This is a genomic window from Enterococcus sp. LJL99, assembly GCF_054871725.1.
This window is the reverse complement of sequence record NZ_JBTXLT010000010.1, coordinates 57,672-115,342: the sequence shown is the minus strand read 5'-3', so window position 1 is coordinate 115,342 and position 57,671 is coordinate 57,672. Positions and strand designations below refer to the sequence as shown.

The following is a 57,671-nucleotide window of genomic DNA, read 5'->3' as shown; positions in this document are numbered from 1 at the left end:
GGATTCTCTGAAATAAAAAAATTGTATGCAGAACGGCAAATCAAGGGAGAACAAATGGCCGTCGTTACTCATGTGAATCAAGGAAATCATCAGTTTAAAATCGATGATTTTATTGACTTTACTGGAAACAACAATACCTCAAAAGATAGTCTAATCGGTATGTTAATTGGTATTTTAGGCGGACCGCTAGGAATATTACTTGGCTGGTTTGCTGGTAGCCTATATGGTGCGAGTAAAGATGCAAAAGAAATCAAAGGGGCGCAAACTGTTTTTGAACATGTAACTGAACGAATCGGTTCTGGTGAAACAGGTCTGATATTGATTGCTGACGAAGAGGATAATCGCCCATTAAATCATTTGATTATGAATCAATTAGGTGGCGAAATCACTCGTTTAGACTTTGAAGACGTTGAGCAAGAGTTGAAAGACGCTGCTGAGGTTGAAAAAGAAACAAAAGATTCAGCTCATAAATCTTGGGATGATAAAAAGAAAGATACTGAAACAAATTAAAATCAGTTTTTTTCTCTTATAAATTATTTGTACTTAATTACCTGAATTTGATTTATCAATAAAAAAAATAGCGTGAAAGTGAGGAGGTCTTGATCCCTCACTTTCTTTTTCTAAAAAAAGGATGTGGGTAAAATGTTGAAAATACTTGTAGTTGAAGATGATGAAATTTTATCAGATAGTATTTGTGAAATTCTAGCCGAAGTTGGCGAAATCGAGCAAGTTTATAATGGAGATGATGCTCTTTATGAAGGGGAACGAGGAATTTATGATCTTATCGTTTTAGATTTAATGTTACCTATGCTTTCTGGTGAAGAAGTTTTAAGTGCCCTTCGAAAAAAAGAAATCTATACACCGGTATTAATTCTAACTGCTAAAGATGGCTTGCAAGATAAAGTAAATGGGTTTAAAAACGGCGGAGACGATTATTTAACAAAACCATTTCATCGAGAAGAATTATTACTACGAACGCAAGCTTTGGTTCGTCGATCATTAGGTATGAATGGTAAAAATGAATTGGAAATTGCTGGCTTAAAAGTAGATTTGGATAGTCGGCAAGTACACTATAATGAACAAGAAATCATTCTACAGGGAAAAGAATTTGAATTGTTGCATTACTTCATGCAAAATAAAGGACGAATTATTACGAAAGATCAATTATTTGATCGTATTTGGGGATTTCAATCGGATACAACGTTAACTGTTGTTGAAGTTTATATGAGTAATTTGAGAAAGCATTTAAAACCATTTGGCATTGATAATTGGATTAAAACTTTAAGAAATGTCGGTTATTTGTTTGAACCACAAAAAGGATGAGTGATATGAATAAAAAATTGGATGGACGACAACGAATTCGTTACTTCTTAATGAATTTACTTTCTTTTGCAAGTATTTTCATCATTTTAGGGATTATTGTTTTCCAATTATTGCAAACATCGATTTATAGTTCGGTTGATCAAGACTTACAGCGCTGGTCACAAGATAAAAATTTTATTGAACGCCAATTACTCAAATCCTTGAATTCTGATGGTGAACCGCCTATGGGTGGCGGTGCCTTTAAAAATATGCCTCCCAATAATTTTCAACAACAAGTAATCCTTTGGTCAAAAAACGGCGAAATCATCAATGAATCTGAGTTAGGATCAAGAGTGTACGATTTTCAGAATTTAACGCTTTCTACGAAAGAGACGAATAAAATTGTTTCTATTCAAACGAAAGATAGTAATGATCGTAGTTTAGATTTTCGTTCAATTACTATTCCTATAGAAGATAATGAGACTGTTGCATATATTCAAATTTTAGTTAATACAGATCCTATAAAAGGAACAATTGAACAAGTCAAGAAAATTTTGATTATCTGTATGCTTATTTTTGGCTTACTATCAATTGGTCTTAGTTACTTACTATCGAAATGGTCTATGCGTCCGATTCTGATTTCATGGAAGAAACAACAAGAGTTTGTTGAAAATGCTTCTCATGAATTACGAACACCACTTACAATCATCCAAGCCAAGCTAGAAAAACTTTTTACTCGACCAAATCACACAATTATGGAAGAATCAGAAACAATTGCGCTATCCCTTAATGAGGTGCAACGCTTAAGTCAATTAACAAACGATCTTTTATTGCTTGCACGCTCAGATTCTAATACTTTAACAATCGATAAAGAACCTGTTCAAATCAATCAATTTTTAACAACCGCTTTGCAGCCTTATGATGAATTAGCAACCGCCGAAGGAAAAACATTTTTCTTTGAATTGGGTGAGGAGCATACAGTGAAAATCGATCGTAAAAGAATTCATCAATTGTTGATTATTTTACTGGATAATGCATTGAAATATACAACAACTGGCGAAAAAATCACTGTATATTCAGCAGTAAAAAATGGCGAATGGATATGCAAAATTATGGATACAGGTTTAGGAATCGATGATGAGAAGAAAAAAGCCGTTTTTGAGCGTTTTTATCGTGGCGAGCAATCTCGTAATCGAAAAACAGGAGGCTACGGTATTGGTTTATCCATTGCTAAATGGATTATTGATGTGCATAAAGGAAAGATTGAATTAACGGATACTCTTCCAAAAGGGACAACAGTGGTCGTTCGATTACCAATAAAATAAATATTATTTGCTAAACTTGCTTCTTTCTTCTAAAATAAAGAAAACAGAGAAAGATAGGGAATTCATGGATATACAATTTTTAGGAACAGGTGCTGGTGTACCAGCGAAACATAGAAATGTAACAAGTATCGCATTAAGACTTCTAGATGAAAGAAATGCAGTATGGCTATTTGATTGTGGCGAAGGTACGCAATTGCAAATTTTAAAAAGTACGATTCGTCCTAGAAAGATAGAAAAAATTTTTATTACACATTTACACGGGGATCATATCTTTGGTTTGCCTGGTTTATTGAGTAGTCGCTCTTTTCAAGGTGGAGAGGAACCTTTAGATATTTATGGTCCCGTAGGTATTGAATCATTTATACGAACGGCTCTTAAAATTTCAAAAACTAAACTAGCTTATAAACTGAATATTATTGAAATCAACGAAGGTGGAGAAGTATTTAAGGATAAGCAATTTAGCGTTTCTTGCTTACCGTTAGATCACGGGATTACAAGTTTTGGTTACCGAATTGAAGAAGCGGATCATGAAGGGGAATTACAAGTAGATAAATTAGCTGCTTTGGGTGTTCCTTCTGGTCCTATTTACGGAAAAATCAAAAGCGGTGCATCAGTTGAATTACCTGATGGCCGTGTGATTAACGGAAAAGACTTTGTTGGTCAAAAGAAAAAAGGTCGCATCGTAACAATTTTAGGTGATACACGCAAAACAGCTAACAGTGTTCTTTTAGCTAAAGGGGCAGATCTTTTAGTTCATGAAAGTACATTTAATAAAAATGAAACAAAAATGGCAAAAGCTTATTTTCATTCTACGACTCATCAAGCGGCAGAAGTCGCGCAGGAAGCAAAGGCAAAACAATTGATTCTAACACATATTAGTGCACGGTATTTAACGGGTGATATTATTGAATTGGAAAATGAAGCGAAAGAACTTTTCGTGAATACAAAAGCTGTAAAAGATATGGATGTTATTGAAATACCCTTTGTTACAAATTAAGGAGGAAAAAAGATGTTTAAGCAAACCGATTTGAATGATAAAATCGTCGTAGTAACTGGTGGCTCAGCTGGTTTAGGAGAGCAAATTTGTTACGAAGCGGCCAAAAAAGGCGCAATTGTTGTTGTCTGCGCACGCAGAATCAACTTAATCGGAAAAGTTAAAGAAAAATGTGAAGAATTAAGCGGAAAAGAAGCTTTTTCATTCCAATTAGATATTGCCAATCCCGAAAATGTTGAAGCTGTTTTTGAAAAAATTATTACTGAAGTTGGTCAAGTCGATATTTTGGTAAATAATGCAGGCTTTGGAATCTTTGAAAACTTTTTGGAAATGGATTTATCAAAGGCAAAAGAAATGTTTGAAGTAAATGTTTTAGGGATGATGGTGTTTACACAAAAAGTAGCTCTACAAATGGCTGAAAGAAAGTCAGGACACATTATTAATATTGCTTCTATGGCTGGAAAAATGGCTACCGTTAAATCGACAGCATACTCTGCTACGAAATTTGCTGTATTAGGTTTTTCAAATGCTTTACGTCTAGAGTTAAGACCTTTAGGAGTCTCAGTAACCACAGTTAATCCAGGACCGGTTGCGACAGATTTCTTTGAGCATGCGGATCCATCAGGAACGTATTTAGAATCAGTAGGAATGATTGTTTTAGAACCTAATAAGCTAGCGCAAGAAATTGTTGCTAGTATGGGAACATGCAAACGAGAAATCAATCGTCCGAGAATTTTGGAAGGTGCTTATCGGTTCTATACATTATTCCCGCATATCGGTGATTTTTTAGCTGGCGGAATAATGAATAAAAAGTAAATTAGGAGAATGAGTAATGAAAAATCAATGGCGTGTTTTTATTGGACTTTTTTTAGTGTTAATCGTTGTTATATTTGCTGTAATGAATAATCAACAAGTTCCTGTTAATTTTGGATTTGCTAAAATAACGGGACCATTGATTATGATTATTTTAGGATCAGCAATAATTGGTGCGATTGTGGGATTGATTGCTTCAACTTCTACGATGTGGCAACAAAAAAAGGAAATAAAAAAACTTGAAAAAGAAACAGAGATGTATAAGAATGAATCTTCAAAACTAGCTAGTGAAGAAGCGGATAAAGTAAAACGTGAATATGAAAATCAATTGGCTGAGTTACAAGCTAAATATGATGCGGTAAGTCAAAATATTCCTACAGAATCTGAAGAACCTGAAATTTCAGAAAGTAGAGTGGATCGTTTTACGAAGCCAAGAAATAACGAATAAAATAGTTGATTTAAAAAGCTGAAATTCATAAATTGAACGAATAATGAGTAAGTTGGACCAAGACAGCTAACTTTATATTCAGAATCATTTTATGGTATTGGCTTTTTTTATAGTTTACTGGAACAAAAACAATACTTCCCCATTTCTCAGTGATAACCGCTTTTGTCCTAGCATCCATGATTAACAGAACGTGAAATGAATCACCAATCATTTTAAGTACGAACCTTTTGTTTTTTACCACTATTTGTTATAATTGTTTGGTTGGGAGTGATCTCGTGAAAAAATCAAAATATACATGGCGTTTACAAGAAAAAATAGCCTTACCAAATGAGTTTATAGAATTGCTAGCAAGTGAAAATATTAGTTCTTTGCTCGGGCAAATTCTTTGGCATAGAGGCATCCAAACGCAAGAGTCATTGGAAAAATTTCTGCATCCTACAGTTGATAATCTCTATGATCCATTTCTAATTTACGAGATGGATAAAGCGATTGAACGAATTCAATTAGCAGTTGAACAAGGAGAACAGATTCTCGTTTATGGTGATTATGATGCGGATGGCATTACAAGTACAACTGTTATGAAGGAAGCAATCGAATTAATCGGTGGCGAAGTGGACTACTTTTTACCAAATCGTTTCATTCATGGTTATGGACCAAATAAAGCTGTTTTTGAAGAAAAGATTCAAGCTGGGACTCAATTAATCATTACTGTGGATAACGGGGTTGCTGGACACGAAGCACTTCAGTATGCTTTTGATCAAGGAGTCGATGTTATTGTAACAGACCATCATGAACTACCTGAAGAACTTCCAAATGCTTACGCTATCATTCATCCTAAACATCCTAAAGGTTCTTATCCGTTTGGTGATTTAGCAGGTGTTGGAGTAGCATTTAAAGTAGCGACCGCTTTACTCGGAGAACTACCAGCGGAATTTTTGGATTTAGTAGCTATTGGTACAATTGCTGATTTAGTTTCTTTAACTGATGAAAATAGAATTTTAGTTAAAATGGGCTTAGATATCATTCGAACAGGAGAAAGAATCGGTTTGGATTATCTAATTCAACTAGCTGAATTAAGAAAAAATACAATCAGTGAAGAAAACATTGGCTTTACAATTGGGCCAAGATTAAATGCCTTAGGAAGATTAGGAGATGCAAGTCCAGGCGTTGAGTTATTAACGACTTTCGATGAAGAAGAAGCGCAAAAAATTGCTGAACAAATCAATCAACAAAATGAACAACGCAAAGAAATTGTTGCACAAATTACGAAAGAAGCGTTTCAAATGCTTCAGCCAGATGAAAGTGTCCACATCTTAGCTAAAGAAGGATGGCATGAAGGAGTCTTAGGAATCGTGGCTGGACGTATTATGCAAGAGACTGGCAAACCTACGATTGTTTTGACTATTGATTCAAAGAACCAAACCGCTAAGGGCTCTGGACGAAGTGTTTCTGCCCTAAATTTATATGATTGTTTAGCTGAGATTCGTGAGCTTTTTATTCATTTCGGTGGACATCATATGGCTGCTGGGATGACCTTGCTCGTTGAAAATATAGCCAAAGTAAAAGAACATCTAAACAATTATATAAAACTAAATGAAATTGACTTATCTCAAGGACAAGAATTGATAATTGATGAAACGTTAAAAGTAGAAGAGGCGACATTATCATTTATTCAACAACTAAAAGTGCTTGCTCCTTTTGGAACTGATAATGCGATTCCCACTTTTCTTTTTGAACAAATTCGTGCAAAACAAGTGAAACAAATCGGTGCGGATAAAACACATTTGAAATTCCAGTTAGAACAAGACAGTGCCTTGCTTGATGGTATAGCTTTTCAAATGGGGAATCAAGCAGACGAATTAAGTGATGGAATGATTGATGTATCTGGTCAACTTAGTATTAATGAATGGAATGGCAATAAAAAACCTCAACTGATGGTTAATGATTTTTCGATTGAAGGAAAGCAACTTTTTGTCCTTCGTGGAAAAGCCAATTTACAAAAACAAATACCCGAAGAAGGGTCTTTGTATATTTATTTTTCAAAAGAAAATGAAGCACTCGTTAATGGGAACCAGATTGACTCATTACTTTTTAGTTCTTTGGAAGAAACTTTAAAAGAAATTCAAGTGAAACAAACACAACAATTGATTTTTGTCGATTGTCCTGATGATCAAGAAATTATTAGAGAATTGGTCTTGGCTGCTAACATTCAAAGGGTTTATCTAATGGCAATTTCTCAAGAAGAAGCTTTTCTTACGGGTGTCGGTACTCGTGATCAATTTGCGCGTTTGTATAAATTTGTGATGGAACAAAAGCAGGTTGATGTCAGGTATAAGCTCGGTGAAGTAGCAAAATACTTACAAATTCAAGAAAAATTATTAATTTTTATGATTAAGGTGTTTTTTGACTTAGGATTTGTTACAATAGAAAACGGTGTTTTAACAAAAGTAGAGACTCCAGCTAGTCGTCCATTAACAGATAGTCAAGTTTATCAATTACGTTTAAAAAAAATAAAAACGGAAGAATTTCTGTTGTACAGCGATCGTGATGTATTAGCACAGTGGCTGTGGAACAAGGAGGAAAATAACGAATGAATTTAAAAGATTATATTGCGAGCATTCCTGATTATCCAGAGAAAGGAATTATTTTTCGAGATATCTCACCACTTATGGCAAATGGAGATGCGTATCGAGAAGCAACAAAACAAATTGTTGATTACGCAAAAGAAAAAAGAATCGATATGGTTGTTGGACCAGAAGCTCGAGGGTTTATTGTCGGCTGTCCAGTAGCGTATGAGTTAGGTGTTGGTTTTGCTCCAGTACGTAAAAAAGGAAAATTGCCACGAGAAACAATCGAAGTCAGTTATGATTTGGAATATGGAACAGATACTTTGACCATTCATAAAGATGCTATTCAACCAGGACAACGCGTTTTAATCTGTGATGATTTATTAGCCACTGGGGGAACAATTAAAGCGACCATCGAATTAGTTGAAGCATTGGGCGGAGTTGTTTGTGGCTGTGCTTTCCTAATTGAATTGAAAGAACTTCATGGTAGAGATAAAATCGATGGATATGAAATTGTTACTTTAATGGATTATTAAAAATTGACAGAAAAGAGCTTTAAGGATGGAAAACAATCCTTAAAGCTCTTTTCTTACTCTTTTGATTTAGGGATATTTCCTGTAAGCATATTGTTGCCGATCTTTTCTTTTTTGAGATTGCATGTATCTTTTTTCATCCCATAGCATAAACCAAAAAATAAATAGTGGTGTCACAATCAATAAAGCAGCTTGTATCCCTAGAGTACCTAGTAAAATCCCTATAATTAAAACGAAAAATAAGAAAGCGCCTCGACGTAAACTTTTCATTAATCTTCACCTCATCATTAATAAATAATAACGAACATTTGTTCTTGATTCTATTATACGAATGTTTGTTCGGTTTGTAAAGAAAAAAATAAAAAGAATGAAACAAAAGTAAAAATCACTTTGTTGTTTCATTCTTAAAAGATGACTAACTTAGTAGCATTCTCAAGTGAAAAATAGAATTGAAAAATACATAAAACCAGCACCCATCATAACAAAAATATGCCAAACAACATGCATGAAACGAACATTTTTCAAGCTATAGAAAGCTGCACCAAGTGTATAAGAAACGCCACCAGCTACAAGTAAAGAAATACCAATAGGACCTAACGACTCATATAATGGCTTAGCGGCTGTTAAACAAAGCCATCCCATAATAATATAAATAACTGTCGAAACATGTTTTACAGTTTGTTGTTTATGTAAAGTCAAAGATTTATAGACCACACCACAAACCGCCATCAACCAGATTAGAGAGAACAATGTCCAACCAAGCCATCCTCGAATACTAAGTAAACAAAACGGGGTATAGCTTCCCGCAATCAATAAGAAAATAGAACTGTGATCAAATACTTGGAAAACTTTTTTAGCTTTAGTAAAAATCAAACTATGGTAAAGCGTTGAAGCTAAAAATAATAAAATCAGAGTTGAACCATAGAGTGCATAAGAGACCACGTGAACAGCTGAACCTAGTTTGGCTCCTTTTACTAATAAAATAATTAACCCAGCAATGCTTAAGCCGGCACCGATTCCGTGAGTAACAGCATTCAAGACTTCATTAACAATTAAATATTTTCTAGAGAATTTTACATTTTCCAATAAATCATCTTCCTTCATTTAATATTGGTGAAAAAAAATCTTTTGTCTGTTATACTATATAAAGATATTTAGCCTCAAAGATAGTTTACCACGAAATGAGGTTGTTTTTAAAGGAAGAGTGATGAAAATTATGACAAATGTTAAAATTGTAACGGATTCTTCATGTACGATGTGTAAAAGTGTACGGGATGATTTAAATATCCACATGATTCCACTATCTGTAATGATTGATGGGGTGGTTTACAGCGATGATGATTATTTAGACGGCAATAAATTTATGGAAATGATGGCAAATGCTAAAACCTTACCTAAAACAAGTCAGCCTCCAATCGGAGAATTTGTTGAGTTGTACGACAAATTAGGTGCAGATGGTAGTGAAGTCATCTCAATTCATATGACAGCCGCATTGAGCGGAACTGTCGAAGCAGCCCGACAAGCTAGTAATTTAAGTTCAAGTAAAGTAACTGTCATTGATAGTGATTTTACCGATCAAGGGATGTCATTTCAAGTGATTAGTGCAGCGAAGCTCGCTCAAAATGGGGCCGATACAGCCGAAATATTAGCTGAGATTCAACACGTCAAAGAGCAAACGAAACTCTTTATCGGTATTTCGACTTTGGATAATTTAGTCAAAGGGGGTCGAATTAGTCGAGCTACAGGATTGCTTTCAAATATTTTCAACATGAAAGTTGTAATGGAGCTTACCAATACGGAACTGGTTCCAGTGGCTAAAGGACGTGGTATGAAAACATTCACTAAGTGGTTTGATGACTTAAAAACAGAATTAAGTAAACTCAATATTCGCTATATTGGTATTTCTCATGCAGATGGACTAGAATTAGCGAACAGTTTTAAAGAAGGCTTACAAGTTTTGTTCCCTGAAATGGATATTCCTGTTTTACACACGAACCCAGTTATTGCCACACATACAGGTAAAGGTGCCTTTGCTATTATGTATTGCACTGAGTAGCAGCTAAGAACACTATCGAATGATTTTTTATTCCCAAGCTATAGAATAACTAGAGACTTACTAGAAATAAATCAGAAGCAGCTACCTACCTATATGTTTAGGCTGTCTGTTTATTTCTCAAAAAGAGTATTGAAACTTAAGAAATAAGCTGAAGTCCACGGAAATTGCTCTTTATTTATTTTTGTGGATTTCAGCTTATTTCGGAACTCTTAAGTAAGCTAGGCTAAAAAAATATTTGACTTTTTAAATGAAAGATAGGTGATTAAAATTAAACGTTTTTTTAAAGACAACTACTCAAGTTTTCTTTTTTTTCTAATTTCAGGAATAGGAATTTTTCTTGTGTTATTACTTACTATTCCTAAAGCTCAACCTCTTTTAATTTCTACTGTTGATCAAGCGGATACTTCAAATAACAAAGAAGTCATCCATTACGTTGCGATTGGTGATTCATTAACCGAAGGGATCGGCGATTCGACAAACTCTGGTGGATTTGTTCCATTAGTGTCTAGAGATTTAGAAAAGCAATTGGGACTTAATGGGGTTCAAGTGGATAATTTTGGTAAGAATGGAGATCGAAGTGATCAAATTCTTAAAAGGATCAAGAAAAATGAAGAGATTCAAAAAAGTATCGCTTCAGCAGATGTGATTACGCTAACGTTTGGCGGAAATGATTTAATGAAAGTTGTAAAGGGTGATATTTTTTCATTAACCGAAAAATCATTTAATAAACCATTAAAAGCCTATCAAAAAGGAGTAAAAAAACTATTAGACGAAGTTCGAACCTATAATGAACATGCACCGATTTATGTTGTCGGTATCTACAATCCTTTTTATCTTTATTTTCCGGAAATATCTGAAATGCAAGATATTGTAAATAATTGGAATAAGGGAACTGAAGAAGTAGTAGATGAATTTTCTAACGCTTATTTTATTCCTATAAATGATTTACTGTATAAAGGTTCTGGTGGAGATGTTGGAATCGTTAGCGATGGGACGATTAGCTCTTCTGAAGCAGCGCAAGATATCACCAATGATGCGCTTTATGAAGAAGATCATTTTCATCCTAATAACTTAGGATACCAAATCATGGCTAGTACTGTGAGAGACGAAATGTTGAAAACGAAAGATCAATGGCTTCCAAAAGAAACGAGCGTGAAAAAATGACAGATGAAAAAGTAACTGAAAAAGCAAAGACAACAAAGAAGAAAAAACAAAGATCACTCAAAGAACCAAAAGTTGAAAACAAAAAGAACTTAAATAAATGGAAAGTCGCTTTTTTAATTCTTGCTGGATTAGTGCTAGGTTCACTTTTGTTTTTTACAATTAGAGTCACTCAAATTCGTGAACCAAATCTAACAAAGACAGAAACAATTGCTGAAAAAGATGGTACGCCTGTTCTAAGTGTGCAGTCAAACAAAAAGCAAGTCAATGCTTTGATTGATTTTTACTTAGAAGATTTTCAAAAGGGTTCAGATATTAAATATCAATTCTATTTAGAGAATGAAGCCCTTCTTAATGGAACGTTTGACGTATTAGGCCATCCTATTCAATTTTATTTATATTTTGAACCCTATGTCATGGATAATGGAAATGTTCAATTAAAAGCTAAAAGCTTATCTTTAGGAACATTGGGTTTACCTATCAAAGAAGTATTGAAATTTGTTCAACGAGACTATAAATTACCAAAATGGGTTGAAGTAGCTCCGGATGAAAAAACAATTTTATTACGCTTAGATCAATTTCAAATGCAAAATGGCTTATTCTTACGAGCAGAAAAAATTAATTTAGTAGATGATGAAATTTCCATGAATATTTATTTGCCTAAAGAAACAATAAAAGAGAGCCAAACAACAGAATCATCATCAGAATAAATGGAGGGTAATTATGACTGAAATAGCAATTTTCGCAGGTGGATGTTTTTGGTGTATGATTCAGCCCTTTGATACATTACCAGGAATTGTTTCAATAGTATCTGGTTACACAGGTGGGCATGTACCAAATCCTTCTTATAAACAAGTATTAAGTGGAGAAACAGGTCATACAGAAGCAGTCAAGATTGAATATGACCCTCAACTTATGTCTTATGATCAATTAGTAGAAATTTATTGGCAGCAAACAGACCCAACAGACGCGTTAGGACAGTTTGAAGATCGTGGGGATAATTATCGTCCAGTGATTTTTTATACTACCCAAGAGCAAAAAGAAATTGCTGAAAAAAGTAAAGCTGAGCTACAGAAAAAAGCACGATTCGATCGACCAATCGTTACTTTGATTGAACCAGCACAAACATTTTATCCTGCGGAAGAATACCATCAAGATTTTTATCAAAAAGATCCTGACCGTTATGCGCAATCAAGTGCTAGAAGAAAAAAATTTATAAAGGAAAATTGGTGAATTAATGAGAAGAAGTTTTTACCACTACTTAATGACCTTACGGGCACCACACAAAAATGAAGAAACCGAGTTTGCTAATCATGCATTTAAAGATATTCAATTTCCAAAGCAATCTGAAGACTATCACGAGCTATCTTCTTATCTAGAGATGAATACAGATTATTTATCAACGATGACGGTTTTTGATGATTTATGGGAAAAATACGTAGAAAATAATAAATAATTCAAATAAAAGTTGCGGGATGGAAAATAACGCCTTACAAAAGAATTTGTTTACTGAAAAAGTAATTAAAAAAACAGAATTTTTTTTGATTTTCCTCCCAGCTTTTTTTATTTGTGGTAAACTTAATTTCATGTGAAAGAATTTTAAGAAAAGAGAAGATAAATGAAAAATAAAAAGAGAGTAGTTCCTTATTATCAATATATTATTTCCTTAATTTGTGTGGCTTTCCTATGTGGTGGTAGCGCGTATATTTATTTTGACCGAAAATTCAATCAGTACGCAGCTTCTTCGCCTGGTGGAGATTTCAAAAAAATCGAGAGTTTATACAATGAAATCCATAGTAATTATGTTGGTAAAATAGATGATCAAGCCTTGATTAACGGGGCTTTAAAAGGGATGACCAATGCTTTAGATGATCCATATTCAACCTATTTGGATATTCCAGAGGCAAACGAACTAAATAATAGTTTGTCTGGCAGTTTCGAAGGAATCGGAGCAACCATGACAATGATAAATGATTTGCCTGCAGTTGCACAAGCACCTATTGAGGATTCTCCTGCTGAAAAAGCTGGTCTAAAAACTGACGATACGATTCTTAAAATTGATGGTGAATCAACAGATGGTTTAACTTTAAGTGAAGTTGTAACCAAAATAAGAGGAGAAAAAGGAACAGAAGTTAAACTAACAATCCTTCGTGGTGAAGATACCTTTGATGTCAATATCACACGAGATACTATCCCAATTAAAACAGTCAGTGGAACAATTGATGATCATGAAAAAACGGTTGGAAATATTAGAATTACAACATTTGGTGAAAATACTTATGAAGAACTACAAGAGGCGATTAAGAAATTAAGAAAAGAAGGCGCAACCTCCTTTGTTATTGATTTACGTCAAAATCCTGGCGGGTTACTGAATCAAGTTGAACAGATGGCAAGCATGTTTTTAGAAGATGGGGAAACAATTGTTCAATTCGAAGATAAAGATGGCAATAAGTATGAAGATGTTGCCTCAAAACAACTTGATGATGGGTTTAAAGTAACTGAACCAACTGTTGTTTTAGTTGATGAAGGTAGTGCCAGTGCCTCAGAGATTTTTGCTGCAGCATTGAAAGAGTCTGGTAATAAAAAGGTTATTGGCACAAAAACGTTTGGTAAAGGTACTGTTCAAAATATCAAAAATCTTAGTGACGATAGTGAGTTGAAGTTAACGATTTTAAAATGGTTAACTCCTGATGGTGAATGGATTCACGAAAAAGGCTTAGAACCTTCAATCGAAGCCGATTATCCTGAGTATGCTTACCTAAATCCAATATCAAAAGACAAAGTTTTAAAAGTGGGGGATTCATCAGACGTCATTAAAAATGTAAATAAAATTCTTAAAGCTCTTGATTATGATGTTAATGGTGATTCTGCTGATTTTACAGAACAGACAAAGGCAGCAGTCAGTGATGTTCAAAAGAAAAATGATTTACCAGTTACAGGGGAAATCGACAATGATACCGCTGAAAAAATCGAAGAAGAATTAGGTAAAAAAATTACTGAAAATGATAATGCCTACAAAAAAGCAATAACAGAATTAAAAAAAGAAAAAAAATAGAAATATAACTGAAATAATCCTTTTTATATGACTATTTCACCTTAAATATCTATTATTTTTAAAACTTAAATAAACTATGTTAGAAAACTAAAGTGACAACTAGTTTTGTAATCTCATTGGAACTCATCATCAGAGACGGTTTCTTCGTTGATTACTAACTAAATTCCAAAAAACTCGAATGCTTCAATCTTTTTCAGTCATTTCTAGAAAAAAACTAACTCAAGGAGGGAACCGACGAAACTAATGAAAAAAAACAAAAATTATGTCGGAAAATTTATTTTCTTTTTAAAATTATTAATTCCTTCACTTGTTCTTTTCTTTATATTAAGAGGTTTTATTTTTATTCCTGTTCCAGTTGATGGAAACTCAATGGAAAAAACATTGTCTCAAGGTGATATGATTGTCATGGAAAAATTTACTTCAATTAAACGATTTGATGTCATTGTTTTTCAATTACCAAATGGAGCAATTTACATAAAACGAGTAATTGGCATGCCTGGAGATACAATCAGTTATCAAGCAGATCAACTTTATGTAAATGGACAACCTGTTGCTGAAGATTTTTTAGAAAAAAACAAGGGAAATGATCATAAAAAGGTTCCATATACGACTAATTTTGATTTAAAAGAATTAACGAATGAAGAAGTATTAGATAAAGATAGTTATTTTGTATTGGGAGATAATCGGCGAATGTCTAAAGATAGTCGTTCTTTTGGTCCAGTCGAAAGTAAGTATATTTTAGGTAAAGCTCAATTTGTTTATTACCCCATACAACACATGAAATTTATACCAAGATAGGTGAGAATATGACAATACAATGGTTTCCTGGACATATGGCGAAAGCCCGCAGAGAAGTTTCTGAAAAAATAAAATTTGTAGATATCGTTTTTGAATTAGTCGATGCTCGATTACCCATCTCCTCTAGAAATCCGATGATGGATCAGCTGGTTCAACATAAAGCACGGTTAATTTTATTAAATAAAGGCGATCTAGCAGATAAAGAACAAAATCGAAAATGGCAACAATATTTCCAAGCGAAAGGGTATCATACCTTGGTTATTAACGCTCAACAAAATCAAGGTGTGAACAAAATTGTTCCAGAGGCAAAAAAAGCATTAAAGGAAAAATTAGAACGTGAAAAAGCAAAAGGATTAAAACCACGCCCGATCCGAGCAATGTGTATAGGGATCCCGAATGTTGGAAAATCAACGTTGATGAATCGATTGATAGGAAAAAAAATTGCTCAAACTGGTAATAAACCGGGAGTAACAAAGGGGCAACAATGGATTCGTTCAGGTTCAGAATTAGAATTATTGGATACACCTGGAATTTTATGGCCGAAATTTGAAGACGAAGAAATTGGTCGGAAATTAGCGCTGACGGGAGCAATCAAAGATCAACTTCTACATTTAGATGATTTGGCTATTTATGGCTTATCTTTTTTCAATCAATTCTATCCAGCACGCCTACAAGAACGCTATAAATTAACCGATGACGAGCTTTTATTAGACGCTCCAGAACAATTGATGTTGATTGCTAAAAAAAGAGGTTTTAGAGATGACTATGAACGAGCAAGTGAAATGGTTATACAAGAAATTCGTAGTGGGAAATTAGGTCCATATACGTTGGATCGTTGGGAAGAATTAGGAGTAGATTTAAATGAAGAATGAGTCGATTCAAGCAATAAAGGAAGCATTAGCTAGCGTTGAATCTAAAGAAGATCAGCGCCTTGCTTTGTGGCGTTCTGATCAACGAGCTGGCGTTCAACAAGCACTTAAACAATGGGAGCGACGAATGCTTCGACATGAAAAAGAACAGGCTCTATTTGAAGAGATGTGCTATTTCGAAAAACAAGCTAAAGCGCAAAACTATCACGCAATTGCGGGAATCGACGAGGTCGGACGAGGTCCTCTGGCTGGTCCAGTTGTCGCTGCTGCAGTCATTTTACCTGAAGATTTTGTTTTACTTGGAGTCAATGATTCTAAAAAATTGTCTGCTAAAAAAAGAGAAGAGCTTTATGAAACGATTCAAAAAGAAGCTATTTCGATTGGCATTGGAATTGTTGATCATCAAACCATTGATCAAGTAAATATCTACCAAGCTACTAAATTAGCAATGATTCAAGCAATCGAACAATTATCAATAAAACCAGATTATTTATTGATTGATGCGATGAAACTTGAGGTACCAATTCCACAAGAGAATCTAATCAAAGGAGATGCTCGTTCTATTTCCATTGCTGCTGCTAGTATTATTGCCAAAGTCTATCGAGATCAGCTGATGCAAGATTATGGTCAAAATCACTATCCTGGTTATGGATTTGAATCAAATGCTGGTTATGGGACAAAAGAACATCTTGAGGGACTCAAAAAGATGGGAATTTGTCCTATTCATCGCAAAACATTCGCTCCAATCAAAGACATGATATAAAAAATAAAAAAACCTTATTTTTGCGAATACTTATCATAAGAGAGTATTAATGAAAGAAGGTTTTTTTTTGAATGCAAAACATCGATCTTTATTATTTAAACTTGTTGTTTGCGAAGGAATTGGGAATATCGGTATTTTAAAAGTACTTAAATTTTTGCTTGAATATCCAAATACAGAAAGATTATCCAAAGAAGAAATTATCCAAATCGCCAATATAACAACCTATTATGAGCGTTTTCTATCCTCATGGGATTATTGGACTGATCAAGAAGAAGAGCTAAAATCATATGAAAATGAACATCAATTTATTACTATTTTAGATCCTGTTTTTCCTACCTATTTAAAACAAATTTATAATTGTCCTGCCATTTTGTTTTATCAAGGAAATATCGAGTTATTGAACAAAAAATTATTATCTTTTGTTGGTTCCAGACAAGCTTCAGCCTCTGGTGTAGCCATGGTTCGACAACTTGTTCCTAAAATAGTTGCTGAAGACTTCGCAATTGTTAGTGGATTAGCTAAAGGAATTGATAGTATCAGTCACCAAGTGGCTATCCAATGTCATGGAGCAACAATTGGTGTTATTGGAACTGGATTAAATGTTTTTTATCCAAAAGAAACAGCTAGTTTACAACAAAAAATGATGCAAGAACAATTGGTTATTAGTGAATATCCAAAAAACGTAGGTCCTAAAAAACATCATTTCCCAATGAGAAATAGAATTATTGCAGGCTTGAGTTTGGGAACCTGCGTGATTGAAGCAAGAGAAAATAGCGGTTCGTTGATTACTGCCCAAGCAGCTCTAGAATATGGTAGAGAAGTTTTTGTCGTACCTGGAGATGTTCCAGCAAACCGCTCAAACGGTTGTCACCACTTGATTCAGCAAGGCGCAAAGTGTACAATTTGTGCGCAAGATATTTTAGATGAAATTAAATTTTTTCGAACATAACTCTACCAATCCTTGACAAATTCCTGTCGAATAGATATGATGAACTACGATTTGTGAGTTTTGTATTATATATAGAAGAAACTCGAAAAACCGAAAGGAGCCACACTTTAAATGGCATATAAATATCTTGTAATAGTTGAATCACCTGCTAAAGCCAAAACGATTGAAAAGTATTTAGGAAGAAACTATAAAGTTGTTGCTAGTGTCGGGCATATTAGAGACTTACCCAAGAGTAAGATGGGAATTGATATAGAAAATAACTATGAACCTCATTACATTTCGATTCGTGGAAAAGGCGATGTAATTAAAAGTTTAAAAGCCGCTGCCAAAAAAGCCGAAAAAGTCTATCTTGCAGCCGATCCGGATAGAGAGGGAGAAGCAATTGCTTGGCATCTTTCTTTCTTATTAGGACTAGACTTAAATGATAAAAATCGTGTAGTCTTCAATGAAATTACGAAAGAAGCTGTAAAAGCAGCCTTTAAAGAACCTCGTACAATCAATGTTGATTTAGTAGATGCGCAACAAGCTCGTCGTATTTTAGACCGTTTAGTAGGCTATTCATTGAGTCCTATTTTATGGCGCAAAGTAAAAAAAGGCTTAAGTGCAGGACGAGTTCAGTCTATTGCGCTCAAAATCATTATTGATAGAGAAAATGAAATCAGAAAATTTATTCCTGAAGAGTATTGGAGCATTGATGGAAACTTTAAAAAAGAAAAGAAAAAATTTAAAGCCAACTTTTGGGGATTAGATGGCAAAAAGAAAAAATTAGCCAACGCAGCTTCTGTTAAAGAAGTGACTGATCGTATCAAAGGGAAAGAATATGAAGTGACTAAAGTCGAGAAAAAGGAACGTAAACGTAATCCTGCATTACCATTTACGACTAGTAGTCTGCAACAAGAAGCAGCTAGAAAACTTAACTTTAGAACACGCAAAACTATGATGGTTGCTCAACAACTTTATGAAGGAATTCCTTTAGGAAAACAAGGTACTGTTGGGTTAATCACTTATATGCGTACAGATTCAACTAGATTAGCTGATTCTGCTAAAAATGAAGCTGCAGATTACATTGAAAAACATTTTGGTAAAGAATATTCAGCACACGGTGGTAGAAAAGTGAAAAACGCGCAAGGTGCTCAAGATGCTCACGAGGCGATCCGTCCATCAAGTGTTTTACGCTCACCACAAGAAATCAAACAATATCTAGATAAAGATCAACTAAAATTATATACATTGATTTGGTCAAGAATGGTGGCTAGTCAAATGACTCCAGCAATTCTTGATACAATGAAAGTAACTTTAGAACAAAATGGCGTTATCTTCATTGCAAATGGTTCAAAAGTGAAATTTAAAGGATTCATGCAAGTTTATGTTGAAGGTCGTGACGATGGTAAAGAAGACAAAGAGAATATTTTACCTGATTTAGTTCGAGGAGACAAAATAACTGCGGTTGATATTGAACCAAAACAGCACTTTACGCAACCACCTGCGCGTTTTAGTGAAGCAACATTGATTCGATCTTTAGAAGAAAATGGCGTAGGCCGTCCGTCAACGTATGCTCCGACATTAGAAACAATCCAACGACGTTATTATGTGAAATTAACGAATAAACGTTTTGAACCAACTGAACTTGGTGAAATTGTAAATTCATTGATTGTAGAATTTTTCCCACAAATCGTTGATGTTCACTTTACTGCTTCAATGGAAGAAGATCTTGATCATATCGCGGATGGACAAGAAAAATGGATTGAAGTAGTCGATCGCTTCTACAAACCTTTTGAAAAAGAACTGACAAATGCCGAAGAAAAGATTGAAAAAATTCAAATCAAAGATGAACCAGCAGGTTTCGATTGTGATCTTTGTGGTCATCCAATGGTCATTAAATTAGGTCGCTATGGTAAATTTTATGCTTGTAGTAACTTTCCAGATTGTCGTAATACCAAAGCGATTGTAAAAGAAATTGGTGTAACTTGCCCTGTTTGTAATGAAGGACAAGTCATTGAACGGAAATCTAAAAAGAATCGCTTGTTCTATGGTTGTAGCCGTTACCCTGATTGTGATTTCACCTCTTGGGATAAACCAATCGGACGTAAATGTCCTAAGTGTGGCAAATATCTTGTAGAGAAAAAAGTTAAGGGTGGCAAACAAGTAGTCTGTATAGATGGAGACTATGAAGAAAACATTCAAAAATAATTTTTTAGACTATAAAGTGTGGCAAGGAATAAATGAAGCAAGTGAAATGTAGGTGAGACAAAGTAAAAATTACTTTTGTCCCAACCTCGTTTGATTTTCTAAAACTAAACAAATGATGGGCCAAAGTCGGAAAGTCAATTGATTTAAATTCATTGACCTAGCTGCAAGGTCAACCCGCAGCAACGGCTTTGCCATGATTACATTAAAGAAATGAGGCTATTATGACAAAATCTGTAACGATTATTGGCGCTGGACTTGCTGGAAGTGAAGCCGCATGGCAAGTTGCCCAAGCTGGAGTTCCAGTCACACTATATGAAATGAGAGGAGTTAAAAAAACTCCCGCTCATCAAACGGACAATTTTGCGGAATTGGTTTGCTCAAACTCATTGCGAGGTAATAATTTGACGAATGCGGTTGGCGTTTTAAAAGAAGAGATGCGTCGCTTAGATTCTATTATTTTAAGTAGCGCGGATAAAACTGCGGTTCCAGCAGGAGGCGCGCTGGCTGTCGATCGAGATACGTTTTCCTTAGAAGTAACCAATCGAATCAAAAATCACCCTTTGATAACGATTAAAAATGAAGAGTTAACAGAATTACCCGAAGGAATCACTATTATTGCTACTGGTCCATTGACGTCAGAAGCTTTAGCGACGAAAATTCAAGAATTTAATGGATCAGAAGGGTTTTATTTTTATGATGCGGCTGCCCCAATTGTTGATAAATCGACAATTGATATGGATAAAGTCTATTTAAAATCTCGTTATGATAAAGGTGAAGCTGCTTATTTAAATTGTCCAATGACAGAAGCTGAATTTACAGCTTTTTATGAAGCGCTAATTGATGCCGAAGTAGTTCCCTTAAAAACATTTGAAAAAGAAAAATTCTTTGAAGGATGTATGCCAATCGAAGTAATGGCAAAAAGAGGGATTAAAACGATGCTATTTGGTCCATTAAAACCAGTTGGATTAGAAGATCCCAAAACGGGGAAAAGACCTTACGCAGTCATTCAATTGAGACAAGATAATGCGGCTGCCTCTTTATACAATTTAGTTGGATTTCAAACTCATTTAAAATGGGGCGAACAAAAACGAGTCTTTCAAATGATTCCAGGGTTAGAAAACGCTGATTTTGTTCGTTATGGTGTGATGCATCGAAATAGTTTTATGAATTCACCAGAGTTATTATTACCAACCTATCAATCTAAAAAAAGACATGACTTATTTTTCGCTGGACAAATGACTGGCGTTGAAGGGTATGTAGAAAGTGCGGCAAGTGGTCTTTTAGCTGGTATAAACGCTGCCCGTCTCGCTAAAGTAGAACAGCCGATGACATTCCCAAGAGAAACAGCGTTAGGTAGTATGGCTTATTATATTACCCACGCTGAAGGCAAGCACTTCCAACCAATGAATGCAAACTTTGGTCTTTTTCCGGAATTACCAACTCGAATCAAAGATAAAAAAGAACGATATCAGACTCTAGCAGATCGCGCACTAACTGCTCTAGATAAAACTAAAAGAGAAATAAATAGACAATAAATACATTTATAAAACCGTCAAGAAAATAGTCCCTATTTTCTTGACGGTTTTTCTAGTTTATAATAAAAATAAGTGTTTTCACACCTTTTTCTTACTATTTACTCATATTATGGTATGATAATAAGAAACTATATTTCATTGTTGGAGGAATTTTAAAATGACAAGCGGGTTAGATAAATTATACAATTTATTAGATCAAAAAAAAGAGCGAATGATACAAATTAGACGTCAATTACATGAAAATCCAGAATTATCATTTCAAGAAACTAGAACTGCTAAATTTATTGCGGATTTTTATAAGAATAAAGACTGTATTGTATCTAGTAACATTGGTGGAAACGGCGTTGTAGTTGTAATTGATAGCGGCAAACCGGGGAAAAATATTGCTATTCGTGCTGATTTTGATGCCTTGCCGATTCAAGAAGAGACAGGTTTGCCTTTTGCTTCTAAAAATCCAGGAGTTATGCATGCTTGTGGACATGATGGACACACGGCTTATATGTTGATTTTAGCTGAATCTTTGATTGAATTAAAAGAGGAATTTACTGGAAAAATCACTATTCTTCATCAACCAGCAGAAGAAACACCGCCTGGTGGTGCTATTCATATGATAAAAGATGGCTGCCTAGATGGAGTGGACGCCGTACTTGGTATCCATGTTATGTCTGGATTACCTGTTGGAACGGTTCATTATCATGCTGGACCTACACAATCAGGAAGAGCCACTTTTAAAGTGAAAATTCAAGGCAAAGGGAGTCATGGATCAATGCCTAATGCTGGAATTGACTCTATTTTAGTTGCTAGTCAGTTTGTTGTGAATATTCAAAGTATTGTTAGTCGAAAAACTGATCCATTTGATATGGCTACTGTCACAATTGGTTCATTTGACGGAAAAGGATCAGCCAATGTCTTAAAAGATTCAGTAATCCTCGAGGGTGATGTACGTGTAATGAACGAAGCAGCACGAGATATTATTGAGACCGAATTCAAAAGAATTTTAGCTGGTATTTGCTCTGCCTATGGTGCGACTTATGAATTAAACTACGAAAATGATTATCCTGTTTTAGTCAATGATGAAAAAATGACTGACTTAGTCTCGACAACATTGAAATCCGCGGACTTTCCTGAATTAACAGCTGTTGAAGAATGTAAGGCACAGGCTCCTTCTGAAGATTTTGCTTATTATTGTCTAGAGAGACCTAGTTGTTTCTTTTATGTTGGAGCAACGGGTTCTGGACAAGTAGCTTATCCACATCATCACCCTAAATTTGATATCGATGAAGAGTGTTTAATGGTGGCTGCTAAATCAATGGCAAGTTGTGTATGGAATTATTCAAAAGATATTTAGGAGTATAATGAATGAAAAATAAAGGACAAATATTTTACGGTTGGAAAGTTGTTTTTGGTAGTGTTTTAGTAACAAGCCTGGTTGTTCCTTTAGTCATGTCTTTAGCAAATGTATATCTAATACCAATTACTAAAGAAATGAATATTTCTAGAAGTGCGTTTACTTTAACCAGTACGATTACTCAAGGAATGGGTATTTTTTTGTCGCCATTGATTGCTAAAAAATTAGCTCTAGGTGATTTGAAAAAGATTCAAACAACAGGACTGATTGTTTTTAGTATGTCGTATGCAGCCTTATCTTTAGCTCAAACAGTGTGGCATTTTTATATTATCGCTTTGTTTTTAGGTACTAGTTTCTTATGTGCTGCGGTAATTCCCATTAGTATGATGATTACAAATTGGTTTCATGAAAAACGGGGCTTAGCGATGAGTATAGCAATGACTGGAATCGGGGTCGGAGGCTTTGTCTATAGTCCTGTGATCGCCTATTTGCTGGAAGCTTTTGGTTGGCGTATGACCTATCGAATCATGGCTTTGTTAGTTGCCATAATAACAATTCCAATTTCGCTTTTTATTTTCAAAAAAGGACCGGAGGATATAGGATTATTACCATATGGTTATGAAAAAATCGAAAAAAAGAAAGACTTTGTTGCTAAAAATCAAAATGAACAGCTTTTGACTAAACGTCAATTGTTCAAACAGCCGTTTTTTTGGATTCTCTTATTTGGAATGCTGACTAACGGTCTAATCAACAGTGGCGCTTTAGGTCAGTTTCCTCCAGCATTGGAAGAACTTCATGGAGTTGTAGTAAAATCAACGATTATTTCACTTTATTCTTTAGTAGGGGTTTTTGGAAAACTAATTTTAGGTTGGCTAAATGATCGGTTCGGTATTATCAGTAGTACCATTTTTGGCTGTACTTTTTTTGCTTTATCATTTTTATTACTTTTGAATGGTGAAAACATCAACTTTATTTACTTGATGGCTATCTTTTTTGGCTTAGGAACACCAATAGGAACTGTTTCGCCCCCATTAATTACTTCAGAAATATATGGATCAAAAAATTATGCACAAGTATTTGGAATCATTAATAGCGTGATGCAGATTGGGTTGACCTTTGGCTCATTAATGATTGCAAAAATATATGATAGAACAGGTTCTTATCAATCTGGTTGGTTATTACTATTTACTTTAACTCTCCTAACAATGATTAGTTGGTTATCAGCTGTTGTTCTTGCTAAAAAAAATAAATCAATTGATTCATAAGAATATGATTTTAAACTAAAAATTGTGCTAACTAAGTGAGGTTTACAACGTGGTTGAGACAAAAGTAAAAACCACTTTTGTTTTATCTTTTGAAACCGAACAAACGGTGGTGCAAAAGTAGCTCTTTCGGAAATAAGCCGAAATTTACCAAAAATTTGAAGAGCAATTTTCGGAAATTCCTTCTTATTTCTCAGAGCTAACCACTTTTGTCCCAACCTCTTTTAATGCTTAAGTAAGCAAATCTTAAAGCTAAAATCAATTTAAGGACAAGAAGATGATCAAATTCTTCTTATCCTTTTTTATTTTTACATGAAACTTTTTTTTAATATGAACAAATTGTTACTAAATTTGAAAATATTGATTAAATTCTGACAATTCATTTGTTTTTTAACAATTGTTATGCTAAAGTTACGTTGTATTTATTGAAGGGGGTTTCAGGTTGGAAGCAAAATGGACAACTCTTTTTTTTAATTATTTGCTAGTTGAGAGAAGATATTCTGAAAAAACAAAAAAAGCTTATGAAGAAGATTTGATGAGCTTTTTAAACTTTTTACGTAGTTCTGGAGATGAAAATTATTTAACTATTGATTACTTGGATGTACGAACTTATTTGGGTTATTTGTATGATGAAGAGTATAGCCGAAATTCAATTAGTCGAAAAATTGCTAGTTTACGTTCATTTTATCAATTTCTTTTAAAGAATGAAGTAATAACGGAAAATCCTTTTTCCTATGTCCATTTAAAGAAAAAACAACTCAAGCTACCTCGATTTTTCTATGAAAAAGAAATGGAAGCTCTTTTTGATAGTGTGACTGGAACAACACCTTTAGATCAAAGAAATCAAGCGTTATTAGAAATTCTTTATGGTACAGGAATTCGTGTCAGCGAATGCGCGAATCTAACACTTTCAGCCATTGATTTTTCTTCAGGAGTTTTATTAATTCATGGAAAAGGAAATAAAGATCGTTATGTTCCTTTTGGTTCGTTTGCTGCTGACGCATTAGAGCATTACTTAGCGAATGGTCGCAAAGAGTTAATGAATAAATTCCATAAGGATCATACTTATGTATTTGTTAATCACCACGGCGAACAAATTACCTCTACAGGAATTGAATACGTATTGAATCAACTAATTAAAAAAAGTACATTAGATAGTGATATTCATCCACATATGTTAAGGCATACTTTTGCAACACATCTTTTAAATCATGGTGCGGATATGCGAACAGTTCAAGAATTACTCGGACATTCAGATTTATCAACCACGCAAATCTATGCTCATGTCACTAAAGAAAGTCTACAAAAAAATTATCGGAATTTTCATCCGCGTGCATAATCTAGAATATATTAGGAGGATAAATAAATGGTAGAATCACAATTTCATTCAACAACAATTTGTGCTGTTGAAAAAGATGGAAAATTTGCAATGGCTGGAGACGGTCAAGTAACGATGGGTGAGTCAGTTGTTATGAAAGGCTCAGCTAAAAAAGTACGTCGTATTTATAACGATGAAGTCGTCGTTGGTTTTGCAGGAAGTGTTGCTGACGCATTTACACTTGAAGAGAAATTTGAAGGGAAATTGAACGAATACAATGGTAATTTAACAAGAGCAGCCGTTGAATTAGCGCAAGAATGGCGCACACAGCAATCTATGCAAAAATTAGAGGCGATGCTGATTGTTATGAATAAAAAAGAAATGCTTTTAGTATCAGGAACAGGTGAGGTTATTACCCCCGATGATGGAATCTTAGCTATTGGATCAGGTGGTAACTTTGCTTTATCTGCTGCTAGAGCCATGAAACAATATGGTGAAAAAGAAATGTCTGCCAAAGAAATCGCGAAAAATGCCTTGAATATCGCTGCAGATATCTGTGTATTCACTAATCATAATATTATTGTAGAAGAAATATAGTGGAGGAATAAATAATGAGTGAACTAAATAAAACCCCTAGAGAACTCGTTCAAGAATTGGACGAATACATTATTGGACAAGAAACGGCAAAAAAATCGGTAGCTGTAGCACTAAGAAATCGGTATCGTCGCCTACAATTAGAAGAAAAAATGCAACAAGATGTGACACCCAAAAATATGTTGATGATTGGGCCAACAGGTGTTGGTAAAACTGAAATTGCACGTCGTTTGGCAAAAATCGTGCAAGCTCCTTTTATAAAGGTCGAAGCAACAAAATTTACTGAAGTTGGTTATGTTGGCCGTGACGTAGAATCAATGGTTCGAGATTTGGTTGAAAATGCGATTCAAATCGTTGAAAAACAACAATACAGCCGTGTTTACTCACGTGCGCTAAAAAAAGCGAATCAGCGTTTAGTAAAAGCCTTAGTTCCTGGGATTAAAAAAGAACAAAAACAAACTGGCGGAAATCAATTCGAACAAATGATGCAAATGTTCAATGCCCCGCAACAAGCACAAGAACCTCAAGAAGAAGTAACAGAAGAAATCAAAGTGAATCGTAAGACGATTTTAGATCAATTAGAAAAAGGCTTACTTGATAATCGTGAAGTCACTATTGAAATCGATGAACCTAAGAAAAGTATGCCTGCAATGAATAATGGTTTAGAGCAAATGGGAATTGATTTGAACGAAACATTAGGTGCTTTATCGCCAAAAAGAAAAGTAGAACGTACGGTAACCGTTAAAGAAGCACAAGAGTTATTAATTAAAGAAGAATCTGCAAAAATCGTTAATGATGCGGACATTAATAGTGAAGCAATTCGTTTAACACAATCTAGTGGAATTATTTTTATTGATGAGTTTGATAAAATCACTTCTAAAGGACAACAAAGTTCTGGTGAAGTTTCAAGAGAAGGCGTTCAACGTGATATTTTACCAATCGTTGAAGGCTCTCAAGTAAATACAAAATATGGTATTGTACAAACAGATCACATTTTATTTATCGCTTCAGGAGCATTCCATTTATCTAAACCAAGTGATTTGATTCCAGAATTACAAGGACGTTTTCCAATTCGTGTTGAGTTAGATGACTTGACCGCTGAAGATTTTGTCCGTATCTTGACTGAACCAAATAATGCCTTGATTAAACAGTACATTGCTTTGATTGGAACTGAAAATGTAACTGTAACGTTTACTAAAGAAGCCATTGAGCGGATTGCCAATATCGCTTTTGATGTAAATAGAAGTACTGATAATATTGGCGCTCGTCGTCTACACACAATTTTAGAACGTTTACTAGAAGATCTGTTATTTGAAGCACCTGATATGCAAATGGGGGAAATTACTATTACAGAAGCTTATGTAGATGAAAAATTAAATAGTATTGTACAAAATGAAGATTTAAGCCGTTATATTTTGTAATAATTAGGAGGAGCAAAAATGAGCACATTATTAGAGAAAACGCGTCAAGTCAATAAACAGTTACAGCAACAAAACTCATTTGACCAAAAAGCGGATCTCCCTTACGATAAAATAGCGTTGATTCTGGGAGATATTTTGGATAGTAATGCGTATATTATTAGTAGCACAGGTGATTTGTTAGGTTTTTTTGAAAAGTTAGATGTCAATAATGCTCGTGTGAAAAATATGTTTGAAGAAAAGAAATTCCCTCAAAATTATACAGATGCGGTGGATGACTTGACTAAAACAGAAGCCAATATTACGATTGATAGTGATTTAACAGCATTTCCAGTTGAAACTAGAAAAGAATATCCGTTAGCATTAACAACAATTGTTCCAATTTATGGAGCTGGAAAACGATTAGGAACGATTCTATTAGCTCGCGTTGAAACATCATTTGATGAGGATGATCTTGTATTAGCAGAATATAGCGCAACGGTAGTTGGCATGCAGATTTTATATCAACAATCCAGAACAATTGAAGCAGAAGTTCGAAGCGCAACCGCTGTACAAATGGCAATCAATACACTTTCTTATAGCGAACTAAAGGCGGTTCAAGCAATTTTCGAAGCTTTAGATGGAGAAGAGGGACGTCTGACTGCTTCAAGTATCGCTGATGAAATTGGCATCACCCGTTCTGTAATCGTCAATGCTTTGAGAAAATTAGAATCAGCAGGTATTATCGAATCACGTTCTTTAGGAATGAAAGGAACATACTTAAAGGTATTAAATAAACAATTTATTAAAGAATTGGAAAAGGATAAGTAACGGAGGGGCACAAATGACAGTAAAAATAGAAAATGAGTTCCTAACAGCTGAATTTGCTGAAGATGGTGCTGAATTAATTAGCTTACAATCAAAAGCGACAGGAATTGAATATATCTGGCAGGGAGATTCTGCTTTTTGGGGAAGACATGCACCCGTTTTATTTCCAATTGTTGGACGGTTGAAAGATGACCAATATACCTATCAAGGTAAAACTTATCCAATGTCTCAACATGGATTTGCTAGAGATTCACTATTTACCGTTATTGAGCATGGAGATGCATTAGTCTCATTCTCTTTAAAAAGCAATAAAGAAACGAAGAAAAATTATCCCTTTGATTTTGAATTGATTATTTCTTATGAACTAGTAGAAAATTCTTTAACAGTCGATTATCAAGTAGAAAATACTGGTAATGACGCAATGTACTTTTCAATTGGCGGGCATCCAGCCTTTAATGTGCCATTAGATGAAAAACTAACATTTGAAGACTATTATTTAAGATTTTCGCCACAAAAATCGAGAACACAGATTCCATTAGTTGGTTCTTATACGGATATGGAGCATAAAACATTAGCTCAAACAAATATTGGAATTAATTTAACACATGAATTATTTAAAAAAGATGCGTTGATTTTTGAAACTAGAGGAAGTAATGCTTTTACAATTGCTTCAGATCATAGTGAACACGAACTTCAATTAAGCTACAATGATATGCCATATGTGGGAATTTGGTCTCCAAGTCCTAAAAATGCTCCATTTGTTTGTATCGAACCTTGGTGTGGAATCGCTGATAATATTGATAGTACTGGAGATATTACTAAAAAAATCGGTATCAATCAATTAGCTCAATCCAAGATATTCAAAACAAACTACATGATTACAGCGAAATAAAAAAGTAACCTGAGACAAAACGAAGTTTGGTTTGATCTCAGGTCTTTTTATCAAAAAAAATTCGGAGGAACATAGGTGATGGAAGATGCTTTAGCGTGGAGCAAAAAACTAAAAAAACAAGAGATTAGCTTACCTGAATTAATACAAGAGATAGATGTAAAAGTAAAAAAAATAAATCCACAAATTAATGGGCTAGTCGAATGGTCTGCTGATGAACTACTGTTATCTGTTCAAAATTTTAAGATTAACCCAACTTTACCGTTTTCGGGTGTGCCGATTCCTTTAAAAATATTAGGACAAAACAAAAGAGGGTGGAAAGCGACTGCAGGTGCTAAACTTTTAAATGAAATCAGAGCAGTCGAAACGGCAAACTTCGTGAAAAAGTTAGAGATAAATGGCTTTATCGCAGCTGGACAGACAAATACACCAGAATTTGGTTTTAAAAACATCACTGACCCAATTCTTTATGGTCCTACACGAAATCCGTGGAATCTTGTGCATTCCGCTGGCGGATCAAGTGGTGGAGCTGCTGCAGTTGTTGCTAGCGGAATTTTCCCAATGGCTGGCGCTAGCGATGGGGGTGGTTCGATTCGAATTCCAGCTTCTTTTAACGGATTGATTGGCTTAAAACCCACAAGAGGAGCAATGCCGAATGGTCCAGGAAGTCTGCGTGGTTGGCAAGGCGCTTCGATTGATTTTGCTATGACTGTATCGATGAGAGATACCGAAGCTTTATTTTATGCGCTAAAAGGAAATCAAAAAGCCTCGCCTTACCATCCACCACAAAATACGTTAAGTGAAACCGCACAACAGAAAAAATTAAAAATCGCTTGGTTTACTGATTCTCCAGTAGGAACGCCTGTTTCTGAAGAAGCTATTCGTGCAGTAAAAAAGATGATTAAATCATTAGAACACTTGGGACATGAACTAACAGAGATTACATTGCCAATTTCCGGCATATCTCTAATTGAAAGCTATTATTTGATGAATGGCGCTGAAACTTCAGCCATGTTTACTGGATTAGAAAAAGAATTCAATCGACTTATGACAATTGAAGATATGGAATTAATGACATGGGGAATCTACCAATATGGTCAAACAATTCCAGCTAAAAAATATATACATGCACTAAACCTTTGGGATCAGGCTGCTGTTCAAATGGAAGAACTCTTTTTATCCTATGACTTATTGCTAAGTCCGACAACGGCTTATCCAGCCCCTAAAGTTAATCAAGAATTGCAGAGTGAGACAATTCGAGCAAAATTACTAGAAGCTGAAAATTTATCTGAGGATGAACTAAAGACACTAATTTATGAAATGTTTGAGAAAAGTTTGGCTATTTCACCCTATACTCAATTAGCGAATTTAACTGGACAACCTGCGATTAGTTTGCCAACCCATCTAACAAATGACGAAAAATTACCGTTAGGTGTTCAATTTATGGCTTCTAAAAGTAATGAAGCCTTATTATTTTCTATAGGGAAGCAATTGGAAGAAGCAGATTTGTTTATCTTACCAACCAGTTAGAACTAAAAAAACTATCCTTCAACAACTTAAAAACTAGTGTTGTTAAAGAATAGTTTCATTTTTAATTCTAATTATTTTCTGGCACCTAGCCCAAAAGGAACACGATTCTCAGTACCAGCTTTAATACGAGCGATGTTTTCCTTATGACGGATAAAAATAAAGATAGTCAATGCCAAAGCAATCAACGTTAAAAATGGATCAAATTTTGGTAAAATTGCTGGAATTGAATATGGCAAAATAATCGTTGATAAAGTGATTAAAACGGCACCAATCATACTAGTTAAACTAACCATACTGGTAATATAAAGTAAAATAACAAAAATAAGGGCTGAATAAAGGAAAAATGCCGGGTTATATGCTAATAACATACCTGCACTGGTAGCAACTGCTTTGCCACCTTTAAAATGAGCGAATATCGGAAATGTATGCCCAAGAACTGCTGCAACCCCAAAAAATAAAGGATTAATTGGCAAATGAAAAATCATCGGCAAGCATGTCGCCAATGTTCCTTTTAAAATATCCATAAATAAAACTAAAGTACCTGCTTTTTTCCCAAGGACGCGAAATGTATTGGTTGTTCCAGTATTGCCACTGCCGAATTGACGAATGTCTTTTTTAAAAAATAGTTTACCTACCCAAACACCTGAAGGAATTGACCCTAATAGGTAAGCTAAAACTAGTAGTAAGATAATTTCCATTGTTAGACCTCTTTCTATTTCTCAAACTAGGACTTATTTTATCACGAATAGAAAGAGCTAACAATCTTTATCTTTTAATGTATAATAAGAATATAAAAAACGACAAGGAATGATAACGATGACTTTTCAAAATCCCACACAAGAGCAAATTTTTACTTATTTAAAAGAAGCAAAACGGATTGCAGTCGTTGGTTTAAGTGCAAAAGAAGAACGTACTAGTTTTCAAATCGCTAAATTACTACAAGAATATGGCTACCAAATTATTCCTGTGAATCCAGTTTTAGCAGGACAAGAAATTTTAGGTGAACCTGTTTATGAACGATTGCAAGATATTCCAGATCCAATCGATATTGTAGATATTTTTAGAAGAAGTGAATTTTTACCTGATGTTGCAAAAGATTTTTTAGAAACAGATGCAAAAGTTTTTTGGGCTCAATTAGGTTTGGAAAGTGACGAAGCAGCTGAACTATTGAAAAAATCAGGTAGAAATGATATTATAATGAATCGTTGCATTAAAATCGAACTAGATGCAATGGAAAAATAATACAATCTAAATTGACTATTGCTTGCTTATTTAGAAGTTCGAAAAGCGAACAATTTAATAAGAAAAGGGCGACCAGTAAGGAAAGCTCTTTTTTTTTGAACACTTTTAGAGTATGATTGTAATGATGTGGCGAAAGCCGTACAACGAAGTATATTATATAAGGAGTTTTTTCTTTGGCGAAAAAAAATAATGAATATAATGATGCCTCCATTCAAGTCCTAGAAGGATTAGAGGCAGTTAGAAAAAGACCCGGTATGTATATAGGGTCTACTGATAGTCGCGGATTACATCATTTGGTTTATGAAATTGTCGATAATGCTGTAGATGAAGCCTTATCTGGCTATGGTGATTCAATTAACGTTACGATTCAAAAAGACAATAGTATTATGATTTCAGATTCAGGGCGCGGAATGCCTGTCGGGATGCATGCTTCTGGGATTCCCACGGTCGAAGTTATCTTTACCGTACTCCATGCTGGCGGGAAATTTGGACAAGGCGGCTATAAAACATCAGGTGGATTACATGGTGTGGGTGCCAGTGTTGTAAATGCTTTGTCAAAATGGTTAGAAGTGCGCATTGTACGAGACGGCGTTGAGTTTATGGAACGTTTTGAAGATGGTGGCAAACCAATCGGTACACTAAAAAAAGTGGGCAAAACGACGAAGAAAAATGGAACGACGGTAACATTCTTACCAGATGATAGTATTTTTTCTACTGTGAATTTTTCTTATGAGATTCTTGCTGAACGATTAAGAGAATCAGCCTTCTTATTAAAAGGCGTTAAAATTACTTTAACAGATCAACGTGGTGAAGAGCCTAAAGAGGAAGTTTTCCATTATGAAGAAGGAATCAAGGAATTTGTTGCTTATTTAAATGAAGAAAAAGATACGCTAACACCAGTTGTTTATTTTTCAGGTGAGAAAGAAAATATTGAAGTTGAGTTAGCTTATCAATATAATGATGGGTACTCAGAGAACGTCTTATCTTTTGTAAATAACGTTCGTACTAAAGATGGCGGGACACATGAAGTTGGGATGAAATCTTCGATGACTAAAGCGTATAACGAATATGCGCGAAAAGTCGGTCTTTTAAAAGAGAAAGATAAGAATCTCGAAGGTAGTGATTTCCGTGAAGGTTTAGCGGCTGTTCTATCCATTCGTGTACCTGAAAATCTATTACAATTTGAAGGACAGACAAAAGAAAAATTAGGAACTCCATTGGCTAGAAACGCCGTTGATAATGTGATTGGCGAACAAATGGGTTTTTATTTGCAAGAAAATAGTGAAATGAGTCAACAATTGATTCGTAAAGCAATTAAAGCACGGGAAGCACGGGAAGCAGCAAGAAAAGCGCGTGAAGAAAGTCGTAATGGGAAAAAACGGAAAAAGGGTGAGTCTCTATTATCAGGAAAATTAACCCCTGCCCAATCAAGAAACCCTAAGAAAAATGAAATTTATTTAGTCGAAGGAGATTCCGCTGGTGGTTCTGCTAAACAAGGAAGAGATCGAAAATTCCAAGCAATTTTACCATTACGTGGAAAAGTTTTAAATACTGAAAAAGCAAAAATGCAAGATATTTTGAAAAATGAAGAAATCAACACCATGATTTATACGATTGGTGCTGGTGTCGGTCCGGAATTTTCTGTAGAAGATTGTAATTATGATAAAGTTATTATCATGACCGATGCTGATACAGATGGTGCGCATATTCAAGTCTTGTTACTGACCTTCTTTTATCGTTATATGAAACCTTTAATTGAAGCTGGAAAAGTCTATATTGCTTTACCTCCGCTTTATAAAGTATCGAAGGGGACAGGTAAAAAAGCAGTTATTGAATATGCTTGGACAGATGATGAATTAGCTGAAGTAACAGCAAAAGTTGGAAAAGGCTATCTTTTACAACGCTATAAAGGATTAGGTGAAATGAACGCGGATCAATTATGGGAAACAACAATGGACCCTGAAACACGTACGTTAATTCGTGTTCGAATTGATGATGCGGCCCAAGCAGAGCGACGTGTAACAACATTAATGGGTGATAAAGTTGAGCCTAGAAGAAAATGGATTGAAAAGCATGTTCAATTCACCATGGAAGAAGATGGCAGTATCTTGGATCGAAAAGACGGAGAGGTTGAAATAGCGCCTTCTGTTTCAAATGAAATCCTTGATGAAGAACAGCAAGTAAAAATAGACACAAAGAATTATGAAACAGAAGAAATAAGCTTATTTGATTTGGATTAAGGAGTGACAGATTTGGAAAAACGCCAAGAAATTCAAGAATTAACGCTTGAAGATGTTATGGGCGATCGTTTTGGAAGATATTCCAAATATATCATTCAAGAACGTGCCTTACCTGATATAAGAGATGGATTGAAACCAGTACAACGGCGAATATTATTCTCTATGAATAAAGATGGCAATACTTTTGATAAAGGATTCCGTAAATCTGCGAAATCGGTCGGTAATATCATGGGGAATTATCATCCCCATGGTGATAGCAGTATTTACGAAGCAATGGTTCGTTTGAGTCAAGATTGGAAATTACGTGAAGTCTTAATTGAAATGCATGGGAACAACGGGAGTATGGATGGCGATCCTCCAGCTGCGATGCGTTATACGGAAGCCCGTCTATCTGAATTAAGTGGTGAGTTACTTAAGGATATTGAAAAAGATACGGTTGATTTCGTCTGGAACTTTGATGACACAGAAAAAGAACCAACAGTTTTACCAGCAAAATACCCTAACTTATTAGTCAATGGTTCTACAGGAATTTCAGCTGGTTATGCTACGGAAATCCCAACCCATAATTTGACTGAAATTATTGATGGAACAATCTACTTGATTGATCATCCTAATGCTAGCTTAGACAAATTAATGGAATATATTCCAGGACCAGATTTCCCAACCGGGGCGATTCTGCAAGGAAAAGAGGAAATCAAAAAAGCCTATGAAACCGGTCGAGGAAAAGTTATTCTACGATCAAAAACGAAAATTGAACCATTAAAAGGTGGTAAACAGCAAATTATTATCACTGAAATTCCTTATGAAGTGAATAAAGCTACGTTAGTTAAAAAAATGGATGAAATTCGCTTGAATAAAAAAATCGACGGAATTGCTGAAGTTCGTGATGAAAGTGACCGAACAGGATTACAAATCGCAGTTGAATTAAAAAAAGAAGCGAATGCAGAAGGTATTTTAAACTATTTATTTAAAAATACTGAGTTGCAAATCAACTATAACTTTAATATGGTCGCTATCGATAACCAAACACCTCAACAAGTTGGTCTAAAACGAATTTTAGATAGCTATATTGTTCATAGAAAACAAGTGATTACGAATCGTAGTCAGTTTGAACTGAATAAAGCACGCAAACGTCAACATATCGTAGATGGTTTGATTAAAGCTCTTTCTATTTTAGATCAAGTGATTGCAACAATTCGTGGCAGTAAGGATAAAAAAGATGCCAAAACCAATTTAATAAACAGCTATGCTTTTACGGAAGAACAGGCCGAAGCAATTGTCAATTTACAACTTTATCGTTTAACGAACACAGATATTACACAATTAGAAAAAGAAGCCCAAGAGCTGAAAGAACAAATTGAAGCCTTGATGACTATCTTAAACAATGAAAAAGAATTGCTCAACGTAATGAAAAAAGAATTGCGAGAAGTAAAAAAACAATATGGCAATAATCGCTTAACTAAAATCGAAGATGAGATTCAAGAGATAAAAATCGAAACAGAAGTTTTAGTTATGCAAGAAGACGTTGTTGTCACTGTGACGCATGAAGGATATATCAAAAGGAGTAGCATTCGCTCTTATAATGCATCAAAACCTGAAGAAATCGGAATGAAAGATGGTGATTTCTTACTATATTCTGGTGAATACAACACATTAGACCATATTTTATTAATCACAAATAAAGCGAATGTGATTTATCGACCAATTCATGAACTTCCAGATTTAAAATGGAAAGATATGGGCGAACATATTTCTCAAACGATTTTAAATCTGTCCATCGATGAATCAATCATCGCTGTTTATCCTTATAAAGAGCTAAGTCCTGCCAAAACATTTGTCTTTATGACAAAAGACGGTATGATAAAGCAAACTAAAATGACTGATTTTGAGCCATGGCGCACATATAAGAGCCGCCCTACAAATTGTATGAAATTAAAATCAGAAACAGATGAGATTGTGAATGTTTACCTAACTGATGAACAAGAATCGTTGGACGTATTCTTAGTCAGCCATCGAGGATTCGGGCTACGTTATTCCTTAGCCGAAGTTCCTGTTGTCGGAGCCAAAGCAGCTGGTGTCAAAGCGATGAACTTAAAAGAGCAAGATTATGTTGTCAATGGTTTATTAGTTTATCAAGAAGGAGATACTCCAATTGTATTACTAACACAAAGGGGAAGTATCAAACGAATGCTTGCCCAAGAATTACCTCAACTAGGTCGAGCAAAACGTGGACTGATGGTGTTAAAAGAATTGAAGAAAAATCCTCATCGTATCCAATTTATGTCAGAAAGTAATGAAACTGAATTGTTAGTGACAACCCAAAAAGGGGAAAACATTGTTATTGATTCACAAAGCTACCCAATCAACGAACGAACTTCGAACGGTTCTTTCATGATTGATGAAAAACAAGAGGGCGGAATCCTAGCTGTCCATAAGCTTATTTCAGCAATGGTTACTCAAGAGAATTCGGAATAACGCTTACATCTGTTATATAGAATTCGAGCTAAGATTAAACTGTAATAGTACAGTTTAATCTTTTTTTAATACAGTCATTTGCTTAAAAATAGTAAGAAAAAGAAAACTCGTTAATATAATCACAAACTTAAAACGCTAGTTTAACAGTGTTTTATTAAGATTTGATAAAAAAAACAGGTGATTCGTTCAAATTATACTAAGGAAGTGCTTGCATTCGGATAAACATGTGTTATACTAATCACATAAAGCTGTTACACTAAAAAACAGCAATTATGAGGAGGCCCACAATCAATGGAACAATGGACAGGCTTTAAAAGCGGAAAATGGGAAACATCAGTTGATACAAGAAACTTCATTCAAAACAACTATACTGAATACACTGGTGATGACTCTTTCCTAGAACCTATTGCACCAAGTACTGATAAACTATGGACGAAATTACAAGAATTATTTGAAATCCAACATGAAAAAAATGGCGTATATGACATGGATAACAATATCCCTGCAACAGTAACGTCTCACGAACCTGGATACTTAATCAAAGAAGAAGAAAAAATCGTTGGTCTACAAACTGACGTACCATTGAAACAAGCATTTATGCCTTTTGGTGGAATCAACATGGCAAACAACGCTTTACAATCAAACGGTTACGAAGTAGATAGTGAAATGACAAAAATTTTCACTGAATGGAGAAAAACACATAACCAAGGTGTATTTGACGCTTATACTCCAGAAATGAGATCTGCTCGTAAAAACAAAATTATTACTGGTTTACCTGATGCGTACGGACGTGGACGTATTATTGGTGATTACCGTCGTATCGCTTTATACGGAATTGATTTCTTAATCAATGAAAAGAAAAAAGATTTAAGCAATACTGGTAATAAAGTAATGACAGACGATGTTATTCGTTTAAGAGAAGAAATTTCTGAACAAATCAGAGCAATGGGCGATTTGAAAGAAATGGCTTCAACTTATGGCTTTGATATTTCTCAACCAGCTTCAAACGCACAAGAAGCAATTCAATGGTTATACTTTGGTTACTTAGGTGCAATCAAATCTCAAAATGGTGCAGCAATGTCTATCGGACGTATTTCTGCTTTCTTAGATATCTACATCCAACGTGATTTAGAAGCAGGTTTGATTACTGAATTTGATGCACAAGAAATGATTGACCACTTGATTATGAAATTACGTATGGTTAAATTTGCTCGTACACCAGAATACAACCAATTATTCTCTGGTTACCCAATTTGGGCTACATTATCAATTGCTGGTATGGGCTTAGATGGACGTTCATTAGTTACTAAAAATGATTTCCGTATCTTACACACATTAACAAACATGGGTCCTTCACCAGAACCAAACTTGACAGTATTGTATTCTTCTCGTTTGCCAAAAGGATTCAGAACGTTTGCTTCTAAAATTGCAAAACAAAGTTCATCTATTCAATTTGAAAACGACGACTTATTACGTGCTAACTGGGGTTCTGATGATTGTGCGATTGCTTGTTGTGTATCTGCAACAGTTATGGGTAAAGACATGCAATTCTTCGGCGCTCGTGCGAACTTAGCAAAAGCTGTTCTTTACGCTATCAATGGTGGGGTCGACGAAAAAACAAAAATGCAAGTAGCTCCTAAATTCCGTCCAATGACAGGTGATACATTAGACTTTAACGAATTTATTGATCGCTACAAAGATATCATGGATTGGTTAGCAGAATTGTATGTAAATACATTAAATGTAATCCACTACATGCACGATAAATACTCTTATGAAGCAGCTCAACTTGCTTTTATGGAAAGTAACTTGCAACGTACATTTGCAACTGGTATTGCTGGTATTTCACATGCAGCTGACTCAGTAATGGCTATCAAACATGGTAATGTTAAAGTAATCCGTGACGAAGATGGTTTAGCAATCGACTATGTACCTGCAAACGAGTTCCCAACATACGGAAACGATAACGAAGAAGCAGATGCAATGGCTAACTGGATTTTAGAGTACTTCATGACTCAAATCAAACGTCAACATACGTACCGTAATGCTCGTCCAACAACTTCATTATTAACAATTACTTCTAACGTAGTTTACGGAAAAGCAACCGGTAATACACCAGATGGACGTAGAGCAGGTAAACCATTGGCTCCAGGTGCTAACCCAAGTTACCAAGATGGTAAATTCTTAGGTGAGAAAAATGGCTTATTAGCTTCATTAAACTCAACAGCTAGATTAGAATATACTTGTGCTTTAGATGGAATCTCTAATACACAAACAATCAACCCTAATGGATTAGGTAAAGATGATGTTGCTAGAATTGATAATTTACGTAACGTTATGGATGGTTACTTCGACAAAGGTGGTTACCACTTAAACGTAAACGTCTTTACAAATGAATTATTACTAGATGCACAAGCGCATCCAGAAAAATATCCTAACTTAACCATTCGTGTTTCTGGCTATGCAGTTAAATTCCGTGATTTATCTCCAGAACAACAAGCTGATGTTATTTCAAGAACATCACACGATAGAATGTAAGAAAAGACTATAATATAAAAAGGGGTGACTAGTAAGTCATCCCTTTTTTAAAAGAAAGAGGAATCATTATGTCTACAACTCCTGTAATAGGCAGAATCCATTCAACTGAAAATTTCGGAACCGTTGATGGTCCTGGTGTTCGTTTTATTGTTTTTACCCAAGGATGTCGCATGCGATGCCAATTTTGTCATAATCCTGATACTTGGAAAATCGGTTCAGGAGGAAAAGAAGTAACCACCGATGAATTGTTAGACGAAGCAATTAAGTACCGTTCTTATTGGGGCGAAAAAGGCGGGATTACGGTTAGCGGGGGCGAACCGCTTTTACAATTAGACTTCTTGACTGATCTTTTCAAAAAAGCCAAAGCTAAAGGAATACATACAACCATTGATACTTGTGGAAAACCTTTTACAAAAGATGAACCATTTTTCAGTCAATTTCAAGAATTGATGAAGTATACAGATTTACTTTTATTTGATATTAAGCATATCGATAATGAAAAACATAAAGAACTGACTTCGTTAGGAAACGAAAATATCTTAGCAATGGCACAGTATTTGTCTGAAATTGGCAAACCTGTTTGGATTCGTCATGTCCTAGTTCCTGAACGAAGTGATTATGATGAATATTTAATCCGTTTGGATGCTTTTATCAAAACACTTAAAAATGTCGATAAAGTAGAAGTATTACCTTACCATATCATGGGTAAGTATAAATGGGCCGAATTAGGGTTAGATTATCCATTAGAAGGAATCAATCCTCCAACAGAAGACCGAGTAGCCAATGCGAAGGAATTACTGCATGTAAATGACTACAAAGGATATACGACAAGATAATAAAAGTAACATTGAACGCTTATCTACTAATTAAGAAAATCCGTTTATTTTTAACTACAGGAGGAGAAGAAAGTTACGATTTCATTTTCTTTTTCCTCTTTTTTTGTTATTATTAGTAATGAACAATTAAGAAGGAGTGAACGATTTCCATGTCAAAAATTTTAGTTTTCGGACATCAAAATCCAGATACAGATGCGATTGGAGCAGCGATTAGTTTCGCTTATTTACAAAAAGAATTAGGGAAAGATACTGAAGCGGTCGCTTTAGGAGCACCTAGCGAAGAAACGCAATATGCATTAGACTATTTTAATGTTACAGCGCCTAGAATCGTAGCTGATGCTGGAGAATCTAAACAAGTAATGTTGGTGGATCATAACGAATTTCAACAAAGTATTGCCAATATAGCTGAATTATCTATTTTAGCGGTTGTTGACCATCATCGTATCGCTAATTTTGAAACAGCTGATCCTTTATACTATCGAGCTGAACCAGTTGGTTGTACAAGTACAATCGTCTTAAAATTATTTAAAGAAAACAACGTTACAATTCCAAAACAAATTGCCGGAATGATGGTTTCAGCCATTATTTCTGATACATTACTATTTAAATCACCTACCTGCACACAAGAAGATATTGATGCTGCAAATGAGTTAGCAAATCTTGCTGAAATTGACTTAGAAGGTTATGGCTTAGATATGCTAAAAGCTGGAACAAACTTAAGTGATAAATCTGCTGAAGTCCTTTTAGATTTAGATGCTAAAAGTTTTCCTATGGGTGATAAAAACGTTCGAATCGCCCAAGTCAATACAGTTGATTTAAAGGAAGTTTTAGCTCGACAAACTGAATTAGAAACTGCTATGAAAGTTGAAAATGAAAAGAATAGCTATGACTTATTTGTTTTAGTTGTTACAGATATCTTAAATAGTAATTCTGAATTATTAGCTGTTGGTAGTGATTTAGAACAAGTTGAAGCTGCATTTAGCGTGACTTTAAACAATAATCGCGCATTTTTACAAGGTGTTGTTTCTCGTAAAAAACAAATTGTTCCACAATTAACTGAAGTATTTGGTTAATCTTAGTTAAGAAGATACTTGAAAAAGGTTGAGACATTAGTCAGAAAGACTGTTGTTTCAACCTTTAGCTATTAATACTAACTTTATTTTATTTATTTCCAAACTAAAGGAGAAAAAATGGACCAATACACCTACTATTTTAATCAAGCAAATACTAATAAAACATTTTATTCACTGCTTAACTCATCTTTATTTCAACAAATCATTGATTTCTTTATTGAACATGAAAACGAAAGAATTATCTTACGCCAACTCAAGAAAAGTATTAAAACAGATGAAAATCTAGAGCTTTTTCTTGATAAAATGATTCAATTTAAACTGATTTCTCGTCTAGAGCGACACTATTATCTTGCTTTTCCTATTTATGATTTAGCTGACTATCCATTAAGTTTCTCAGAGGATTTATTAACTATTTTAGCATCCATTCACCAACAAGAGAACGACCATCTAACTGGTTTTGTTGGCGAAATTCTATGGCAAAGCTGTGAAACAAAAGAAGACTACTTTTTTGGTGTAAAAAAAAATCCTACTACTCCTTCCTTCTATGAAAAAAAAATAGTAGGGGATAATGAATTAAAAATGGTGGCTATTCAAGAAAGTGAGGGGAATGGATTAACTATCCCAACCTATTTCGAGTTACTATCATTAAATAAATTGCCTAAGCAATATAACCAATTAGAGAAACTGCTTGGGGATGTTAACCAAGAATATTTTTTTACTCAAGTTAAAAAGCTACTAAAAAAAGCTCAAAAAAATAGAAATAGTAGTACTAAACGAGATATTTTTGAAGAAGCTTTATTACTAACAAATAATTTGGTTAGTAAGGATGGGAAATTATTATTAGCTAAACCAATCATCGAAAGCGACGTCTTAGAGACTAATGACTCAAATCACCAACAACTCATAAAATTGCTCAATGAGATGTGGCAACTTTATGAGTCTGTCAATGAGCAAACGTTGATAAAAAAAATGACTTATTCAAAAATGATGGAACTTTTTTTGGGAGAAAAAGAAGTTCTTAGCTACTTTCTCACTTAAGGTAACTATAATAATATTATGTAAACTAAAATAAAAATCTACAAAACTGACCGTATTTTTTGACTAAACGATTAGCCAAGAGATTCGATCAGTTTTCATTTTAATTATTTCGTTTACGTACTTTTTTAGTCCAAAATCCACCTGAGATATACTTAGGTTCATAAGAGATAATAAAAGCTCGCGGCTCTTGTTCATTGATTAATTTATACAAACTGCGTTCATTTTTTCTAGGAGATAGAATTTCTAAAACCATTCGTTCGCCTTGTCTACCCATTGCAAAACTTTGTGTTACACCATACCCATTTTCTCTCAAAAACTCTGGAAGATCTACTTGTTCTGTCGAAGAGGGAAGAATCACGGTTACCATGATATAACCTAATGCTAAATAGTCTTCAATTTTGATTCCAACGCTAATCCCAACAGCATATCCTAGCGCATAAACAACTAAATTTAGCGGATTATCCAAACGATTCAATACTAAACTTAGTCCTAACACATAAATCGTAATTTCTGCCATACTAACTAATGGGGCGATAATTCGGTATCCTTTCATGGTAAGCATAAACCGTATTGTATTTAAAGTAATATAAGCAAAATTAATACTGAAAATCATGAAAAGCATTTTAAAATCAATCATTTTTTGTTCCCCATTTCCTAAAGATTCCAGATTATTATAGTACACCTTAGACTGAAAGAAAAAGAACTTGCTTTTTATTGGATGAATGACTAATATTTGTTATAATCAATTATTGAAGAAGCTATTATTATAGAGAGGAGGACACAGATGACGATTTTCATGAATGTTTTATTGCTATCATTAATTTTAAATACAACGTTAGCTTTTGTAACAGTTTTTAGAAAACCTCGAAGTATTTCAAGCGTTTTAGCTTGGATGATGACATTGTTTTTTTTACCAGGAATTGGCTTTTTGATTTATTTATTTTGTGGTCGAGGGATTAATAGTCAAAAAGTGTTTAATCTAACTGAAGACGAAAAAATCGGGATACAAAAAGTGAAGGAATTGGTAGAGGCGGATAATTTAAAAGCAGATAAACGCTTAGACATCAATTTATTAACGGATGCTCGTGTGCTGAATAAGTATTTTAGAAATATGGATGCTTCACCATTATGTAAAAGAAATAGTTTGAAACTGTATACAGACGGGAAAGAAAAATTTGCAGCGCTTTTCAAAGATATTTCTGAAGCTAAAGAAACCGTCCATGTTGAATATTATTCATTTTACAATGATGAAATAGGCAACGAATTTCTACGTGTTTTAGAAGAACGATTAAGAGCTGGGATTGAAGTTCATTTAATTTACGATCCTTGGGGGTCTCCTGGAGCAAACAAGAAATTTTTTAAACAGTTTGTTGAACTAGGAGGGAAGGTAACTCCTTTTATTACTTCTAAAAATACAATCAGAAAAACACGCTTAAATTACCATTTGCATCGTAAAATCGTTATTATTGACGGAAAAATTGGTTGGACAGGTGGGTTTAATGTTGGTGATCAGTATCTTGGGACAAGCAAAAAATTTGGTTACTGGCGTGATACGCATATTCGCTTAATGGGAACAGCTGTTTTTTCATTGCAAGAAATTTTTATTATGGACTGGAATGCTTCTGTAGCAAAAAAAGCTGATCAGTTAACCTATGAAGAACGTTTTTTCCGTTTACCACTTGATGAAGACGTTGATACATTATCTATTCAAGTTGTTTCAGATGGACCTGATTCAGAAGAAGAAATACTAAAGAGCGGCTTTATAAAAATGATTCTGTCGGCCGAAAAATCGGTCTGGATCCAAACGCCGTATTTGATTCCAGATGAAAGCATGATTAATGCGATTTTAATTGCTGTAAGGTCTGGGATTGATGTAAGAATTATGATTCCTTGTATGCCGGATCATCCATTTATTTATCGAGCAACCCAGTATTATGCTAATTATTTGCACAAACGTGGCGTAAAAATCTTTATGTATCAAAATGGTTTTTTACATGCAAAAACAATGATTATTGACAATGAAATTTGTATGGTTGGTACCACAAATCAAGATATTCGAAGCTACGCTTTAAATTTTGAAGTCAGCGCATTTATTTATGATACAACTGTTTCTTGGAAATTAACAGAACTATTTGAACAAGATATGAGAGAATCGATTTTATTAACTGATGAACTTATCATGGATCAAACACAATGGCTACGTTTTAAACAAAGCTTTTCACGATTATTATCACCAGTTTTATAGATACAATTGAAAGAAGAGGTACAGGAAGGATATTGGTTTATCTGAACTAAATTCGTCCTGTATTTTAAGTTTCGTTTCTAGTTTACATAATATATATTATACAAAGTAGAATCAGAGAGAATCAAGATCCATAAAAATGCGCTGCCCGTTTAAAATCAACTTCTTGCTACATCAAAAAACCTTTGAACAATTAACTTTATCTATATTGTTCAAAGGTTTTAAGTTTACTCATAAATAACTTTTTAAATTATGAATCTCCTGTTTTTGATTCATTGTTCGAAGCATCTGTGTGAGTTGTTGTTGACTTTTGATTTAGTGAATTTGAACTAGTCGTAAGTTTAGATGTTTGATCCGTCGCTGTATTTTGATTCGAAACGGATGTCACTGCCGCTCCCGCTACGCTTTTTGCTGCTTGGGCACTAAGTTTCTTTTCGGCCTCACCATATTGATATTCTGGCGGTAAAACAATCAGATCATCAGCAGAATAGAATTGCTTAATTTCCATTCCCATTGGATTTTGTCCTTCAGACATCATTTCCGTTGGAACGTTTGATAAGGCTTTCGTTGGCTTTTTCAATCCTTCTATTTCCCATGTAAATGGTGCAAATTTATTATCCTTATCTACCCATTCTGGATGTTTTTTAGATAATTGATACATACCAAATGCCACAAGTAATACGATAGCTACTAAGATTAGAATCGTGCTGACATAAACTGTTCCAGATCCCACTTCTGATTTGACTTGAGCAGGAGGATAAATAGACAGAACAATCCCGAAAACACACGCAGCTAAGCCTACAATGGTTACAACCCAAGCACCAAATTTTCCGCCAGGTATAGTAAATGAACGTGGACGATTGGGTTGTGTATAGCGCAATTTAATAAATGAAGTGAACATCAATACATAATATAGTAAGTATAAAATAGTAACTGTTTGAGTGATCATAATAAAGAATCCTTCAACATTAGGTAATAATTTCACCACAAAAGCAATTACTGTTACACAAATTGCTTGCAAGTATAACATTCTTGAGGGCATTCCATGTTTATTATTATTTTGCAAACTTTTTGGTAAGAAACCGCTACGCCCTGCTTGACCTAACATGAATGATGGGCCCGCTAAATTAGTGATCCACATAGCTAAAGTTGCAAAGAAACCAACATAGACAAAGACCATATAAAGCCACGGTGCACCAATCGTTTCTCCCAGTGTATGATATAAAGTATACAATGCATAGATAACATTAATATTTTTTTCTGGAATGATGATCGCAATAATAATTGTCCCTACTACAAAGATTAAAAAGGCTAATATTCCGGCAATCAACATCGCAATTGGGAAAGAACGTCTTGGATTTTTTAATTGCTTAATATGAGCGGCATTTAAATCAATCCCTGCATACGAGAAAAAGACTCCGGCAGCTAAAGCTAGTGTACTCATCCCCTGCCATTTTGGTAAAAGTCCTTTAGCATTGATCGCAATGACTGGATGATGCCCTTGGCATAACCAAATAATGGTCAATATCACAATCGTTCCTAAAGGAATCAAAGTTCCAATCGTTACCCCATACTTGGTAACACTTGAAAAAACTTTTGTTCCCCGAGTAGCCAACCAAGTTACAAACCAAAAGACTAGCAGAAAGCCACACATGATGACTAACTCATATGCTGGGCTTTTGGCAAATTTTACAGCCCAATCATAATCAGGCGTGAAAAAACCAATCGTAGCTGCAAAACTAGGCATTCCAGCACCTAGATTAAAAGTTGTTTGAAACCATAAGATTAAAAGACAAGCAAAAGCAAAACCTTTCCCCATCCCCTCACCGACCCAACGAAAAATTCCACCACGTTCAGTCCAACCACCTGCTAATTCTGCTGCGACTAATGCAGTCGGAATAAAGAAGACAATAGCTCCGATGGCAAATAACGTAATCGAAGACAAACCATAAAAAGCCTGTTGGGCATCATTACCTAACCCTGCAACTACTGCAACATTCATCATAGCTAACGCATAAATCGAAATATAACCACTTTTTGAAGTATCTACTTTTGAACTCATTATTTTCCCTTCTTTCTATTTTATTTTCGCTGAGGTTGGGACAAAAGTGATTAGCTCCAAGAACCAAGCAGGTATGATGCATCGTCGAATCACTACGTTCTTTGTGATTTATCGTAATAAGAAGGTATTTCCGAAGGATCTGATTTTGAACCACCGTTTGTTCGGATTTATAAGATAGAGCAATAGTGTTTTTTACTTTTGTCTCATCAACAGCTTAGCATTTATCAAACGAGTTCCTATTTGGCGATTTAATTATCTCTAGTGAGATTTTAAAAGTAAGTAAACGGCTTGTCGATTAAGATAAACTACCTTTAGGTTTTCTATCATAGTTTTCATTACGCATCATAATAGGATTAAAACTACTCCAAAATGGCATAATAATCGGTTCAGTCGTTAATAAAGCTTGTAATTCAGGACTTAGTAAATCTTTCCGAATAGCAACTTCATAAGTAAAATTATCCATCCATTCATCATCCATGACAAAATAACCTTTATCTCCTGGTTTTGTTCCCCAGCTATTTTCAACTTTCCATTTCACTGATTTGCCATCGACTAAGTCAACACCAGCAAGAATCATTGCGTGTGTCGGTAAACTTTCATAATGACGGTATCTTTGACTTTTATTCATCTCAAAATCAACACCAAAGGTCTCTTCAAATGAATACAGATTGTGAGCCATAACACCTTTGTTAATATCAGATGATTGTAAAACATCGCAGCCAAACCAGACAGGTTCTCCCGCTTGCAATTGGTTTATAGCTAATTCTTTTAACGTATCCATTTCTACATTTATATATCTATTTGGTCGACCATCAATAATTTCGTTAGACATTTCAATTCCATAAAGTTTGTTAAACGGAGTTTCTTCTGTTGGTAAATGGATAACGCCAATATATTCATTCAAATTAATACCAATGAATTGATTGTAAAACTCTTTTGGAGTCAATCCGCGTTCAGCGTGGAACTTTTTATTTGTATCACGGTATTCAAAATCAATTTTTTCTGGCGGTGTTCCTAAAGAAACAGCTAGAATCTGATAAATGTCTGCTAGCATTTCTTTTTTTGTAGCGGCAATTTTTTCTTGAGTAGCACTTTCATGAATCAAACTTCTTAAAATCCAAGCATCTTAACGTAATTTTCGATTCAAAATAGTGTTTAGCTCTGAAGAATCAATACTAGCGTGTGTTTCATCCATTTTATCTTTTGGAATAACGCCATATTTTTCGATGACTGCGGTGATCAAATCCCAATCTCCCCCATCTTGTTGTGGCGTTTGTAGCAAATAAACAACTTTACGATCTGATAATGGTGCATTTGCAGTTGCTAAAATTTGTTCGTAAAAGAAATTAGATTTTTCCATTTTGTCATAAAAAAAGGTGTAATTTTGAGAAAGTTGAAAATCTTTGATTTGATATTTATTTTCAATGCTGTAACGTAAAGTATTTAGACATGCATACATCCAGCAACGACCACTTTTATTTTGATTTGCGACAGCTTCAGAATCGACATCATCTGAAAAAATAAAGTCATTTTCTCCTATCACGGGCATATTTTGTGAAGAATCAAAAATACCATTTTTCATCACACTACGTTGCGAAACTTTTTGTGTTACTTGTTTCTCAAAATTTTCTTTCATTTTATTTATCATTGTCACATTCAATTCCATGTCAATCGCTCCTCAATTATTTGATGGTTTATAATGGGTACATTTCATTCCAATAAGGCAAAATGGTTGGTTCAGTACTAATTACCTTACGTAAGTCGTCATCTAATAAATCCTTGTGCACTGCAACAGCATATGCATACTCACTCATCCATTCATCACTCATAACGAAAAAGCCTTTGTCGCCAACTTTATCTCCCCAGCTATTTTCTACTTTCCATTTAGTTGGTTTACCTTCTACTAAATCTACACCGCCTAATACCATTGCGTGTGTTGGCAAACTTTCTCGATATTCAAAACGTTGTCCTTTATCCATTGTAAACTTAATGTTAAATGATGCTTCTAAATCATATAAATCTAGTGCCATGATCCCTTTTTGTCGATCAGAAGATTGCAACACATCGCAGGCGAACCAAACAGGTTCTCCAGATTGTAATTGCTTGATTGTTAATGCTTTTAATGTGTCCATATCTACATTCAAGTAACTATTTGGTAGTCCGTTGACCATATTCCTCGATAATTCAACTCCATACATTTTGTTATAAGGCATACTTTGAATCGGTACATTGATTAGTTCAACGTAATCGTTTAAATCAACTTGTGTATAATCCTTATAAAAATCTTGTGCTGTTAAATCTCTAAAAATATGGTATTTTTTATCTAAATCTCGATATTCAAAATCAAAACGCTCTGGTGGAGTTCCTAATGAAACAGCTAAAATTTGATAAACATCTGTTAACATTTTTTCGCGTACATGAGTGATTTTTTCTTCAGTAGCTCCTTCACGAACTAATTCTCGTAAAATGATTGCATCTTGTCTTAGTTTCCGATTTAATACAGTATTTAATTCAGAAGAATCGATACTTGAATGTGTTTCATCCATTTTATCTTTTGGCATTACTCCGTATTTATCAATAATTGACACAATTAATTCCCAATCCCCACCATCTTGTTGAGGGGTTTGAAGTAGTTTCACTACGGTACGATCTGATAAAGGACTATTGGCTGTCTCAACAATATTTTGATGAAAGTAATTAGCCTTCTCTAATTTGTCATAAAAATTGGTATAATTTTGAGATAATTCGAAGTGTTTAACATTATATTGCTTCTCAATATGAGCACGTAGTATATTTAAGCAAGCGAACATCCAGCAACGACCACTCTTGTTTTGATTGGCAACAGCTTCAGAATCAACATCTATCGAAAAGAAAAAGTCATTTTCCCCGATAGCCACTTGATTTTGAGTAGAATTCAAAATTCCATTTTTCATCACACTTCGTTGACTAACTTTGTTACAAGTGTTTGCTTCAAATTTTTCTTTTAATTGTGCAAAATCTTTTACATGAATTTCTGACATAATAACCTCTCCTTAATCTCATATAAATAAGTTACTTTCATTTAAAATTACAAAATATTTTTATCCATATTAAATGTTAATTTTGATAATGCAAGACCATTATCTACTAACAAACCGATAGTTGCTAAACTTTTATCACTAATTTTACTTGCAATTTTGGCATTTTGATCTGTTAAATAGGCTGTGATATCTGCTGGATTTTCCTTTAATACGTACTGATCTGTTTCATGAATAAAGGCATTAGCTGTTTGAACACAATCTTTTAAATAATTTTCATCAATTGTATGTAACTCTTCAAAAGAACGTTCTACTAATACGGAAATATTACGAGCTTGCCAATAAGCTTGGGTACCGTCATAAGATAAACTTGTTTCGCGGTAACCTGGAGCAGTATCGGTGGCATTGGCGTAGAATGGTACATAAGGATTATAAGCCGTCACACCACTATTAAACCAAGTGATTGCAGCAATTTCTTTCGGTACATTATTTCGAATTTGTAAAATATGTGATTCTAACGTTCGGTAGATAGCGATTGGACGGAATTTTTTGCGTTCATTTTCTGATCCTTCTCCTAGTTGATCATAAACTGTTTCATTATAATGAGAGCTCAATACATTGGCAACATCTTCATGCCCTAATTTACGATTTGGCTTGATAGTGAATGGTAACTCATCGCTTCTTGGCCCACGGTCAGCACTTTCAACACCGAACAACTTTTGACCATACCAAACACGTGGTGTATTGTATTGATGATCAAATTCAGCATTTGTGCCAAAGATATGCCGGAAATTCCAATTATCTGAATCTGGATTTAATTGATTTTCTTCAACAAACTCTTGAATATTTTTTGACCACATGAAATTTTCTGGATCATCAAAGTCGATGGTTTGTTGTGAAACTTGGTTAGCGATTACTGCACAGTGATCTTCTGGGATACGTTGTGCCACCCAATGATGTCCACAAGGAATTTCCATATACCAAATTTCATCTTTATCGCTAAAAATAACCCCGTTCCCTTCGTGTGACCCATGTTTTTCAATCATTTTTCCGACTAACTCTACCCCTTCTCTTGCTGTATGTATATAGGGTAAAATCATTGTTAATAATGAATCTTCTCCTAATCCACTTTCTAAAAATGGATCGATACCTAAAACTCGTTCATTGCCATAAAGGCTTTCTGTAGCACTCATCGCTATGTTTTCTTCATTAAATCCAGCTTCACCATAAATACCTTCTGTTTCCTTTTCAATTAAAGGAGCCATTTGATAACGCATTGCTTGTTCAGGAAGATCTTCCTTGAATTTACTAGAATAGGAATGGTAAATACCTTTCTGATGCTCTTCGGCAGATACTACTACAAACTTCAAGTGAGGTAATGGCAACCAATAATCACAATTACGAGCGATCATCGTAGAGCCATCAATACTTGCTTTTTTTCCAACTAATACTGTTGTACACATAATTATTCCTCCCAAATTTCAAATTTATGTTCAAATATTCACAATTAATAATAAAAAAATGAAATATTCCGTATAAACATTTGATTTAATATTGATTAAATGTAGTATATCATCTGCTAAAACAAATATTTTTTTAATTTTAAAAACATTTGTTTGAATTAATTAGCAAAAAAAAAGAATATTGAAACTTGAACACTGATATTTTTTATCGAAAATATCGTTCAAAATCAAAATTCTTAAAATAATATTTCAAAAGTAGAAGTAAAACTATTTATTCTATTGTTTTAAATAAGCTATATAGATTGTAATCAGATTTAAAAAGTTGTGGTAATTTTTTGTATGTTGATAAAAAAATCAAATCTTATCTATTTTATATTTTCTAAATTATATGTCAGATAGTAAAGTCCCATTTTTATTCTTGATTAATTTCTTCGATTACCATGTCTAGAAGAAATTCTCCAAAATTATCATATAGAATTTCATTTGTTTGTTCTTCTTCAGAAAAACCTGGAAAATATGATGTAATTTTGGGTTCGTCATAACTATTTAATTTTTTATAATTCATACAAAACATTTCTCCCATACCAGTATTATATAGAATGACTAAGTGTTTCGGCAGATTAATCAATTTTCTTTTATCTAAAGTAAACCAAACAGCATCTGGAACACCAGAATCCTCAAAGTCTTCTCTAAATACTCCGTATATCTCTGTAGATCCAAAAGTTAACTTTCCAAAACAAGACAAAAAAAGTTTATAGTCTTCTGGAAATTTTACTCCTAGAACCAATTGAGCTTTTTTTATAATATCGTCTGAAGCACATCCAAATAGAAATATTCTTTGAATTTTTGTACAATAAATACAGCTAGCTTTTTGTTAGCTATTGGCAACTTGATTAGTGAGTTCGTGCTTACTAGTCAAGGCTTTACTATCCGACTCCAATCAGATAGTAAAGTGCCTTTTTTAATTATTCTAATAACATTTCCACCCTTAATTTATATTCTTCATCTTTATCTATCTCGAAATTCTGATTGCTCAACAACTGGTTCAAAGTACTTATATCTGAATCATAAACAGACTGTTCTTCTTCATTTAAGCCATCAAGTTCTTTTAAAACTTCTTGCTTTTCTAATAGATAATCTGGTAGAAATTTTTGATTTAAACTTAAAATTGAAAGATTTACCATAACTGACACGTAAACTTTATGACTTTTTTTCATCATTAGTACAGAGTCTTCAAAAGTTGCGGCTATTGCTTGACTCGGACTAAACCCTTCATCTTCAATAAAATCTTCATAATCTTCTAAAGTTAACTCTTTTGCTTCTAAATAATTGATTTCACTCATTTTTCCACCTACTTCGTAAATATATTAAGTTCTATATTTGGAAATTTTTTCCTAAACTCTAATACGACATTTGTACAGCTTTGACAAGCTGGTAATTCTGTAAACAAATCTATCTTACCAGAAATATTTGGGTCTTTAATTTTAGATGCTATATCTTCCAAAATTTTAACCTCAGTATCATTATATCTTGGAAACTTATCTATGGTGTAGGATTCAAAAATTCTATTTTCTGATGCAGGAGAAAAATTACCTAAATCAGCACCTTTACTATTTGGACCATGAATTTTACTGTGCGCCATAAACTCATCTGGTAAATCTTTTATTTTAACATCAGCAACAGCCATATTACCTTGATTTTTCAACTTAGAGTTTTTCATTTCGTTCCTAATGTTATCAATTCTATTTTGAAAATTCTCAACTTTTTGTGCTTTGGTAAGTCCACTAGCTTTCTTCATAGGAGAACTAGCCTTAAATGATACAGCTAACATAGATAATAAAGCTGCAGCATCTCCTAAACCAGCTTCCCAAGCATTCACTGAATGAGCACCAAACTTTTTCCATTTTAAAGCAAAATCTTCTAAATTATTTTGTGATGGAAATAATAAGCTTTTTCCTTCCATTTGCAACCTTACATCAATATTTTTCATCTCTTCATAGCTAACTATATCATAAGATACACCTTCCTTAACTAATTTTTTTATTATTTCTTCATCATTGATTGGCTTTCCATTTTCATCAAGTCCATACCATTTTTCGACTAGTTTCCACTAGGATCTCTATATCTCATGCAATAAATTTTAATATTCGTTCCATCCTGTCCACTAGTAACTACTGTAATAGTATCTTTTGCCCCAGCCTCTTTACAAGTTAATTTACAAGACATATTTAATGGGTTTTTCCCATCCATCTGTGTTGTTGTATCTCCACCTGACCATTTTATGTCAAATTTCGGCTCACATTTAACTGGTTCCGGCTTAGCCTTTCCCTCTTTTTTAGCTTTCTTTTCTGCTTTTTCTATGAGCTTCTTGCATATACCAAAATCTTTTTCTTTTAATCTTGTATTGAAAACCGTTTAATAAAGTTTCTTTGGTTTTTGAACCAAGTGGATTACACATTCTTTCGATAAATTCAGTAACTGTTTCAACCAAACTACCGCCTTCTTTCGTTTCTTTTTTATCTTGTTAAAACGTTTTTTCAATTCTTTACACTATTTTTATGATTACTTTCTCCTCCCTCTTTTTTTACATCAGACAATATACCCACCAAAGACAAACTATTACTTTCGATTTTAACACTTAAGTATCGCATTAATCAATTTATAAATATCTATTTGTCGTTTTTTATTATCAAGATATATATTTTTTATAAAATTATGTATATTTTTTCATTTTTGGTCATTTTTTATTATTTACCATTCACTCAGAAAAACTCTCCTTAACAAAATAATTCCTAATCAATAAATTTACCAATTCTAATAAAAAAATCGATTTATCGCTTGCCTTGAAGTGAACTTCAGGGTATATCATTAAGTAAATTAAATACTTAAGGAGGTAAAAAAATGATTAAAACTCTTTATTTAATGCGACATGGCGAAACACTATTCAATCAACAAAGTAAAATTCAAGGATGGTGCGACTCTCCATTAACAGCTAAAGGAATAAAACAAGCGCAAATTGCTGGAAATTATTTTAGTAAAAATGAGATTTATTTCGATGATGCGTATGCATCCACTTCTGAACGAGCTTGTGACACATTAGAATTGGTTACTTCTATGAGCTACACACGAAAAAAAGGATTGAAAGAATGGAATTTTGGTATTTTAGAAGCAGAACATGAATATTTAAACCCACTTTTACCATATGGAGATTTCTTTACAACCTACGGAGGCGAAGAAGAACAAGCCTTTAAAAAAAGAATTGCCGATACATTATTAAACATTATGCAGGAAACTTCTGGAAACTCAATTTTAGCAGTTTCTCATGGTGCTGCTTGTCGACAATTTATGAGAGCGTGGCAGCATACATCTGAAGTAGATCAGAAAGAACGAATTGGAAATTGTTGTATTTTGAAGTTTGAATTTTCTGATAACGAATTTAAGTTAGCTGAAATTATTAACCATGACTTTTCAAAACTTGAACAACTTTAGTGAAGAACAGACTAATATATTTATAGAAAGGTGGTCTTTTTGTGAAAACAATCAAAGAAGTTGCCGAAATGTTTGGTTTAACAGTAGAAACGATTCGCTATTATGAACGAATCGGAGTGATTCCGCCAGTTGAAAGAGATAAAAATGGTTATCGGATTTTTAAAACACGTGATTTAAATTGGGTTTTTTTAGCTAAAAGTTTACGAAATGCAGGTTTGTCGATTGAATCAATTATTGATTTTGCGTCTTTATCACAGTTGGATGGAGATGAACGACTGGCACAAAAAGATATTTTGATTGAGCAATACGAAGAATTAACTAAAAAAATTGTCGAAATGGAAAAAGTCAGAGAATTACTCGCTTATAAAATTGAAACTTACGATGAGCATCTTGCTAAGTTTCGTTCTGGTGAGTTAACGGATGAAACAGCTGAAGAATTATGGAAGATGAAACATTTTAAAAAATAATTTTTTAACTTTGACGGACGAAAATTATCTAGTTTCATCTCCCCTGCTAAATATTTAAATAAATCTAAATTAAAAATGATGGAGAAATTTATATGAAAACAATCACATTAAACAATGGCGTAGAAATCCCTATTTTAGGTTTTGGTACTTATCAAATAACTGATCCAAAGGAAGCAAAAAAAGCAGTGATTGATGCAATTCAAGCTGGCTATCGTCATATTGATACGGCACAATCTTATTTAAACGAACAAGCAGTTGGATTGGGAATCGCCAATTCAGGTGTCCCTAGAGAAGAAATTTTTCTAACAACTAAAATTTGGGTTGAAAATACTTCTTATACAGGTGTCAAAGAGTCATTTCAGCGATCATTGGATCGTTTAGGGATCGAATATATTGATTTAGTTTTACTTCATCAGCCTTACAATGATATTTATGGTGCTTGGCGCGCATTGGAAGAACTTCAAGCGGCGAAAAAAATCCGTGCAATTGGTATTTCTAACTTTGCTGTAGATCGAGCAGTTGATTTAGCTGAATTTAATCTGGTAACACCTCAAGTCAATCAAATTGAAATCAATCCATTTAATCAACAAACAACCGTAATTGAAGCACTAAAAGAAGAAGGAATTATTCCAGAAGCTTGGGCACCTTTTGCTGAAGGAAAAAATGACATCTTTAAAAATTATATTCTTTTAAGTATTGCAGAAAAATACCATAAATCTGTTGCACAGGTTATTGTTCGCTGGTTAGTGGAGCAAGACGTTGTTGTTTTAGCCAAATCAGTGAAACCAGAACGTATGCAAGAAAATTTAGCCATTTTTGATTTTCAATTAACTGAAGAAGATAAAAAGCAGATAAAAACATTAAACCAAGGAACAAGTCAATTCTTTTCACATGCAGATCCAGCTATGATTAAATGGATGGCCGAAAGAAAAATGAATGTATAGAAAAATGCGATTAAGATAACTATCAAAAGAGTTATATCACCTCTACAAATAAAAACAAGTAGATTTCACTGCCAGTAAAATCTACTTGTTTTTTACTTTTATTCACTTAAATAAGCTGTTTTATAATCAAACTGTGCACCCGTACTATGACTGATTACATTTTTCAACTCCGTATTTCTTAATCTCGCTTCAGCTTTTTGAATCAATGGAGCAATTCCATAATCAGCTAATAAAATCTCTTCAGCTGAAATATAATCATTCCATCTTTTTTCTAAATCTGTTATATCTTGATTTGAAGCCAAAGAAACTAATTCATCATATTTTGGATTAGTATATTTTCCATAGTTATAGACAGATTCAGCTGTAAACAAATCTAAGAAACTGCTTGGATCAGCATAATCAGCTGTCCAACCAAATAAAAATAGATCAAAATCAGCGGACTTTCCTCTTTCAACAGCGACTGATACAGGTACTACAGATACATTTACAGTTATCCCTTCCAAGTTATCTTGAATAGTAGATTGAAGGTACTCAGCAACTTTTTTGATTGCGTCTGTATCATACGCCAGTAAATCGATTTTTAATTCATTAATCCCTAGTTCTTTTTTCGCCTCATCCCATGCTATCTTTGCTTCAGAAATATCTGTTTTCACATGATTACCAGATTGTTTAGCAAAGTCTTCCCCACCTTTAGGATTAAATGACATTCCAGAAGGAACAATGCCTGTCGGCGCTAATGAACCATCACCTAAAATTTGATCCACGATGGCATTGCGGTCGATTACTAGTGAAATAGCTTTCCGTAGATTTTTATTTTGAAACTCTTTTTTTGTTTGGTTATATGAAAGATAGGTCGTTCCTGCCTTTTCAATCGAAACAAATTCAGGTGAAGCTTGATATTGTTTTGCTAACTCACCAGTTAGCAAAATATCATCGACTTGTTTAGCTTCAAAAAGATTGACGTTTGTCGCCGATTCTTTACTTACCTGATTTTTAATTTTAGTTAATTGAACTTTTTCTTTATCCCAATAATGATCGTTTTTAAGATACGTCCATTCAGTATCCGTTCCTGGCCCATCAAAATCAGCCAAAATAAATGGTCCATTATAAATTAAATGCTCACTTGATTTAGCATAGTTTTCCCCTTGCTCACTAACAAATTTTTCGTTTTGCGGAAAAAATGCAGGAAAAGCTAATAAGTGACTAAAATAAGGCGTTGGTTTTACTAAGGTGATTTCAATATTCTCATCATCCACTGCGGTGATTCCTAATGTAGTACTGTCTTTTTTACCAGCAATAATATCATCAGCATTTTCAATCGAAGAAAAAAGATACGAATATTCAGCCGCAGTTTCAGGAGCTACTGCTTTTCTCCAAGCATAAACATAATCTTCAGCAGTTACAGGTTCTCCGTTTGACCATTTTGCTTGATCATTTAATTCAATTTTATAAATCAGTTGGTTCTCATCTATTTCAGGCAGTTCTTTCGCACCAGCTAATTCTAGTTCATTTTCTGCTGTTAATCGGTACAACCCTTCCATTACATTATTCAAAGCGGTAATACTATACGTATCACTAGCTAAAACAGAATTCATAGTAGACATTTCTTGATCCACAGTCACTGTGATTTCTTGTTGTTTTTCAGTTGAATTCTCTTCTTTTCCTACACAACCAACTAAAGCAATACTGAAAATTGCTAGTACACCTAAACTCCGTTTAATTTTAATCATTTTATACCCCCCCCAGTTATTTCTTAATGAATTTTTAATCATTGTATCCTATGATCGAAACGAAATCAATGTAATTTATAAAAAAGAATGAGATTGAGATTAAACTAAAACTACTTTTCTCAAATTCATTCTTTACAATCGGATTATTATTATAAAAACAGTTATACTTTTTTTGACATCGTTATGTCTGTTGGTTGAAACCCTACTGATTCATACAAATGCACAGCTGATTTATTATGAGCAAAAACATGAAGACCAATCTCTGTTACATTCATCTCTTTTGCTTTAGAA

At 34.1% G+C, this 57,671-nt stretch carries 53 protein-coding genes and 1 pseudogene (2 of these 54 cut by a window edge); 39 read left to right on the top strand and 15 right to left on the bottom strand.

Going from position 1 to position 57,671, the window contains the following annotated elements; genetic code table 11:
- The 8 genes from ACYSNW_RS14325 to ACYSNW_RS14290 all read left to right on the top strand — a co-directional run.
- A protein-coding gene (locus tag ACYSNW_RS14325) for a DUF1269 domain-containing protein (RefSeq protein WP_461745592.1) crosses the window boundary here: on the top strand, window positions 1-510 show its 3' portion. Its footprint begins 54 nt before the window's first position; the window shows 510 of its 564 coding nt (coding positions 55-564); its start codon lies off the left edge, out of view; the stop codon is at window positions 508-510.
- Between the two features lie 132 nt (window positions 511-642).
- Window positions 643-1,323: a response regulator transcription factor gene (locus tag ACYSNW_RS14320; protein ID WP_461745591.1), complete on the top strand. Its 681-nt coding sequence runs from the start codon at window positions 643-645 to the stop codon at window positions 1,321-1,323.
- Window positions 1,324-1,328: 5 nt separating this feature from the next.
- Entirely contained in the window at window positions 1,329-2,627 is a 1,299-nt protein-coding gene (locus ACYSNW_RS14315) for a sensor histidine kinase (RefSeq protein ID WP_461745589.1), read from the top strand.
- A gap of 64 nt (window positions 2,628-2,691) precedes the next feature.
- Complete coding sequence (gene rnz, locus ACYSNW_RS14310) at window positions 2,692-3,624, top strand: ribonuclease Z (protein WP_461745588.1); 933 nt, start codon at window positions 2,692-2,694, stop codon at window positions 3,622-3,624.
- A 12-nt stretch (window positions 3,625-3,636) separates the two neighbouring features.
- Complete coding sequence (locus tag ACYSNW_RS14305; RefSeq protein WP_461745586.1) at window positions 3,637-4,437, top strand: SDR family NAD(P)-dependent oxidoreductase; 801 nt, start codon at window positions 3,637-3,639, stop codon at window positions 4,435-4,437.
- A 16-nt stretch (window positions 4,438-4,453) separates the two neighbouring features.
- Window positions 4,454-4,882 (top strand): LapA family protein, encoded by a 429-nt coding sequence (locus tag ACYSNW_RS14300; protein WP_461745585.1) that lies wholly within the window; start codon window positions 4,454-4,456, stop codon window positions 4,880-4,882.
- Between the two features lie 275 nt (window positions 4,883-5,157).
- Window positions 5,158-7,476, top strand: a complete 2,319-nt coding sequence (gene recJ, locus ACYSNW_RS14295; protein ID WP_461745583.1) for a single-stranded-DNA-specific exonuclease RecJ — start codon at window positions 5,158-5,160, stop codon at window positions 7,474-7,476.
- Window positions 7,473-7,985: an adenine phosphoribosyltransferase gene (locus tag ACYSNW_RS14290; RefSeq protein ID WP_461745581.1), complete on the top strand. Its 513-nt coding sequence runs from the start codon at window positions 7,473-7,475 to the stop codon at window positions 7,983-7,985. The genes recJ and ACYSNW_RS14290 overlap by 4 nt, the downstream gene beginning before the upstream one ends.
- A gap of 66 nt (window positions 7,986-8,051) precedes the next feature.
- Here ACYSNW_RS14290 and ACYSNW_RS14285 read toward each other — a convergent pair whose 3' ends face one another.
- Both ACYSNW_RS14285 and trhA read right to left on the bottom strand, forming a co-directional pair.
- On the bottom strand, window positions 8,052-8,252 hold the full coding sequence (locus ACYSNW_RS14285; protein ID WP_461745579.1) for a hypothetical protein: 201 nt from the start codon (window positions 8,250-8,252) through the stop codon (window positions 8,052-8,054).
- A gap of 162 nt (window positions 8,253-8,414) precedes the next feature.
- On the bottom strand, window positions 8,415-9,068 hold the full coding sequence (trhA, locus tag ACYSNW_RS14280; protein ID WP_461745577.1) for a PAQR family membrane homeostasis protein TrhA: 654 nt from the start codon (window positions 9,066-9,068) through the stop codon (window positions 8,415-8,417).
- A 130-nt stretch (window positions 9,069-9,198) separates the two neighbouring features.
- Between trhA and ACYSNW_RS14275 the strand changes: the two genes are divergently transcribed.
- From ACYSNW_RS14275 to ACYSNW_RS14180, 20 genes are all read left to right on the top strand, one after another.
- The gene (locus tag ACYSNW_RS14275; protein WP_461745634.1) at window positions 9,199-10,038 is read left to right on the top strand and encodes a DegV family protein; all 840 of its coding nucleotides are present in this window, start codon (window positions 9,199-9,201) and stop codon (window positions 10,036-10,038) included.
- 267 nt (window positions 10,039-10,305) lie between these two features.
- Window positions 10,306-11,202, top strand: a complete 897-nt coding sequence (locus ACYSNW_RS14270) for an SGNH/GDSL hydrolase family protein (RefSeq protein ID WP_461745632.1) — start codon at window positions 10,306-10,308, stop codon at window positions 11,200-11,202.
- The gene (locus ACYSNW_RS14265; RefSeq protein WP_461745575.1) at window positions 11,199-11,909 is read left to right on the top strand and encodes a YpmS family protein; all 711 of its coding nucleotides are present in this window, start codon (window positions 11,199-11,201) and stop codon (window positions 11,907-11,909) included. The genes ACYSNW_RS14270 and ACYSNW_RS14265 overlap by 4 nt, the downstream gene beginning before the upstream one ends.
- Window positions 11,910-11,922: 13 nt before the next feature.
- Window positions 11,923-12,432 carry a peptide-methionine (S)-S-oxide reductase MsrA gene (gene msrA / locus ACYSNW_RS14260; protein WP_461745573.1) on the top strand — a complete coding sequence of 170 codons (510 nt, stop codon included), beginning with the start codon at window positions 11,923-11,925 and terminating at the stop codon, window positions 12,430-12,432.
- Between the two features lie 4 nt (window positions 12,433-12,436).
- A complete protein-coding gene (locus tag ACYSNW_RS14255; protein ID WP_461745571.1) occupies window positions 12,437-12,655 on the top strand; it encodes a YozE family protein in 219 nt (72 codons plus the stop codon).
- Window positions 12,656-12,817: 162 nt separating this feature from the next.
- A complete protein-coding gene (locus tag ACYSNW_RS14250; RefSeq protein ID WP_461745569.1) occupies window positions 12,818-14,254 on the top strand; it encodes a S41 family peptidase in 1,437 nt (478 codons plus the stop codon).
- 243 nt (window positions 14,255-14,497) lie between these two features.
- Window positions 14,498-15,052, top strand: a complete 555-nt coding sequence (gene lepB / locus ACYSNW_RS14245; RefSeq protein ID WP_461745567.1) for a signal peptidase I — start codon at window positions 14,498-14,500, stop codon at window positions 15,050-15,052.
- Between the two features lie 8 nt (window positions 15,053-15,060).
- The gene (ylqF, locus tag ACYSNW_RS14240; protein ID WP_461745565.1) at window positions 15,061-15,924 is read left to right on the top strand and encodes a ribosome biogenesis GTPase YlqF; all 864 of its coding nucleotides are present in this window, start codon (window positions 15,061-15,063) and stop codon (window positions 15,922-15,924) included.
- A complete protein-coding gene (locus ACYSNW_RS14235) occupies window positions 15,914-16,684 on the top strand; it encodes a ribonuclease HII (RefSeq protein WP_461745563.1) in 771 nt (256 codons plus the stop codon). The genes ylqF and ACYSNW_RS14235 overlap by 11 nt, the downstream gene beginning before the upstream one ends.
- A gap of 67 nt (window positions 16,685-16,751) precedes the next feature.
- Entirely contained in the window at window positions 16,752-17,633 is an 882-nt protein-coding gene (gene dprA / locus ACYSNW_RS14230; RefSeq protein ID WP_461745630.1) for a DNA-processing protein DprA, read from the top strand.
- Window positions 17,634-17,744: 111 nt separating this feature from the next.
- Window positions 17,745-19,823: a type I DNA topoisomerase gene (gene topA, locus ACYSNW_RS14225; protein ID WP_461745561.1), complete on the top strand. Its 2,079-nt coding sequence runs from the start codon at window positions 17,745-17,747 to the stop codon at window positions 19,821-19,823.
- A 221-nt stretch (window positions 19,824-20,044) separates the two neighbouring features.
- Window positions 20,045-21,358 (top strand): FADH(2)-oxidizing methylenetetrahydrofolate--tRNA-(uracil(54)-C(5))-methyltransferase TrmFO, encoded by a 1,314-nt coding sequence (trmFO, locus tag ACYSNW_RS14220; RefSeq protein ID WP_461745560.1) that lies wholly within the window; start codon window positions 20,045-20,047, stop codon window positions 21,356-21,358.
- A 157-nt stretch (window positions 21,359-21,515) separates the two neighbouring features.
- A complete protein-coding gene (locus ACYSNW_RS14215; RefSeq protein WP_461745558.1) occupies window positions 21,516-22,706 on the top strand; it encodes a M20 family metallopeptidase in 1,191 nt (396 codons plus the stop codon).
- An 11-nt stretch (window positions 22,707-22,717) separates the two neighbouring features.
- Window positions 22,718-23,971, top strand: a complete 1,254-nt coding sequence (locus ACYSNW_RS14210) for an MFS transporter (protein ID WP_461745557.1) — start codon at window positions 22,718-22,720, stop codon at window positions 23,969-23,971.
- A 439-nt stretch (window positions 23,972-24,410) separates the two neighbouring features.
- The gene (gene xerC / locus ACYSNW_RS14205; protein ID WP_461745555.1) at window positions 24,411-25,307 is read left to right on the top strand and encodes a tyrosine recombinase XerC; all 897 of its coding nucleotides are present in this window, start codon (window positions 24,411-24,413) and stop codon (window positions 25,305-25,307) included.
- Window positions 25,308-25,334: 27 nt separating this feature from the next.
- Window positions 25,335-25,883 (top strand): ATP-dependent protease subunit HslV, encoded by a 549-nt coding sequence (gene hslV, locus ACYSNW_RS14200; RefSeq protein WP_461745553.1) that lies wholly within the window; start codon window positions 25,335-25,337, stop codon window positions 25,881-25,883.
- Between the two features lie 14 nt (window positions 25,884-25,897).
- Entirely contained in the window at window positions 25,898-27,301 is a 1,404-nt protein-coding gene (gene hslU / locus ACYSNW_RS14195) for an ATP-dependent protease ATPase subunit HslU (RefSeq protein WP_461745551.1), read from the top strand.
- Between the two features lie 18 nt (window positions 27,302-27,319).
- On the top strand, window positions 27,320-28,108 hold the full coding sequence (codY, locus tag ACYSNW_RS14190) for a GTP-sensing pleiotropic transcriptional regulator CodY (RefSeq protein WP_461745549.1): 789 nt from the start codon (window positions 27,320-27,322) through the stop codon (window positions 28,106-28,108).
- Window positions 28,109-28,121: 13 nt separating this feature from the next.
- A complete protein-coding gene (locus ACYSNW_RS14185; protein ID WP_461745548.1) occupies window positions 28,122-28,997 on the top strand; it encodes an aldose 1-epimerase family protein in 876 nt (291 codons plus the stop codon).
- A gap of 78 nt (window positions 28,998-29,075) precedes the next feature.
- A complete protein-coding gene (locus ACYSNW_RS14180; protein ID WP_461745547.1) occupies window positions 29,076-30,524 on the top strand; it encodes an amidase in 1,449 nt (482 codons plus the stop codon).
- Between the two features lie 71 nt (window positions 30,525-30,595).
- Here the strand turns inward: ACYSNW_RS14180 and plsY are convergent, their stop codons facing one another.
- The gene (gene plsY / locus ACYSNW_RS14175) at window positions 30,596-31,222 is read right to left on the bottom strand and encodes a glycerol-3-phosphate 1-O-acyltransferase PlsY (RefSeq protein WP_461745545.1); all 627 of its coding nucleotides are present in this window, start codon (window positions 31,220-31,222) and stop codon (window positions 30,596-30,598) included.
- Between the two features lie 118 nt (window positions 31,223-31,340).
- On the opposite strand from plsY, the gene ACYSNW_RS14170 reads away from it, so the two are divergent.
- The 7 genes from ACYSNW_RS14170 to ACYSNW_RS14140 all read left to right on the top strand — a co-directional run bounded on the left by ACYSNW_RS14170 (window position 31,341) and on the right by ACYSNW_RS14140 (window position 41,966).
- A complete protein-coding gene (locus ACYSNW_RS14170; RefSeq protein WP_461745543.1) occupies window positions 31,341-31,766 on the top strand; it encodes a CoA-binding protein in 426 nt (141 codons plus the stop codon).
- A 173-nt stretch (window positions 31,767-31,939) separates the two neighbouring features.
- On the top strand, window positions 31,940-34,006 hold the full coding sequence (gene parE / locus ACYSNW_RS14165; protein ID WP_461745541.1) for a DNA topoisomerase IV subunit B: 2,067 nt from the start codon (window positions 31,940-31,942) through the stop codon (window positions 34,004-34,006).
- A 12-nt stretch (window positions 34,007-34,018) separates the two neighbouring features.
- Window positions 34,019-36,481 (top strand): DNA topoisomerase IV subunit A, encoded by a 2,463-nt coding sequence (gene parC / locus ACYSNW_RS14160; protein WP_461745539.1) that lies wholly within the window; start codon window positions 34,019-34,021, stop codon window positions 36,479-36,481.
- A gap of 291 nt (window positions 36,482-36,772) precedes the next feature.
- Window positions 36,773-39,019, top strand: a complete 2,247-nt coding sequence (gene pflB, locus ACYSNW_RS14155; protein ID WP_461745537.1) for a formate C-acetyltransferase — start codon at window positions 36,773-36,775, stop codon at window positions 39,017-39,019.
- A 68-nt stretch (window positions 39,020-39,087) separates the two neighbouring features.
- The gene (gene pflA / locus ACYSNW_RS14150; RefSeq protein WP_461745535.1) at window positions 39,088-39,855 is read left to right on the top strand and encodes a pyruvate formate-lyase-activating protein; all 768 of its coding nucleotides are present in this window, start codon (window positions 39,088-39,090) and stop codon (window positions 39,853-39,855) included.
- A gap of 149 nt (window positions 39,856-40,004) precedes the next feature.
- Complete coding sequence (locus ACYSNW_RS14145) at window positions 40,005-40,928, top strand: manganese-dependent inorganic pyrophosphatase (protein WP_461745533.1); 924 nt, start codon at window positions 40,005-40,007, stop codon at window positions 40,926-40,928.
- A 117-nt stretch (window positions 40,929-41,045) separates the two neighbouring features.
- The gene (locus tag ACYSNW_RS14140) at window positions 41,046-41,966 is read left to right on the top strand and encodes a DUF1803 domain-containing protein (RefSeq protein WP_461745531.1); all 921 of its coding nucleotides are present in this window, start codon (window positions 41,046-41,048) and stop codon (window positions 41,964-41,966) included.
- Between the two features lie 100 nt (window positions 41,967-42,066).
- Here the strand turns inward: ACYSNW_RS14140 and ACYSNW_RS14135 are convergent, their stop codons facing one another.
- Window positions 42,067-42,603, bottom strand: coding sequence for a DUF2179 domain-containing protein (locus ACYSNW_RS14135; protein ID WP_461745529.1), 537 nt, complete (start codon window positions 42,601-42,603; stop codon window positions 42,067-42,069).
- Between the two features lie 147 nt (window positions 42,604-42,750).
- On the opposite strand from ACYSNW_RS14135, the gene cls reads away from it, so the two are divergent.
- Window positions 42,751-44,211: a cardiolipin synthase gene (cls, locus tag ACYSNW_RS14130; RefSeq protein WP_461745528.1), complete on the top strand. Its 1,461-nt coding sequence runs from the start codon at window positions 42,751-42,753 to the stop codon at window positions 44,209-44,211.
- 247 nt (window positions 44,212-44,458) lie between these two features.
- Here the strand turns inward: cls and ACYSNW_RS14125 are convergent, their stop codons facing one another.
- From ACYSNW_RS14125 to ACYSNW_RS14085, 9 genes and pseudogenes are all read right to left on the bottom strand, one after another.
- Window positions 44,459-46,270, bottom strand: a complete 1,812-nt coding sequence (locus ACYSNW_RS14125; RefSeq protein WP_461745526.1) for an APC family permease — start codon at window positions 46,268-46,270, stop codon at window positions 44,459-44,461.
- 295 nt (window positions 46,271-46,565) lie between these two features.
- Window positions 46,566-47,936: pseudogene (locus ACYSNW_RS14120) on the bottom strand (C1 family peptidase).
- 28 nt (window positions 47,937-47,964) lie between these two features.
- A complete protein-coding gene (locus ACYSNW_RS14115) occupies window positions 47,965-49,290 on the bottom strand; it encodes a C1 family peptidase (protein ID WP_461745524.1) in 1,326 nt (441 codons plus the stop codon).
- Between the two features lie 47 nt (window positions 49,291-49,337).
- The gene (locus ACYSNW_RS14110) at window positions 49,338-50,750 is read right to left on the bottom strand and encodes a C69 family dipeptidase (RefSeq protein ID WP_461745522.1); all 1,413 of its coding nucleotides are present in this window, start codon (window positions 50,748-50,750) and stop codon (window positions 49,338-49,340) included.
- 412 nt (window positions 50,751-51,162) lie between these two features.
- Window positions 51,163-51,555: an SMI1/KNR4 family protein gene (locus ACYSNW_RS14105; protein ID WP_461745628.1), complete on the bottom strand. Its 393-nt coding sequence runs from the start codon at window positions 51,553-51,555 to the stop codon at window positions 51,163-51,165.
- 160 nt (window positions 51,556-51,715) lie between these two features.
- A complete protein-coding gene (locus tag ACYSNW_RS14100; RefSeq protein ID WP_461745520.1) occupies window positions 51,716-52,093 on the bottom strand; it encodes a hypothetical protein in 378 nt (125 codons plus the stop codon).
- Between the two features lie 8 nt (window positions 52,094-52,101).
- Window positions 52,102-52,740, bottom strand: coding sequence for a deaminase domain-containing protein (locus ACYSNW_RS14095; RefSeq protein WP_461745519.1), 639 nt, complete (start codon window positions 52,738-52,740; stop codon window positions 52,102-52,104).
- A gap of 110 nt (window positions 52,741-52,850) precedes the next feature.
- Entirely contained in the window at window positions 52,851-53,111 is a 261-nt protein-coding gene (locus tag ACYSNW_RS14090) for a PAAR-like protein (protein ID WP_461745626.1), read from the bottom strand.
- Entirely contained in the window at window positions 53,086-53,241 is a 156-nt protein-coding gene (locus ACYSNW_RS14085; protein WP_461745518.1) for a hypothetical protein, read from the bottom strand. The genes ACYSNW_RS14090 and ACYSNW_RS14085 overlap by 26 nt, the downstream gene beginning before the upstream one ends.
- Window positions 53,242-53,651: 410 nt before the next feature.
- Between ACYSNW_RS14085 and ACYSNW_RS14080 the strand changes: the two genes are divergently transcribed.
- From ACYSNW_RS14080 to ACYSNW_RS14070, 3 genes are all read left to right on the top strand, one after another.
- A complete protein-coding gene (locus tag ACYSNW_RS14080; RefSeq protein ID WP_461745517.1) occupies window positions 53,652-54,239 on the top strand; it encodes a histidine phosphatase family protein in 588 nt (195 codons plus the stop codon).
- Window positions 54,240-54,280: 41 nt separating this feature from the next.
- A complete protein-coding gene (locus ACYSNW_RS14075) occupies window positions 54,281-54,706 on the top strand; it encodes a MerR family transcriptional regulator (RefSeq protein WP_461745515.1) in 426 nt (141 codons plus the stop codon).
- A 92-nt stretch (window positions 54,707-54,798) separates the two neighbouring features.
- Window positions 54,799-55,650, top strand: a complete 852-nt coding sequence (locus ACYSNW_RS14070) for an aldo/keto reductase (RefSeq protein ID WP_461745513.1) — start codon at window positions 54,799-54,801, stop codon at window positions 55,648-55,650.
- Window positions 55,651-55,748: 98 nt separating this feature from the next.
- Here the strand turns inward: ACYSNW_RS14070 and ACYSNW_RS14065 are convergent, their stop codons facing one another.
- Both ACYSNW_RS14065 and ACYSNW_RS14060 read right to left on the bottom strand, forming a co-directional pair.
- On the bottom strand, window positions 55,749-57,377 hold the full coding sequence (locus ACYSNW_RS14065) for a peptide ABC transporter substrate-binding protein (protein ID WP_461745624.1): 1,629 nt from the start codon (window positions 57,375-57,377) through the stop codon (window positions 55,749-55,751).
- 164 nt (window positions 57,378-57,541) lie between these two features.
- Window positions 57,542-57,671, bottom strand: the final stretch of a protein-coding gene (locus ACYSNW_RS14060) for a GNAT family N-acetyltransferase (RefSeq protein WP_461745511.1). 344 nt of this gene lie beyond the right edge of the window; only the last 130 of its 474 coding nucleotides appear in the window; its start codon lies off the right edge, out of view — the gene reads right to left on this strand; its stop codon occupies window positions 57,542-57,544.

What these genes read in the sequence shown, in the direction of transcription:
- ACYSNW_RS14320 (WP_461745591.1), top strand. Translation starts at nt 643, where the DNA reads ATGTTGAAAATACTTGTAGTTGAAGATGATGAAATTTTATCAGATAGT.
- ACYSNW_RS14315 (WP_461745589.1), top strand. Translation starts at nt 1,329, where the DNA reads ATGAATAAAAAATTGGATGGACGACAACGAATTCGTTACTTCTTAATG.
- rnz (WP_461745588.1), top strand. Translation starts at nt 2,692, where the DNA reads ATGGATATACAATTTTTAGGAACAGGTGCTGGTGTACCAGCGAAACAT.
- ACYSNW_RS14305 (WP_461745586.1), top strand. Translation starts at nt 3,637, where the DNA reads ATGTTTAAGCAAACCGATTTGAATGATAAAATCGTCGTAGTAACTGGT.
- ACYSNW_RS14300 (WP_461745585.1), top strand. Translation starts at nt 4,454, where the DNA reads ATGAAAAATCAATGGCGTGTTTTTATTGGACTTTTTTTAGTGTTAATC.
- ACYSNW_RS14290 (WP_461745581.1), top strand. Translation starts at nt 7,473, where the DNA reads ATGAATTTAAAAGATTATATTGCGAGCATTCCTGATTATCCAGAGAAA.
- ACYSNW_RS14285 (WP_461745579.1), bottom strand. Translation starts at nt 8,252, where the DNA reads ATGAAAAGTTTACGTCGAGGCGCTTTCTTATTTTTCGTTTTAATTATA.
- ACYSNW_RS14275 (WP_461745634.1), top strand. Translation starts at nt 9,199, where the DNA reads ATGACAAATGTTAAAATTGTAACGGATTCTTCATGTACGATGTGTAAA.
- ACYSNW_RS14265 (WP_461745575.1), top strand. Translation starts at nt 11,199, where the DNA reads ATGACAGATGAAAAAGTAACTGAAAAAGCAAAGACAACAAAGAAGAAA.
- msrA (WP_461745573.1), top strand. Translation starts at nt 11,923, where the DNA reads ATGACTGAAATAGCAATTTTCGCAGGTGGATGTTTTTGGTGTATGATT.
- ACYSNW_RS14255 (WP_461745571.1), top strand. Translation starts at nt 12,437, where the DNA reads ATGAGAAGAAGTTTTTACCACTACTTAATGACCTTACGGGCACCACAC.
- ACYSNW_RS14250 (WP_461745569.1), top strand. Translation starts at nt 12,818, where the DNA reads ATGAAAAATAAAAAGAGAGTAGTTCCTTATTATCAATATATTATTTCC.
- lepB (WP_461745567.1), top strand. Translation starts at nt 14,498, where the DNA reads ATGAAAAAAAACAAAAATTATGTCGGAAAATTTATTTTCTTTTTAAAA.
- ylqF (WP_461745565.1), top strand. Translation starts at nt 15,061, where the DNA reads ATGACAATACAATGGTTTCCTGGACATATGGCGAAAGCCCGCAGAGAA.
- ACYSNW_RS14235 (WP_461745563.1), top strand. Translation starts at nt 15,914, where the DNA reads ATGAAGAATGAGTCGATTCAAGCAATAAAGGAAGCATTAGCTAGCGTT.
- topA (WP_461745561.1), top strand. Translation starts at nt 17,745, where the DNA reads ATGGCATATAAATATCTTGTAATAGTTGAATCACCTGCTAAAGCCAAA.
- trmFO (WP_461745560.1), top strand. Translation starts at nt 20,045, where the DNA reads ATGACAAAATCTGTAACGATTATTGGCGCTGGACTTGCTGGAAGTGAA.
- ACYSNW_RS14215 (WP_461745558.1), top strand. Translation starts at nt 21,516, where the DNA reads ATGACAAGCGGGTTAGATAAATTATACAATTTATTAGATCAAAAAAAA.
- ACYSNW_RS14210 (WP_461745557.1), top strand. Translation starts at nt 22,718, where the DNA reads ATGAAAAATAAAGGACAAATATTTTACGGTTGGAAAGTTGTTTTTGGT.
- hslV (WP_461745553.1), top strand. Translation starts at nt 25,335, where the DNA reads ATGGTAGAATCACAATTTCATTCAACAACAATTTGTGCTGTTGAAAAA.
- hslU (WP_461745551.1), top strand. Translation starts at nt 25,898, where the DNA reads ATGAGTGAACTAAATAAAACCCCTAGAGAACTCGTTCAAGAATTGGAC.
- codY (WP_461745549.1), top strand. Translation starts at nt 27,320, where the DNA reads ATGAGCACATTATTAGAGAAAACGCGTCAAGTCAATAAACAGTTACAG.
- ACYSNW_RS14185 (WP_461745548.1), top strand. Translation starts at nt 28,122, where the DNA reads ATGACAGTAAAAATAGAAAATGAGTTCCTAACAGCTGAATTTGCTGAA.
- ACYSNW_RS14180 (WP_461745547.1), top strand. Translation starts at nt 29,076, where the DNA reads ATGGAAGATGCTTTAGCGTGGAGCAAAAAACTAAAAAAACAAGAGATT.
- plsY (WP_461745545.1), bottom strand. Translation starts at nt 31,222, where the DNA reads ATGGAAATTATCTTACTACTAGTTTTAGCTTACCTATTAGGGTCAATT.
- ACYSNW_RS14170 (WP_461745543.1), top strand. Translation starts at nt 31,341, where the DNA reads ATGACTTTTCAAAATCCCACACAAGAGCAAATTTTTACTTATTTAAAA.
- pflB (WP_461745537.1), top strand. Translation starts at nt 36,773, where the DNA reads ATGGAACAATGGACAGGCTTTAAAAGCGGAAAATGGGAAACATCAGTT.
- pflA (WP_461745535.1), top strand. Translation starts at nt 39,088, where the DNA reads ATGTCTACAACTCCTGTAATAGGCAGAATCCATTCAACTGAAAATTTC.
- ACYSNW_RS14145 (WP_461745533.1), top strand. Translation starts at nt 40,005, where the DNA reads ATGTCAAAAATTTTAGTTTTCGGACATCAAAATCCAGATACAGATGCG.
- ACYSNW_RS14140 (WP_461745531.1), top strand. Translation starts at nt 41,046, where the DNA reads ATGGACCAATACACCTACTATTTTAATCAAGCAAATACTAATAAAACA.
- ACYSNW_RS14135 (WP_461745529.1), bottom strand. Translation starts at nt 42,603, where the DNA reads ATGATTGATTTTAAAATGCTTTTCATGATTTTCAGTATTAATTTTGCT.
- cls (WP_461745528.1), top strand. Translation starts at nt 42,751, where the DNA reads ATGACGATTTTCATGAATGTTTTATTGCTATCATTAATTTTAAATACA.
- ACYSNW_RS14125 (WP_461745526.1), bottom strand. Translation starts at nt 46,270, where the DNA reads ATGAGTTCAAAAGTAGATACTTCAAAAAGTGGTTATATTTCGATTTAT.
- ACYSNW_RS14115 (WP_461745524.1), bottom strand. Translation starts at nt 49,290, where the DNA reads ATGTCAGAAATTCATGTAAAAGATTTTGCACAATTAAAAGAAAAATTT.
- ACYSNW_RS14110 (WP_461745522.1), bottom strand. Translation starts at nt 50,750, where the DNA reads ATGTGTACAACAGTATTAGTTGGAAAAAAAGCAAGTATTGATGGCTCT.
- ACYSNW_RS14100 (WP_461745520.1), bottom strand. Translation starts at nt 52,093, where the DNA reads ATGAGTGAAATCAATTATTTAGAAGCAAAAGAGTTAACTTTAGAAGAT.
- ACYSNW_RS14095 (WP_461745519.1), bottom strand. Translation starts at nt 52,740, where the DNA reads ATGAAAAATATTGATGTAAGGTTGCAAATGGAAGGAAAAAGCTTATTA.
- ACYSNW_RS14080 (WP_461745517.1), top strand. Translation starts at nt 53,652, where the DNA reads ATGATTAAAACTCTTTATTTAATGCGACATGGCGAAACACTATTCAAT.
- ACYSNW_RS14070 (WP_461745513.1), top strand. Translation starts at nt 54,799, where the DNA reads ATGAAAACAATCACATTAAACAATGGCGTAGAAATCCCTATTTTAGGT.